The sequence below is a fragment of the Peribacillus sp. FSL M8-0224 genome (assembly GCF_038003055.1).
Taxonomy (GTDB): domain Bacteria; phylum Bacillota; class Bacilli; order Bacillales; family DSM-1321; genus Peribacillus; species Peribacillus frigoritolerans.
The window spans coordinates 1-57,671 of record NZ_JBBOOJ010000002.1 but is presented as its reverse complement, the minus strand read 5'-3'; the positions used below and the strand labels follow the sequence as shown (position 1 = coordinate 57,671).

Sequence of the window (57,671 nt, the reverse complement as noted above, 5' to 3'; positions counted from 1 at the left end):
TCCGTCAATGTATTAATCGAAGGAGAAACCGGAAGCGGGAAAGAAGTGCTTTCACGCTTCATCCACATAGCCAGCCCCCGAAACCATGAACCTTTTATCGGCATCAATTGCGGAGCGATCTCTGAATCCCTGCTTGAAAGCGAATTATTCGGTCATGAAAAGGGCGCTTTCACCGGAGCGACCCAGCTGCGAAAGGGTTTTTTCGAAATTGCTGGGAACGGGACGCTTTTCCTTGATGAAATTGCGGATGCAAGTCCGGCCATTCAAGTCAAATTGCTTCGGGTTTTGGAAACGCGGGAATTCATGCGGGTTGGCAGCAGCGTGACATTACGGACGAACGCCCGGTTAGTGGCGGCCTCCAATGAAAACCTGCAGCAGGCAGTGGACAAGAATAAATTTCGGGAAGACCTATTTTACCGACTAAACGTCGTGACTCTGGATATCCCGCCATTAAGGAGCCGAAAAGAGGATATTCCGTTGCTTGTCCGTCACTTGGTTGAGAGAAATGGTCATGGAGATATCTCATTTTCCAATGAAGCCATTGAAAAATTACAGCAATACAACTGGCCAGGCAACATACGCGAACTATCTAATGTGGTCTTGCGCACGCTAACTCTTGCAGACAATAAGTCAGTAATAACCGCCAATGATATCTCACTATCCAACAGCCAGATCACACCTGACAAAAATGTGTCACCAGAGATACAGTCAACAGAAAACCTTCTTGAAGAGTGGCGAAAAAGGCTGGTGGCTGATTTTAATGAGAAGGATGAACTGATGCTTGAAGAAATCCTTACGGAAATCAAACAGCTTCAATCAACAATTGGAAAGGAGCTCGTCATGCAGGCACTGCAAAAAACCTACGGCAACCGGAATGAAGCTGCCAAACGCTTGCAAATATCCATAAGGAAATTGCGTTATATATTAAATGAAAAGAGCCAGACATAATAAAAAGGAGGATGCCCCGTTCCAGGGCTTCCTCCTCTGTTCCTATTCTAGCGTCAATACGATGCGGCCGTTGATTTCTCCGTTTTCCATCATTGAAAACACGTCATTGATTTCATCAAGCTTTCTTGTTTCAATATTCGTTCTGACTTTACCCTCAGCCGCAAATTGAACAGCTTCCTGTAAATCTTTTCTCGTCCCGACGATGGACCCTTTTACAGTCACCCCATTTAACACTGTATCAAAAATCGGGATTGGAAGTTCATCATTCGGCAATCCGACTACAACAAGTGTGCCGCCCCTCTTGACTGAACTGTAAGCCTGTTCGAATGCTTTTTTCGTAACAGCCACAGAAATGGATGCCTGCACGCCGCCAACCTTATCCTTAATGGCCTGTACAGGATCGGTCTTAAGCCCATTAACCGTGTAATCCGCCCCCAGTTCCGTTGCCAGATCAAGCTTATCATCTTGAATATCGACAGCAATGACATTAAAGCCCATCGCTTTTGCGTATTGCAGGGCAACATGTCCCAATCCGCCAATTCCATAAACCGCTACCCAATCACCAGGTTTTGCTTCTGATACCTTAAGCGCCTTATAAGTCGTTACACCTGCACAGAAAATCGGTGATACCTCCGCAAAGTCAAGCCCTTCAGGAACCTTCACCACATATTTGGCTGGTGCTTTACAATATTCCGCATACCCGCCGTCAACGGAATATCCTGCATTCAATTGATCCAAGCAAAGCGTTTCCCTGCCGGTCAGACAATATTCACAATCGCCGCAGGCCGAATAAAGCCAAGGGATCCCAACACGGTCACCCACTTTCAAGGAAGTTACGCCTTCTGCCACCTTTTCTATAATGCCCACACCCTCATGTCCCGGGATAAGCGGAAGCTTGGGTTTTACCGGCCAATCACCATGTGCAGCATGTAAATCGGTATGACACACGCCACAGGCTTTAATTTTCACTAATATCTCACCATATTCCAATTCCGGGATCGGTACTTCCTTAATCTCAAGTTTTTGGTTAAATTCATTGACGACCGCCGCTTTCATTGTCTTGACCTGTTGTTTTGCATTTACAGTGCTTGCCCCTTGTTTTACATTCATGATTACTATTCCTCCCTTAATCTAGTGGATATTATTTCTTGCTACTGCTTACACCTACTACTTAAACTTGCACTACTGCACTACTTAAAATAGTTGCAAGTGCCATGCCAATGCAAAAAGGCCAAGACGACAGCATTCAAAAAAAAAAAGTGCCGAAAGATCGGCCCATTTGGACGAATTAACGGCCCAAGTTGGACGAAATCCGGTTTGTATATTGCAGGAAAAATGGTTCACCCTATAAATAGGAGGTGCCTAAAACATGGACAAATTTGAAGAAGCCTATGAGTCATATAAACAGCAGGGAACACCGCAAGCAAACCAAAGTGATTCAGCAGCAGGAAAAGAAGAAATCATCGCCGTAAGGAAAAATGAAGAGGACAATATTATCGCCATCAAGACGGACTCCGGCCGCGAACTCGACTACCCCACAGCCCTTGCGGAAGCCAAAGCTGGCAACCTGGCCAACGTTGACGTCTTTCATAAATATGGACGTGACATATTACGGAGTGAGCCCGATGGGATTAAAGAAAATAACCTGGATCAACTGCCGGAGTTTTGAGTTTTTCGGGGAGACTGCCTGATATGGGCAGTTTTTTTCTATCTGGATGCGCAAAAAAAAGAACCAGCATGATTAGCTGGATCTTATTTTTCATAAGGATAGGATTCAGAGATTTCGAGCAGTCGGCCGCAGGACTCGACAACCTCGATGATTTCCATCCATGACATGTCCAGACCCAGTTCATTAGCATGGGAAATCTTATCCCGTAATTTTCGGATGGCATTCGCATCCTTCTTCCCTTTACTTTTCGAAGGGATTTGGAAGAAGTGCCTCAATTCTTTATCTTTATGTATAATATCGAATTTATCACTGATTTGCAGGCACTCTATTATATTGATATCCTCATTTTTATCGATTCTCCTTTTATATAATTCAGTTGCCTTTTCTAAACGGTCTTCGCTGATCATTGGATACCAGCTGCCATCGCCGAATCTATCCAGGATGATATCGCTCATCCTCATTTCCAATAAGGTAATATATCCGAATATCAGCATCCTGATCGGAGGCTTTTGGAGGTCGGCATGGGTAATCAACATTTTAATTGAATTATTCTCTAATACGAACACCCTTGTCTTATTCTTAAAAATATGGAGAAGCTGAATCAAAGGGGTTGAATTCGAAACCATTTCCCTTGGTGAGAAGTTTCTCATATATTCAGAAATACTTCCTTCACCTAGTTCTTGCCTTTCGATATATCCGATGATTTCCCCTTGATCTTGGACTGCCAATATATCAAAATTCTTTTTTTTCATTGCTTTCTGGATATCCAGCGCCAGATCGTTTTTATGGCAAAACTCAAGCTCCTGGGCAATGCTCTTAACCGTTATATTTTTTTCATAAAGAGTTTTAAGACTCAGATAGCTGCTATTGCTTTTTCTTTCGCTTCCATTTAACATCTTTCACCCTCCGATCAGGAACACTTTCTGCCCGTTTTCCGCTTTAATAAAAGAAATGCATGAGGCCCCCGCAAATAAAGTTCACTGTAGTGGATTCCATCCCATTTCAAATGCCATCAACTGCATTTCCTGCCGCCGTATCCACATTCCGCTTTTCTTCCCACCCCTTACAAACATCTACCCAATCCTTTGCACCTGAATATTCAAACAATTCAGCGAGTGTAAGTTCTATTGCAGAGTTTGAACTGCCGCAAGCCGGAAACAATGACTCGAAGCGTTTCATCGATACATCAAGAAAAACAGCTAAATCGTTTGCCAGGCCAAACGGGCAAACGCCTCCGATTGCATGGCCGGTCTGTGCAAGCACTTCATCAGGTGAAAGCATTCGTGCCTTGAAACCGAACGTCTGACGAAATTTCTTATTATCCACTTTCGCGTCCCCTGCGGCAACGACCAAAATCGCGTGTTCACCTTCCCCTTTAAAGGAAAGGGTCTTGGCAATCCGCGCTGGGATAACACCGATGGTTTCCGCTGCCTCAATCACCGTTGCACTAGATGTTTCGAACTCCTTTACGTCGCCTTCCCGATTCCATTGTTTAAAATGGCTTTTGACACTTTCGATCGACATATTAATATTCACTCCTTTTTATGTACATATTGAAATAATATCATCCTTCATTGCAATAATTCAAAATCCAATTGTGCTGCTTCATCTGATTGGAAACCTATAAATTAAAACCATTCTTTACAAATTGACGAAACAAGCTTACATGGGATACTATTAATCATCGGGTAAACGCCTGCACGTGGTTCGTAACCATCCCACGATAAAAAACTAGGGAGAGAGTAAAATGAATGTTCGTACACTCGTGATAAACGGGTTATTGGCTGCCTTGTATGTGGCGGTCTCATTGGTTTTTAAACCAATAGCTTTTGAGATGTTCCAATTCCGTGTACCGGAAATGTTGAATCATCTGATTGTATTCAATAAAAAATATATCTACGGTATCGTTGGAGGAGTCTTCATATCGAATCTGCTCTTTTCGCCGATGGTGCCATATGATTTGATTTTTGGGGTGGGGCAATCCCTGCTCGCCTTATTGCTTGTCATTTATGTTTCTCGTTTCATAAAAGGCATTAAAGGACGTATGATCGCTACGATTATCTTTTTCACGTTCACAATGTTTTTAATTGCAATTGAACTGAACCTTGCCTTTGGCTTGCCATTCTGGCTAAGCTGGATGACTACAGCTGTCGGTGAGTTCGTTGTCCTCCTGATTGGAGCGCCAATTATTTATGGAATGAACAAAAGAATTCAGTTTGAAAAGTGGCTTTAAAAGGAATCTTCGCGCCGTTAAGCCACTATAATGGAAAAGAGCTGTCTGCATGATGCGGCAGCTCTTTTTTTTCACCATTGAACTCGAAAATGATAAACTATTAGTAAGAATGGTGGTGGCCCTTTGAAAAAAGTCCTGACCATAATCGGTCTACTTGTAATCGCAATTTTTATATACTCTAATGCAGAACTGTTCACTTTGGTTTGGAAAAGTGATTTGGATTCTGTGATTGGCATATTGAAGGAAAATCTTTTGCTTACATTTATTGTGACATTCGTATTGATGTTTGTACAAAATTCTTTTACAATCATCCCCTTAATTTTGCTCCTGACCATCAATGTCACGATATTCGGATTCATATATGGCTATCTATGGAGTTGGTTTACAAGTGTTGTTGCCTCAGGATTCATTTTTTATGCAGCCAGAAACTGGTTTCAGGAGCTTCTTTTAAAGAAGATTGGTGAAAAGTGGCAAGAATCTGTAGTGGAGCATGGCTTCATGTACGTGTTTACAGGCAGGATTTTCCCGCTTATCCCAACAAGCTTAATTAACTTGGCAGCTGGAGTCAGCACCATCACTTTCAAAGACTTTTTATTGGCGACGGCACTTGGCAACCTTATATACTTTTTCTTCCTATCACTGATTCCCTATGGACTGCTATCTGTTGAAATGAACCAATATACGCTAGCTGCGCTTGCACTCCTCTTCTTACTATTCTTCATGATCTATAAGCGTGCAAAAAAGAAGAAGAAACTAACCCTCTTCAGAAAAAACAGGTGACCACATTGGCCCCTGTTTTTTTATTTAGAGATTCTGCATATATTTTTTTCCGATAGTTTGTTAAAATGTGTATGTAATTTTACCTTTGAAATGTCTTAAAATCAGGGAGAATCTCCATGTCCAAACGCTCCATCTTAGCAATATATATCCTATCCGGGATTCTTACATTAGTCGTATTCGACTATTTTTTAACTACAAATATCCATAATAAAGAAGTCTTCATTCAACTCCAAAGGGCGGAAGGCATTGTTTTCCTTTTATCAATAGGCTTAATTCTATATCTTTATTTAGCTAAAAAAGAAGAATTCAAACGATTAAAAGAAGCGGAACAACGTCGGCGCACACTCATCAATTCAATGGTGGATTTCGTTAATTTCAAGGATGGGGATGGCCGATGGCTTGAATCCAATACCTTCGGGCTGCAATTATTTCAATTGGAGCATGTAGATTATAAGGGAAAAAGAGATAGCGAGCTCGCGGAATACTCCGAATTTTATAAAGAATCTTTGATCTACTGTGAAGTTTCCGATGAAGAAACGTGGGTAAAGGGGGAAATTACTAGGTGCGAGGAAATCATCCCTCTTCCCGATGGCAATCACAAGACCTTTGATACGATTAAAGTTCCCCTGTTCAATGAAGATGGTTCTCGTAAAGGCTTAGTCGTCATTGGCAGGGATATATCTGAAAGAGTTGTCGCGGAGAATCAATTATTCGATAGCGAACAACGCTATAAATCATTGTTTGAACACAACCCTTATCCGATGCTGATGCTTGATTTAAATGGAATGATCACGACCGTGAATCCAAGGTTTGAAACGGTAACAGGCTTTCAACAGGAAGAAATACATGGCGCCTCATTCATTAATTTGAATTTTTCAGCAGAAGACGCGGAATTGATCCGTACATCATGCCAATATGTCATGGAAAACCAAAAGGGGATCAAAAAAGGGAAAGATATAGAATTCCTGACGAAGTACGGGAAGTCCATCTTACTTTCTTGTACGTTTGTCCCGATGATGGTTGGCGAGGATTTAGTCGGAATCATTACTTATGCTAAAGAAGTCACTCAAATTCGAGAAACCGAAGCACGCTTAAGAAGAACCGAAAAATTATCGATAGTCGGCGAACTTGCCGCAAGCGTAGCCCACGAGGTACGAAATCCGCTGACTTCTTTAAAAGGTTTCGTCCAGCTGCTTAAAAAGAGCGACCATCCCTATGAACATTACTACACGATCATGTTAAGTGAATTGGACCGGATCAATCTTATTGTAAGCGAGTTACTCGTTCTGGCAAAACCACAGGAACTTCCATTCAGCAAACATCAAATCATCGACCTGATGAATGATGTCAAAACCTTGTTGAAACCAGAGGCGGACTCGTACCCCACCCAAATATCAATATCTGTCAAAAATGAAATACCGCTTCTATTATGTGAGGGAAACCAATTAAAACAAGTTTTCATAAACATGCTCAAGAATTCCATGGAGGCATCCGCCGACCACATTTGGGTTGATTTCGAACGAATGAACAATAACCTTTCCATCACCATCAAAGATAATGGAAGCGGAATAGAAAAAAACCGCATAAAACATCTTGGAGAGCCTTTCTATTCTTCAAAAGAAAAAGGAACCGGATTAGGATTGACAGTCAGTTGCCGAATCATTGAGGCGCATCGGGGAAAGGTCCGGTTTAACAGTGAACTGAACCAAGGAACCGAGGTCCAAATCATTTTGCCCATATAAATATGAATTTCGAGGACAAGCCTGAACCTTGTCCTTTTTTTGCTGGATTCAAAACCATCCTATTTTAATAGGGAGGTGAAGAAATCCTTTATATTCCCAAAGAATGACACCGTCTCAACAGGTTGTTTCCCATTAATCTGGCCTCCTGAATCATTGGATGTTTCGCTCTCCGTCATACCAGCTGTACTCGTTTGCGCTGCCTCAACTTCCGCCTCTTTTGATTTGACATCATCCACGGTTTCTTCCTCATCCATTTCAACATCGATATCCTTTTCGAAAACAAGGACGTAAGTACGACGCTCCCCATCCTTTGAAACAGTAACGGAAATGGCCGTTTTCGCTTTATCCTTGATCTTCACTTTTGCACTGCTCGCACCGTCATATTCAATTGTTGCTCCGCTGGCATTTGTCGTTGCATTCATTTCGACTGAAGAAATATCATTATCGACCTCGATATGATAGGTATGCTCATTAGATTCAAAAGATTTGTTCCATACGCCGGATGATACCGTCAGGCTGTTCAACACTGGTCCATTATTGCCTTCCTCGCCTAAAGAATCTGCGGACGTTACTTTCTAAACAGAATCCGTTTTCACTTTTTGTGTTGAAATACTTTCAATTTGCTGTGCATTCGTTACTTGACTGACACCACTGCTTGGCTTTTGATAATTGGAGGATTCCGCTGATGTTAAAGATGTTTTATTCCCCTTATCCGAGGAAGGTTGGGCTTTGCTCGTTCCTGTTGAGGGTTCCTTTTGAACTTCATCCTCTTTTGGAGCAGCTTTCGATTCCGTTTCCTTTGCTGCGGCTGCAGCCCGTGTAATCGTAAGTGTATATGCTTTTTCATCACCATTTTCCGCTGTAACGGTTATCTTCACCGTTGTCTTACCGACTGGAAGGGTAACCTTTACACCTGCACTGGTTGCATCCTTTCCATTTACCTTTACAATTGCCTTACTGTCACTCAATGTCGGAGTTACCGTAACCGACTGGACTTCATTTTCAACTGAAGCATGATAAGCTGTCACTTTAGAATCGAATGTTAATGAGCCTTTTGATAATCCAATCGATGTTAAAAGGTTATCATCACTTTCATGTTTTTCGACCTTGAGAGTATAGGTTACGGTTTCATTTTCCCCATCGCTGACGGTGATTACAAACGTATTCATGTCAGTTTGAAGAGTTAAATCCTTCAATTTACCATCTGTCATTTTGACACCATTCACATATATGGCTGCATTCTCGTTAGGGCTTGCTGCAAGCAAAGTGATCTTTTCCACATCATTCCCCACTGTTGAACTATAGTCGTGTACATCTTCTGTAAACTTTTGATCCAGTGCTATACCCTCTATCTCTAGCTTTGAAAGACTATTTACCGTTTGTGCCTCTTCCAAAATGACAGAAGTGCCTTCCGCAGCTTCTGCCGCTGGCATATAAGTGGATGTTCCCATCCCCACAAGGGAACCAACCAAGATCACCTTCACACTTGTTTCTTTTAATCCCTTTTTCATCAAAACCTATCCCTCCAAATTCCTTAAACATGAGGCTCAGATTACTAAGGGAACCTTAATTATTTCTTAATGGAGTTTATATCAAAAGGAGGATGCCTATTTGGTATAAACTTTATGCAAAGTGGAATTCCCACCCCTTATTTATGGCTATACTGGAGTGGAAGGCAAAACTAAAACTTATTGTTCTCATTTTCTAGCGAAACTCTTAAACTGCCTTTAGATAACTAAATTATTTTCACTGTTTTTTCACATTTTCCTTTTATAATGGGCTTACATAATCGGATGAAAGGATGATGGCACACCAAGATGAAAAAATATTTATGGCTGGTAGTCAGCCTATTCAGTTTGCTTTTATACCCGGCAGTGGCTTCCGGTCATGCTACAGTAATCAGCTCTAATCCTAGCCCGAATGAAGCGATGGATACTCTTCCTGAAAAGATCACCATTCAATTCAGCGAGAATATACAACCAGCTTTTCATTCGCTTGAGGTATTCAGCCAAGATGGAGACAAAATTCAAACTCAAGACAGTACAATCTCTGAACAGAGTGAAAAAATACTGGAAGCTAAGTGGAAGGGCACGATCGATGAAGGGATTTACTATATTAAATGGAGAGTGGTTTCGAGTGATGGCCATCCCATTGAAGGAACAATTCCCTTTCAATTCGGAGATCCGGCCGGCCTATCAGATCAAAATAATTCCGAAGTGAATGAAAGTTTTCCGAATTCCATCAACGTTATGCTGCAAAGTCTACAATACATATGCTTCGCTGCCCTTACCGGAATCCTTTTTTTCAGATTATCGCTAATGAAGGATTCTCGACTTTTTGAAGCCAGCAGAAGAACCCGTCTATACCTTTGGCTTTCATATGCTGGTTTAGCATTTTCCATCTTCTGCAGTCTGCCTTTAAGAGTTACGATCGATGCTGGCGTAGGTTGGACCGATGCATTTAATGTTAGTTATATAAAGGAAGTATTGAATGCTACAAACTTTGGGACGATCTGGATCATGGAAATTCTAATATTGCTCCTTCTATTTTTAGTAATTTATTTCATGCTCGAGAACTCATTGAATAAATCACTACCTTTCATTTCATTCATCATAATTGCCAGCTTGATGATTTGTAAGGCTTTCACCGGACATACAGCAGCCGTTCCTAATCAGGCTCTGGCCGTTTTGATGGATTTCCTTCATTTATTGTCCATGGCTTTATGGCTCGGCGGCCTTATGGCCTTATTGGTGATTTTGCCTGGGCTTGCAGATCGGCAGGCAGCCCAAGAAGATAAGAAAACCTTTTACTGGTCGATCATTCAAAGGTTTTCCAAATGGGCATTTCTGTTTGTAATCATCCTGATTATTAGCGGAATCTATAGCAGTTTACAGCATGTACCAACTATCCATTCAATGTTTAACACAACATATGGCCAATTGTTACTAGCGAAAATCGGTCTCATGTTAATCATGATCGTTTTAGGCGGCTTTCATTTTCTCAGAGGGAAAAAGCAAACGAAAAAACTTGGTTATAGTGTGGGAATGGAGTTTGGTTTAGGAATCGTCATCCTTCTCATTGCAGCTTTATTGACAAATGTCCAAACTGCCATGTCTTCTCCCGGCCCCATTGAAAAAACGTTACGGACTGAAGAAAATAACGAGGTTACATTAATGGTGACGCCCAATGAAGTCGGGGATAACCTGATTCAAGTAAATCTATCCAATGAAGGCAAGCCAATAGCTGAAATAGAGCAGCTTACGATCACGATGCAGCCATTGGATACGCCACGTGGTGAAATAAAGCTGCAAATGGAGGAGAAAAAAACAGGGACATTTACATCAAAGTCTATATTAACCATGCCAGGAAAGTGGAATATCCATGTTCATGGATTGACTGAAAGCCTGGATTCAATCAATGCTGATTTTATAATTTTCATAGGGAATTCATAATAGGAGGGATTTATACAAATGAAAAACATTTCAAAGCTACTTATTTTTACATTTGCTGCATTATTCATTTTTTCCGGTTCAGCATATGCTCACGTTACGGTCAAGCCTAGTTCATCTGCACCTGAGGCGTGGGAAACTTATACAATTAAAGTACCCGTAGAAAAAGAAACTGCCACTACAAAGGTGACTTTAAAAGTACCCGAAGGGGTTACTTTTGAAAGCTATCAGCCTGTACCTGGATGGAAAGTAACGACAGAAGGTGACAAAGATGGGCATGTAAAAACAGTAACTTGGGCCGCAACTGACAAAGGAATAGCCGCTGGACAATTCCAGCAATTCTCTTTCGTAGCACAAAATCCCAAAGAAGAAACGAAAGTTGCCTGGGATGCATTTCAATATTACGAAGATGGTGAAATTGTTGAATGGAGCGGTGAAGAAGGCTCAGACCTACCTCATTCTGTAACGGAAATCACGGTTGCACCCAAGGCTGATGCTGAACCTGCGGACCATGGTCACGAAGATGAAGCTGACACTAATGATTCCACGACACCTGACAATTCAAAGGATGCAGCAACAACAGAAGGTGATGGCAACCAAACGCTGATCATTACCCTGGCTGTCATATCATTAATTCTTTCCATTGTAGCGCTTTTTGCAGCTCTAAGGAAAAATAAAAAATAATCATTATGGAAGGTGCCCCAAAAATTTCTTGAGGCACCTTTTTTCTCTAATATTCCATGACCACCGATTTACTCGGTAACTTTAGATTTTCTGATTCTATCGTAATCTTAATCGATTTTTCAGCTCTTTGTTCCGTAATCGTTAAGTTAAGCAGTCCATTTCCCTGCGCTTTTTTGCTTATTCCCAGATCTTCCGTACTTTTCACCAGCTGTGCATATAATTCCGCTTCAGTTAAATTGCGCTCAAATTCTTTTTCAGCAATCACTTTCAAGAGAGCTGCCGCACCGCTTACATGAGGCGTAGCCATTGACGTTCCGCTCAACCTGGCATATTTATTTCCTGGATACGTAGAGAGAATATCAACCCCTGGCGCCACCAAGTCAATTTCATCATTCGTATTTGAAAAATCCGCTAAATTTCTGCTTAAATCCACAGCCCCCACTTCCACTACCTCGGGATATGCTCCTGGATAATCCAATTCATCCGTTTCATGACGCCCATCACCGCTATTTCCAGCTGCACAAACAACAAGGATATCGTTCTGAAGGGCCTTTTGAATGAGTTTGTGTTCAGTCTCATCGGGAGGTCCGCCAAGCGAAAGTGAAATAACCGAAACCTTTTCTTCATTTGGTCCCCGCCAATTGATGGCATACTCTAGAGCACCATTAATCCAATCAATGTCGCCTTGTCCTTGACCATTTAGGGCCTTTAACGCTAATATGCTTGCTTTAGGAGCCACTCCCACTACACCAGCATTATTAATGGCAGCAACAACCGTACCGCTAACATGTGTCCCATGTCCGTTATCATCTTGATAATCCCCGGTATTGGTAAAATCCTTCCCGCCAATGATTCTTTCCTTGAGGTCTGGATGTCCCTTGTCAATGCCTGTATCAATGACGGCAACTACCATGCCCTCACCATAACTGCTTTTTTCCCAAATTGCCGGTGCTTTCACAAGCTCGACACCCTCAGGAATCTTCTCTTTCACCGTTTCCATTACTTCAAGAACTTTGTAAGGTATTAATCTTTTTTCTCTTGTCATTTGATTACCCCTTCCTTCGTTCAATAAGTTAAACTGCCATCAGTGCAGGGATTTTCATCCCGTCTGGTTGCCGTCTACCGTTGAAAGAGATGAGATCAAAAAACTCTTCTCTCTTATATATACCAGATTTATGAAAATAAAAAAGAAGTTTTTGGAAAATTCCATCTAAATGACTACTTTTTATTTCTTTTTGTGTAATTATCTGGTACTCTCTCATTATAGAACAAATGTTCGTTTAATACTACACTTTTTTCTCAATTTTTTTCCCAAGCACGCACTTTTCCAATAAAAAAGAAGCGACTCCGAATCGAGTCAGCTTCCAAGATGTTAAGCTGCACCGCAGCATTTTTTGTATTTTTTCCCGCTTCCGCATGGACAAGGCTCATTTCTGCCAATGACCGGTTCTGCATGAACATGCGGCATTTTAGCTGCCTTTGCACTTTCCGTGATAATTTGCGTGCCTTTTTCCTTCATTTGCTGATACCGCTGTTTAAATAACTCCATTACATCTTTACTGTACTTCAGCGTATCTTCCGCGATATCCATCGCCTTTTGCTTCGAAATATTATAATCCTCCAGGACGAATTGATTATCCCCGAAAGAAACCCTCACTCCAAAATGCTGTCCCGCCTGTTTATTGCCTTTAAGCTCCTCAACGAATTCAAGGTATACTTCCTGGCAATCACAAGTCTGATGCATGCAATAATAATCATATATCCAATACGATTTATCTTCGTATTTACTCTTTAAAGCAATGCCATCCTCAACGCCAAACACATCCAAATATTTTATCGCTTTTCCATCGAGTATCTCAAATGGATCAATCGTTCTCATCTATAGACACATCCTAATTCATCAAAATTTATTCTTCCTTTGTATTGTACAACCTAATTCATCAATCGTCACTTGAAACGAAGCCTGACAAAGTCAAATCCCTTTCAGTAAAAGCATAATTAAGGAAGCCTTATTGAAGGCAATAAAAAAAGCTGCATCAGTGTCAATAAACTGATGCAGCCCCTAATCCTCATCCGATCCATGTGGTCAATTCGTCAATCGGTGTTTTCTTAGCAGGTTTCGGCTCCATGTCAGGATAACCCAAGTATATGAAAGCCAATACCTCTCCCTTAGAGGATAAATTGAAAAATTCACGGACCTTGTCATGATAAGTTATTTTCCCCGTTCTCCATACAGCTCCCAAACCTAGAGAATGTGCTGCAAGAAGCATATTTTGGATGGCACTGTTCACAGCCGCATATTCTTCTGCCACGAGGACATTATTCTTATCACTAGGCTCTATGCCCACTGCGATGATGACTGGAGCCCTTAATGGATTCTTTTTTTGCCTTTCGAGCTTGCTGATTAAACTTTCGGGGGTATCATCAGCATTTTCGATTCTTGTTATTTCTTCGAATACCTGCCCAAGTTTAATTCTTCCTTCCCCTGTCAAAACAAAAAAACGCCAAGGCTCCGTCCGGTGATGATTGGGTGCATATGTTCCGGCTTCAATGATTTGCTCGATCATTTCTTTAGGAACCGGATCTTGCTTAACGATTCCAATGCTTCTTCTCGTTTTTATAGCCTCGATAGTCTCCATATTATCTCCCCTTATCCCTTTATCTCTAATAGCTTCTGTTTCAGTTCATTTTCCATTGACGCCAATTCCTGTTCAGCTTGACGGCGTTTATGCCTGCCTTCTTCTTGAATCCGCATGGTCTCCTCAAGCGTGGATATCAAGTTAGCTTGAGTTTTCTTTAATGTTTCAATATCGACAAGTCCGCGCTCATTTTCTTTTGCGGTTTCAATGGTATTCGTTTTCAGCATCTCGGAGTTCTTCAATAACAAGTCATTTGTAGTCTTGGAAACCTGTTTTTGTGCTTCTACAGCATGCCTTTGCCTGATTAGGGTCAGTGCAATCGCAACCTGGTTTTTCCAAAGTGGAATGGCTGTCATGATCGAAGATTGGATTTTTTCGACTAGTGCCTGATTCGTGTTTTGGATCAGCCTGATTTGCGGTGCGCTTTGGATCGTGATTTCACGGCTCAACTTCAAATCATGAAGCCTTTTATCCAACCGTTCAGCAAATTGCAGCATATCATTTACTTCTTGAAACTTCATTTGATCATTACTTGATTCAGCGGACTTCCTTAGCTCCGGAATCGTTTTCTCATGGATTTCTTCGAGTTTGATTTCCCCAGCTGCAATATAGACATTCAATGCCTGGAAATATTCCTTATTCGTTTCATATAGCTTTTCGAGAATTACGATATCCGATAACAGGATATTCTTGCTCCGATCGAGTTTTACACTGATTCGGTCGATTTGGGCACCGGTTTTTTGATACTTGGATAGCACCTCCTGTACAGATCCCGAGAGCTTCCCGAACATACGCGCAAAAAATGAGGGCTTATCCGGTTTTAACTCATCCGGGCTGAGTTCGTTTAACTTTTTCATTAAATCATTGATAATGCTGCCCACTTCACCCACATCTTTTTTCTGGACATGCTCAAGCATGGAATTAGAAAAGGTCAGGAGCTTTGATTGGGCGGGTGTACCATAGGATATCATTGCCTGATGATTCGTTGGGTCGATTTGTTCGGCAAGCTGATAAGCCTTTGCCCTGTTCTCTTCAGGAATGACATCAATCAGTTTAACCGGTTTCGCTTCCTGGGAAGATACTTTCTCAAGCTCCTGCACCCCATCAAATGGATTGGCTAAAAGGTCATCGATCAAACTGGCGTTATTCGTTTTATTCAACAGGTTTGGATCATTGTTATTCATTTTAACCTCCTGCTTTCATCAATTACTTGTGACTCTTTTCTAGTTTTAATGGATTGCTTAGCAACATCCAATTCGAAGTTAAGGTTATCGATATCGTCGGCAATCACTTTATATAAATCCTTTTCTATCGTATTAGTGAGTTCCTTTAAAGTTTTACGAGTCTCCGTTAAGGAAAGTTCGAGTTCCCTATTCTTTTTTGGCTGCTGTGCTAGAAAAACATATTTCTCCGCAAGCTCCATGGCAGAATCCAGATGCGAGTAATAAAACTGTTCTGCCTGATAAAACCGCCTCGGTTCTTTTTTTGTCAGACTGTATATTTTCCTGATCATTTTAATCATCTCTTTCCTCTGTTTAAAAGAAGAGATATGCCTGACCGAGATTAGTGCTTTTTGCACCCTCCATATCTTCGGTTTTGCTTCGATTAAATTTTTCTTTATATATTGATATTCTTTTCTCGTCAATTCATGTTTTTTGAGGTATCTTGATGAAAAATATACGGAACTCAGCCAGTATGCAAGTACCCCTCCTGTTAAAGATATGACAACGGAAAGGGCAAACGGTTGATTCAATACGAAATAACTAATCATCCAAACCGGCAAAACCATTGGAAATGCAATCAATATCGGAACAAAATCAGCAAGAAATCGATTCATTATCATTACACTCCTGACTTACACTCTTTTCTTTATATACGGATTATCCTTGGAATTGGTTTCAAGATGAAAAAAAGAATTTCTCCTATCCTAAACGATATAGGAACCGGATGGTTTCTGCAAATTTATTGAAATTTTTTCTGTGAATTGCCTCTTCTTCCCATTCATATGGGCTAACGCCTAGTCACTTCACCGGAACTGACATAAGTTATAGGGTATCCACCCTGATTTTAAAAAGGAGAGTTGACCATGAATTCATACGGATTTTATCCTTATCCACAACAAAATGGAAATCATCAGTACTTTGAACCAAATTTCAACCCCTACTTCCAACAGCCTGAACGATTTGATTATATGCCACAGCAAGATTGGGACTTTCAGCAGGTACAAGAAAATCCATATAGCCAGGTGCCAGACCAATTCGATATTGAAAGGCAGCCTCAACAACTTGAAAGAAGAATCCGGGAACTTGAGCGTCAAAACGAGCGTCAAACGAGGGAACTCAATCGGCAGAACCAAGAAATCACGCGGATAAATCGTGAAGTGAACCGCATTAACCAGGAAATCACCAGGCTAAGTCAAGCGGACCAGCGACATACGAATAGGTTAAACAGACTGAATCAAAGACTTCGGGCCGTGGAAAGAAACCTTAACATCCCCTTCACCGCAACAGATGATGGTTTTTAATGAAGGAAATAGCGGGAGTTCATTGCGAGCTCCCGCTTTTTCATTTGAGATTTAATCAAACGATTGATTAATCTTCAAAGGTTCACCAAACCCTTGTCCAGTGTTACAAAGCTTTACGATTTCACTATTGTTTTCGCCGCCTTAAATGTGAATCCTGCTACTTGCTTTAAAAAAGTAGTTACAATACTGATCTGCAGAATAAAAAATAGGAGTCAGCCATATTCCCGCGGAATTCATCAAGTTATTTATAAGAAAATGGCTGTTTTCACATACTTTGTTGCTATTTACCAAGTAGTGAGGTGTGGTTGATTTCCCCTCCAGATGCTCGCTTTCCGCGGGGCGGGCGGTGAGCCTCCTCGGCGTAAACGCCTGTGGGTTCTCACCTGTCCCGCCGCTCCCGCAGGAGTCTCGCACTTCCGCTCCAATCAACCTTAGATAGTTTCGTTTTAAAAACAACAATCTTTACGAAAAGAGCCAAGAAAATAAAAGAGCGGGAGTCATATTTACACTCCTGCTCTTTCTAATTTACAACATGATCCGTTTCAACTTTTCGTTTCTAGATTCCTGTTCCTCCTGGGGAGACAAGTCATACTTCTTCAATAGATGAAAAAGTTCATTCAATGTTTCCTGCGAATTCCCTTTTTCAAGATATCGATCTAATGTTTGACTCAATTGTGTTGGTAAAAATGCCTTTTGGCTTTCAAATTTTAGCCTGACATCTTGTTGCGAATGATTAAGATTGCATTCACCCATTTAAAAATTCACCTCTTACTTGATTTTACCATTGTATTATAGAGATTACCTTGTCAATTCTTCATCCTGCTTATAGTAATCCTCTACCTTGATGAACTCCGGCGAGGTATGTGTGGCCATGATGCCATGATAACTGATATCCAACCCAAGTTCTTCTTCTTCTTCAGTCGATCTTATAGGCAGCCAAACATTTATAACTTTAAAAACAAGCCAGGTCACTGAAAAGCCCCAGATGCATAACACCACTAATCCTAATATTTGAACTCCGAGCAAATGCCATCCCCCGCCGGCAAACAGTCCGTTTTCAGTGGAGAAAAGCCCTACCGCTATCGTACCCCACATTCCTGATGCCGCATGAACAGGAAAGGCACCGACCGGATCATCGATTTTCCGGGCTTCCAACCAATTTGTCGCAGCTAACATCAACATTCCAGAAACTGCTCCAATCAGCAAAGCCGCCAGATCACTAACGAATGCACATCCAGCTGTAATCCCGACAAGACCAGCAAGTGAGCCATTGATGACGGAAGGTGCATCCGAGCGTCCATATCTAAACAGTGTATAAAGCAGGGTCACCGCTCCCCCTGATGCAGCTGAGAGCATCGTGACAATGGCAATATGTCCAATGCGGACATCTGTAGCTTGCAAGGTGCTTCCTGCATTAAATCCAAACCAGCCAAACCATAAAAGGAATGCCCCAACAGATGCCAATGGGAGATTACTCGGCAGCGAAATGGAGCTGGTCCCCCTTGAAGTGAATTTACCTGCTCTCGGCCCGATTACAATGGCAGCCGCAAGTGCTGAAAAACCGCCTAGTGCATGAATGACACCAGACCCTGCGAAGTCCTGCATGCCCAACCTGCTTAACCAGCCGCCACCCCATACCCAGTGACCGGCAATCGGATAGATGAATGCTGTCATCATTACGACAAAAATAAGATACGCCCGAAAATTGATCCTTTCCGCAACTGCTCCCGAAACGATGGAAATGACGGCGATGACGAATGCCCCTTGAAATAACCAATATGCGTCCATGGAAATCGTAAGGTCGATGTGCGACAAATCACCTTTCAGCAGAAAGCCACTTGCCCCGATGATTCCAAATACATCCATTCCATACATTAAGCCAAAACCAACGACGAAATAGCAAAGCGTTCCGATCGTTATATCGGCAAAAACCTTCATGATGATGTTCACATTATTTTTCGTACGGACGAACCCTGCCTCCAATAAGGCAAACCCGCCCTCCATCAATAGTATCATGGCTGCTGTCAGAACCACCCAAATCGTATCCAAGCCAGCGTTTAACGTTTCTAGAGTCATCTCGGCGTTCCCTCCGCTTTCTGCCAGGCCATTATTTCTTTAATGATGTCTGATGGTAAATTCATTTCCCTTTTTTCCGGTTCAGCCTCAAGTACACCAATCACCTCATTTAAAAAAGCGATCCGCTGTTTTATTTTCTCGATTTGTTTATATCTATCTTTCACATTCACCAAATGTTCAACCGCCTGGTGATGACTTGGGGCACGCCCTGTAAAAAAACGTTTAAATGGTGATAGGGATTGATACCAAGCTTCCTCAGCTCTTCGTTTTTGCTCATATTTATGAATTTTACCTTTGATCGATTCAATTTCCGACTCCTGTTTGCTTTTGTGGAATAGCAGTCCTTTTATTACTTCTTCAGATGAAATTTCAATAACAACCCTACTATATAAATCGTCCATAATATAAATGTCATATCACCTCACGTAATCACGTTATGTTTTCTACAATTATATTTAAAATTCTGAATTCGGTCAATGATTAAACAATAAAAACGATTCGTACAACGAAAAAGGAGGATTAAAACAATGAATTCTGCCTGTTTCCATTCCATTAATCAAACGTTTGATTAATAAGCTAGTCACTTGATTTCACTCATAGATATATTTGGAAGGTATAGATAATCATTTTTTCCCCACTCTAATAAGGCAGTTAAAAAATTAGGGGGTTCATATATGACAGTTATAAATGATGTCAAAACAACTATAGCAGGGTTAAAAAGCGCTCAAGCGAGCTTTGAAACCTTCGCCCTTTCTACAGATAATGAGCAAGCCAAACAATTGTATCAACAAGCTGCCCAACAAACACAATCGATTGTTGACAGCATCACTCCTCGCATTGAAGAGATTCAAAACGAGGAGCCTCAATATAAACAATGATCATTCATATAAAAAAGGTTGGTTAAAGCAACCAGCCTTTTTTATATCTTTCCAAACCAAGAATGAAATTTTCATTCCTTTTTCTATATCAAAAAATAATGTAGAACAGAATCTTTAAGCCAATCTCAAACTACCAAAGGGTTACATACCTGCCTTGAACTGATTCAGTACGGGTCGCGGAAGAAAAAGCTGTAATTCAAATCATGATCGACTGCCACTTAGAAATCATCATAGAAGCTCGTTTTGAGGATTACGATTGTCCTGGACCTCAGAAAGACTTTTAATGCCGAATGAAGTGATACGAGGATGCTAAATGATAAAAAGTAAAAGCTGACTGCTTTATCACCGGATTTTGTTTGACCGAATTGGCCGCTTTGTTACTTTCAGGTTGCGGTAATACCGCAGCCATTGAACACCGGGCCAAAGGTTTCCTTTTAGGTAATGGCTGTACTATATTCAAATTGGCTGAAGGATTTTTATGTTATTCCTTTGTTTTATCTTACTGACAATACTCATACAATGGGGTGGTTTAATAATGCTTACGGGGCATCGCACATGGGTGTTTGATCAAAAGCCTGTCATCGTCTCCACAGGAACCGTTGGCGGTCCATTTGAAGCAGACGGTTTGCTTGCGGATGATTTCGATCTTCTCCATTCCGATTTATGGATCAATCAAGATACCTATGAAAAAGCACATAAAGTCTTATTGGAAGAAGCGAGTACAAAAGCAATCGAGAAGGCGGGTCTACAAAAGGAACAGATACAATTTTTCCTTGGAGGCGACCTGATCAATCAAATAACCCCTACCAGTTTTGCCTGTCGAACACTAGGAACACCTTATCTCGGCTTATTTGGCGCCTGCTCCACCTCCATGGAGGGACTGGCTCTTGGTGCATACCTTGTCAATACCAAAGGAGCAGAGTACTTATTGACAGGAGCATCAAGTCATAACGCCGCAGTAGAAAAGCAATTTCGCTATCCAACTGAATACGGAGGGCAAAAACCTCCAACAGCCCAATGGACCGTTACGGGGGCTGGCGTGGCTTTATTAAGCAGTGCCGGGAAAGGCCCAAGGGTCACTTCAGCTACGATAGGCCGTGTCATCGACATGGGATTGACCGATCCTTTCAATATGGGCGGTGCCATGGCTCCGGCCGCTGTAGATACGATTGAAGCACATCTTAGAGAAAGAAACCTCGACCCATCCTATTATGATTTGATAGTGACCGGGGATTTAGGAAAGATCGGACATGAAGTTTCTCTGGCATTATTTAAAAAACATGGCACGCCGATTAAAGAAGAGCAATATAAAGATTGCGGTTTAATGATATACAGGGATGGTCAGCCGGTCCTGGCCGGGGCAAGTGGCCCTGGATGTTCCGCAACCGTCGTTTATGGTCATTTATTGAATCGCATGAAAAAAGGAGAAATAAAACGATTGCTCGTCGTGGCCACAGGTGCCTTGCTATCTCCTCTATCCTTTCAACAAAGCGAGACGATCCCATGCATCGCCCATGCCGTATCGATTGAATATGACGGAGAAACACAAAACTAAGGTTTGATGTTTGAACACACACACCTGCTCATACTGGGTAGAACATTTCTTGGCTGCGGAGGTTGTTTCCGTACCCTAGCGGAAAGCATCGATTGATCGGGTTGTTGCCGCTGGCATGTTTGAAGCAACCAGTGCCTGGTTAACAGCCGCTCATGGTTCCGAGTCATTATTCCAGACGACTTAAAAAGATAAGGAGGATGCTGCATGACGATAGCTTCCAATGTCAAACAATGTGTCTCTAGCTTAAAAGGAGTTGAAGCAGGCTTATCCAGCTTAGCACTCCGGACTCAAGATGATGAATCTAAACGGATTTTGCATGAAACGATGCTGGTGGTGAATGAAGTTAGGATGGATGTACAAACGCGCGTGGGCGAGTTAGAACGGGAAGAACCACAATATAAAGGTTTTTAATAACCATGATCAAGCAGGAGGTGTTTGGTAATGCCGGATTGGATAGAAATTCTTTTACGCTCATTTTTCTTTTTAATTGTTCTTTTTTTGATCACTAAAGTGTTAGGAAAAAAACAATTGTCCCAGCTTTCCTTTTTTGAATATGTAACGGGCATAACCATTGGTAATGTTGGGGCAGAATTAGCTACAAAAGTGGAGGGCAATATTATACATGGCGTACTGTCCATTCTCGTTTTTGCCATAGCACCCTTCATTGCAGGATTAATATCCTTGAAAAGTAAAACTTTTCGTGATCTTATTGAAGGAAAAGCATCGGTATTCATCAAAGATGGGAAAGTCATGGAAGATAATTTAAAAAAAGAGAAATATACCACCGATGAATTGCTGGGATTGCTCCGAAAAAAGGATGTCTTCGATATTTCTGAAGTTGAGTTTGCCTTATTGGAAGCCAATGGGGATTTTTCCGTAATGTTAAAGAAGCAAAATCAACCTGTAACACCTAAGGACCTTAACATGCCAGTGGCTGCAGTAAAGGAGCCACAAACCATCATCATGGACGGCCTTATACTTGATGAACCACTTTCCACGATAGGTCTGAACCGACATTGGCTTCATACTGAACTGGATAAGTTGGGGGTAATCCTCGATAATGTTTTTCTTGGTCAAGCCAATTCTAACGGAGAATTAACTGTGGATCTTTTTGATGATAAACTTAAAGTTCCTTCTCCTCAGGAAAAACCTCTTATGCTCGCGACCTTGAAAAAGTGCCAAGCGGACTTGGAGTTGTTTGCACTTGGAACTGAATCAAAAGAAGCTAAAGAGATGTTTAGCAAAAATAGCGAAAAGCTGCAAAAGGCAATAGATAACGTAGCCCATATCTTAAGGAACTGATTATATATTCATTCCCTCACTTTCATAAGCGATGTGACCAGTCCAATAATGACGATCGTCACACATGAAAAAAGAAAAATTTCGATACCTAAGGTGAATGCTGCAGCTGAAATGATTAGTGTATCTATGACGATAATCGCCAAAGCGATATCCATGGAGGTGGATTTAGAGATGATTTTGGCTAGCATATCCGTTCCCCCGCTGCTTGTCTCATATCGAAGCATGAGTCCTATGCCCATTCCTATGATGACACCGCCAATCAAAGAGCTTGTCAGTATTGAAATGGAAAAAACCTTTTTCAATGGATTAAGCCAGTCCATAAAAAGGGATGTTAAAAGCAATCCGTGAACGCTGCTATAGAAAAAAGGGCGTTCATAATACCAGGCATATAAAAATATAGGAATGCTAAGGACCAACATGGATAGTCCCGTTTGAAAACCAAAGAAATAATGAAGGATGAGTGCAATCCCAATTACGCCGCCATCTATTAAATGATGAGGAACCAAAAATCCATTAATTCCAATGCCCACCAAAAAGCTACCAACAATAACAGCCACCGCTTTTTGAAAATTAATAAAATCACCTTGCCTCCCAATCCATATATTTCTTAATATATGTCCAAGTAAGAGCGTCAAGAATAAACTTGCAAAAAAAAAATCCCCCTCCCTTTTCCTCAATTTAACTACGTGAAAAAGGTCCCGGTCATTTAGACCAGGACCCACAGTTTGTTGACAAAGGGGTCGGGAACTTATCTTTCTTCAAATATTCTCCCGAAACAACCTAACCCAAAGCAACCCTGCAACTCCTTTAGGCTGGTCTCCTTTCTAACTGTTGTAACTAAGTTGATTGGAGAGACTCCTGCGGGAAAAGCGCGCCTAGTGAAACCCCTCAGGCGCATGCCGAGGGACGACCACCCGCAGAGAGCGAGTGGGTGGATCGGAAGTCAATCCATATTGTACAAACATAAAAAATGCGGGCCCAGTCAATTAGACCGGGCCCACATTCAATCATTTCAACTCTAATAACACTACATTTTCAACATGTGTCGTCATTGGGAACATATCGACAGGCTGGATATCAACTGCTTTATATCCGCCTTCTTCCAAGATATGAAGATCACGTGCTAGAGTACCTGGGTTGCATGATACGTATACGACTTTGTTAGGCTTCATCTCGATGATCGTATTCAGAAGGGATTCTTCACAACCTTTGCGTGGCGGATCCACCACGATGACATCAGCAGTGTTGCCCTTTTGATACCATTCAGCAATAACGTTACCTGCATCGCCGACCATGAATTCTGCATTTGAGATTTCATTCAATTCAGCGTTGCGCCGTGCGTCTTCGATCGCTTCTTCGACCACTTCGACACCGATTACTTTTTTCGCTTTTTTAGCTAAAAATAAAGAGATGGTCCCAATGCCGCAATAGGCATCTATCACCGTTTCTTCACCAGTCAGCCCTGCATAGTCAAGAGCTTTATCATAAAGGACTTTCGTTTGATCTGGATTGATTTGGTAGAAGGATTTTGCCGATATCGCAAATTTCACATCACCGATCATATCATGGATCACTTCGTCGCCCCATAGCACAGTCATTTTATCGCCTAAGATAACATTGGTTTTCTTGGAATTCACGTTTTGAACGATGGATTTAACTTGTGGAAGCCGTTCAACGATTTCCTTCACGATGGTTTCGATGAAAGGGATACTTTTCGTTCTAGTAACAAGAACAATCATTAATTCCCCTGTTTGCTTGCCATAACGGGCCATGATGTGCCGCAATACACCTTTATGTGCCTCTTCACTGTAAGCGGGGATACCAAGTTTACCGAAAATCTCTTTAACGACTTGAACGGCTTCATTAATCACTTCATTTTGGATAATGCTTTCTTTCGTTTCAACGATTTCATGTGTCCGCGGTTTGAAGAACCCTGCTATTAGCTTGCCATCCTTTTCACCAACAGGCACTTGCGCTTTATTGCGATAATGGGTTGGATTCTCCATCCCGATGATCGGATGAACCTTCACATCCTCAAGTTTCCCAATGCGTGTCATCACTTCACGTACTTGCTTTTCCTTGAATTCCAACTGTCCTTCATAGCTCATATGCTGCAGCTGACAACCACCGTACTTATGGTAGTCTTCAGTCGTGACCTCAACCCGGTATGGACTGTTTTCGATAATCTCCATCAAGCGTCCGAAGCCATAACCCTTATTAGCCTTCATCACTTTGATTTTTGCTTTTTCACCTGGAAGGGCGCCCTGAACAAAGATCGGGTAGCCATCGACTTTAGCGACGCCAGCTCCTTCATGTGTTAAATCTTCAAATAAAACCTCTACTATATCATTTTTAGCAACTGGTGCTGTTTTTTTCATATCATCTTCTCTTTTCTTTTTTATGCTAGCCTGTATTTTACCACAATAGAGGCCTTGCCACAAAACCACTCACCAATTTACCCTGGTTTTCATAAAAATATAGTGGAAGGAATTACGGATTTTTCATAGTTCCATGAATAAAAGTTCAATAAAAAAAGAAAAATAAGGAAAAACAAAAGAGGTGAGGAAATGGGTTTATTTAACTCTATATCGGCCTGGAATGCTACAAGGATAGAAAAACATCGAGCGAGTATGGAGGAAAAAGGCCTCTGTCCGGATTGTTACGGACGTGGATACAGCTCCTTCGTACCTACGGAATATCATTTTTCCGATATACACGACTGTCCCGGCTGTAATGGCACCGGAGCTTACGCTGATTGGGCAGCCATGAATGGGCAGCAAATGTAATCGCATACAATGCCAAACTTCAAAGAACTAAAAAGGACCCCCTGTTAAACAGGAGGTTCTTCTATTTCCTTTACCATATAGCGAAATTCATGGCCGCTAATCGAAATGGTTTTCATTTCTATATATCCTAATCTGCCATAGAGACGATTCGCCGCTTCATTTTCATTTTCAACGACTAAAGAAATTCTTGGATACCCCTTATGTTTAGCGTATTCCTCCACATATTGAATCAGTGCACTGCCAATTCCTCTTCCTTGAAAATTCGGGTCAACGGACACGGTATCCAAATAAAAGTCTCTCATTTCCGCTTCCTTATCGAGCGTAACGCTTGGGTCTTTCATTTTCATCCTTAATTGTTTCACTATCGGTTCATCCAAGCTTTCGGCATCCTTGCCATGGTAAGCAATGATCAATCCAGATACTTGTCCATCATGTTCACTGACAAGCGTATTTTCATAGCTGACCCGATTCCCACTTTTCCTGAACAAATCGGCAAGAACGGAAAGTATTCTTTCTTCTTCCGTTTCACCTGTCAAAACCTCTGCAATTTCCTTAATCGCTAACCGGGTCAATATGGCTGCCTTGTCCGCATCCTCCGGTGTCGCTTTCCTGATATACATGTTGCAATTCTCCTTGCTTCATTAAACTGAAAAGGCCACCAGATTCAGTGGCCTATTCACCCTATTTATTTGCCGGATCATCCGGCAGTAGTCCTTGCGGGATGAATACATCAAAATGGCGGTACTGATTGACGAATTCAGCTGGGGCCATCCCGCCAAATTCCCCATCCAAATTAAGCATCATATCCTTTTTGGCCTGTACTTTAATTCGATTGGCTTTTTCATAAATGACGTTTTTATCATGGATATGCTCACCGCGCATTGCCAATGTTGCGACACGGACAATATCAGCCAGGTTTGCCTTTTTTAAAATAAGCAACGTGAACATACCATCATTCAGAGAGGCGTCAGGGGCCAGTTTCTCGAAGCCGCCGACCGAATTCGTGTTAGCCACCAAGAAAAGCATGATCTCCCCTTCAAAAAGCTTTCCATCATATTCAATAGAAACTTCCGTCGGCTTAATTGAAGGAAGCATTTCAATTCCTTTAATATAGTACGCTAGCTGACCGAGCATCGTTTTCAGCTTGATCGGCACGTCGTAGGTCAATTCGGTCAATCTGCCCCCGCCAGCAATATTGATAAAATACTTATCGTTCATTTTCCCGATATCGATCGGCATCGTATGCCCGCCGGCAATAATTTCGGCTGCCCCTTCGATCGACTTCGGTAAATGCAGCGCCCGCGCGAAATCATTGGTCGTTCCCGTCGGGATGATTCCTAGTTTCGGACGTTTCTCTGCAGTGGCCAGTCCATTAACAACCTCATAAATCGTACCGTCGCCCCCTGCTGCAATAACTACCTCATAGCCGCGTTCAATCGCTATCTTTGCCGCTTTCGTCGCATCCCCAGCACCGGTCGTCGCATGTGCAGAAGCTTCATAACCAGCTTCTTCAAGCTTCGCTAGCACACCTGGCAGGCTCTTCTTAATGGCTTCCCGGCCCGAAGTCGGGTTGTAAATCAACCTTGCTCTTTTCATTTCCCATCATCCTTATACATATTGATTCCATAATTTACATCTTAATCCTTCGTTACATGAAAAGCAATATTCGAAAAAAAGAGGACCGTATTTCGGTCCATATCTTTTGCATTTTACTAGAAATCTTATCAGGGAAAATTATAATGCTTTTTACAATTTTATTCTAGTAAATGATTTCAATCAGGGATATTGAACATTCACGTTAAATGTGTCGGTAACCGTTAATGTATGTTTCCCTTCACCAGTATTGAATATCCCATTCTTTTTTACAATACCTTCTTCATTTGTTTCTTGTTTCACTTCAGTCATCTTCCAGCCATTCTCAGGACCTTCAAGTTCCTCGGCCTCTCTGGCATCTATCTTGATATCACTATTATCCTGAAGGAATACACTTAGATTTCCGCTATCTTTCACACTCCAGTCATTCAAGAGCTTTCTAGGCTTCAAGACAAGATCGGTATTTTGACCGTCTATCTCCACTGCCAACTCAGCAGGGATTATAAGGGTGGCCTTAAGATTCATTGTACCACTGTCCAAAAGTCCATTTTGAATCGGCAAATCCTTGAAACTTATATAAAGCGTATCACCATTTCTCTCTACGAGTAAATAATCTTCCGCCTTCTTCAACAATGAATCAGCATCTTCCATTACCCGCTCACCATATGTTCCAAAAACGGAAACTTCTCCGTCATTACCACTTTCAATGGTCAATGGGTATGGGCCAGGGTCCAGGACAACTCTCTGTATGCCTTTTCCTGCCTTTTGATTGAAACCAGGCAAATTGACCGTTTTCTCTTCACTATTCACGGCAGCCCTAACTTGATCCATCAATCCGCTTGATGTAAGCAGAATTAAAACTATTCCCGTCGTTCCAAGCAATCCCACGAAAAGAATGCTAAGAATATCATACTTCACAAAAGAACTTTCTTTTCTGGAAAAATAAATATAGAAGAGAATCTCTGCACCCAAGATAATGAACAGCAACGGCCACCATGATAGCAGAATCGTCGTCAAATTCATATCCGCAATTTGAGAAACCAGTAAAACCAAACCCAAACCAACCAGTGAGATTCCCATTGAAATCGTTCCGACTCTCCATGTTCTCATTTTGTCTCCTCCTTGACGCTCCCTTTTTTACTTCCCGACAGCAATTTGATTCCTCCGCCTATTAGAAGGATGCATACAAGGCCTTTTTGAAAATAATCCCTAAACCAATATTCCAAGTTGCTTCCAATCCATTCATCTAAATGGGGAGCGATGGCCGGGACGATCATATTACTAGCCAAGAAATAGATTCCAATTCCCACCAAACCCAATCCTAACCATTTTTGATGATTGACCATTCCCGAAATGATGGGCGTATCTTCTACTGGACCCTCCTCCATTTTTGATGCTTTTTGCAATCCATCAAAAAAACTATAAAACCAGATAATCGGAATAAGGAAGAAGAAGAAACCCAACCGGAGTAAATCCAGTATGTAAATGGCGAATAAAAAGCCGGCCATCAATTGTATCCCACGTTTTTGCAGCCCCAAATATAAGTGACCTGCACCAGGGAAAATAGCGAATAAAGTCGCGACCGCTTTACTCTTCTTCCCGGATTCCCGTCTCTCCTCGAAATCTTCCAAAACGGTCCGATCGATAAGCTCCTCACCTCTTTGCTTTTTATTCAGCTGTTGAACAGAATCAAAAAAGCTGTAAATCCAGATAACAGGCAATAGTGCCAGGAATATTAACAGACCTTCCATTTGTGTCATCACACTGATGAATATCACCATGATGCCAAAGCCTAAAAAGCTGATGAGAAAAATGAGCCCACGGTTCATGAGGCCTAGCTGAAAATGCCCTAACCCAGGAACGAATGAAAGGATGATTACATAAAACCTTTCCGCTTCCGGCTGATTTGCCATTCCCTCCACATCCTCTTCACTTTTAGGATTCCTCAGTGAGGTGACCACCAAATCAAATATACTGATGAAATAAAACACCATTCCAATAACGGAAAATGCCAGAAACGCATCCGATTGACTGATTAACGAAAGAAAAAGACCTCCAAGCCCCAATCCAGCTGTGGCAAGAAAATAAAATAGCCCTTTATATTGCCTTCCTAGGTAAAAATGTCCGAAACCTGGCAGAAAGGATAATAAAAAAGCTAATACCGGACTTTTATTCATTTCTAAACCCCTCCTTATTTTTCTTTTCGATTGTATCCATCCAAGTAAATGTTTTATCAATAAGGTCCTCGGTCAAGGACTGCGTTTTCTTATCACTGCTTGATTCCACAGAATCCACGTATTCTGTCAATGATTGAAATACTCCGCCTGCCATTAATAAAATCGTAAATCCGGCCGCAATCAGGTAATGTCTTGTGATTGTCCGAAGTGACTTCTCTTTTCGATGTGGCCAAGAATCTTCAACAGAGCCGCCTTTCAATCGGCTAATCGAGTCCATGACCGGACCTGCAATATCAAATCCTTCAAGGTCCAGACTTGTTTCATCTTTTTCCATCGCTTCCATATAGACGGACAAACACTTGTCACAGGAGTATAGATGATTTTCATATTCAATTTTTAAAGCCTCTGGTATTTCATCTGCCAAATATGCAACCCATTGTGCCTCTGAAACATGATTCATGAAAAATCCTCCTCTTTCCAATGTTTTCTCATCCAATTTCTTGCCCGGTATAGCTTTACTTCCACAGATTTCACTTGAATCTTCTGTTCCTCTGCAATTTGCTTGAATGTCTTTTCCTTTATGTAATAGCCATATACAACGTCCCGATATCCCTCTGGAAGGTCATTCAGCTTCCGTAATACTTGCTTTCGCCTTTCATTCCGAAAAAATACTGCCTCGACATCATCCGTTAAGCCCAAATTAACTTCCGATGAATGTTCGTCCTGTAATTCTTCCTTTTGGCGTTCCCTCTTTCTCTTTAGATCGATTGCATGATTGACGGCAATTCGGGTAATCCAAGTTTTGAAGCCTTGGTTCTTATATTGAGGAAGAGAAGTGTATATTTTGATAAAGACTTCCTGGGTAACATCTTCTGCATCCTTTTGATTCCGCAAGACGGAATAGACGGTTCTATAAATCGTCTGTTTATAAGTTTCGATCAACATTCGGAATGCATGATCATTCCCAGCCCTTACCTTCTCTACTAACTCATCGGACACTTCTCTTCCCCCTTTCCTGATAAACATTCATGTAATAGACGACACAAAAAGGAGTTACCCCTACAGATAACTCAAAATTATTTTTCCGCTTATTATTTTTCTCAGTAAACTTTTTCCTTAATCAAGAGAAAACCGTACCACTTTAAAAGTGATACGGTCAATATTAACGTTTATTGATTTCTTCCACCAAAATTTTATTAACAAGTTGTGGATTGGCTTGTCCTTTTGTCGCTTTCATAATCTGCCCGACAAGGAAGCCGATTGCCTTTTGTTTACCCGCTTTAAAATCTTCAATGGATTGCGGGTTATTATTCAATGCTTCTTCAACGGCTGTACGCAATGCGCCTTCGTCGGAAATTTGGACTAGTCCCTTCTCCTTGACGATCGTTTCAGCATCCCCGCCGTTTTCAATCAATTCTTTGAAAACCTTTTTAGCGATTTTAGACGAAATCGTGCCATCTTCAATCAGCTTGATCATTCCAGCCAATGATTCAGCAGTCAATTTGACATCATGCAGCTCTTTGCCTTCTGCATTCAAGAAAGCGGAAACCTCACCCATGATCCAGTTAGATGCTAGTTTTGCATCGGCACCTGAAGCAACTGTCGCTTCAAAGAAATCCGCACTTTCTTTCGTTACCGTTAAAACGGCTGCATCATATTCAGGTAAGCCAAATTCTTCGACATAGCGTTTTTTCCGGGCATCCGGAAGTTCCGGGATTTCGGCAGCGATACGAGCTTTCCATTCTTCATCAATATGGATCGTCAATAAGTCCGGTTCCGGGAAATAACGGTAATCATCGGAGCCTTCCTTAATTCGCATTAGTACGGTTCTGCCTGTAGCTTCGTCGAACCGGCGAGTTTCCTGTTCGATTTTGCCGCCTTCATTCAAGATTTCCGCTTGTCGGATTTCTTCATGCTCCAACCCTTTGCGAACGAAGTTGAATGAATTCAAGTTTTTCAATTCGGTTTTCGTACCGAATTCCTTTTGGCCAACAGGTTTCAAGGAAATGTTAGCATCACAACGAAGTGAGCCTTCTTCCATTTTACAATCGGAAACGCCCGTGTATTGAATGATGGATTTCAGCTTTTCCAAATAAGCATACGCTTCTTCCGGGGAAGTGATATCCGGTTCGGATACGATTTCAACAAGAGGCGTACCTTGGCGGTTATAATCGCAAAGCGAATAGTTCCCTTTATGTGTCAGCTTTCCAGCATCCTCTTCCATATGAATGCGGGTAATGCCAATTTTCTTTTTCTTGCCGCCCACTTCGATTTCAATCCAACCATGTTCACCGATCGGTTGATCGAACTGTGAAATTTGGTATGCTTTAGGATTGTCCGGGTAAAAATAGTTTTTCCGGTCGAATTTCGTAACTTCCGCCACTTCGCAATTCAGGGCAATTGCAGCCTTCATTGCAAAATCAACAGCCTTTTTATTGACGACAGGCAATACACCTGGGTAGCCTAGGTCAATTACAGTCGTGTTACTATTTGGAGCGGCACCAAAATGATTTGGGCTCGCTGAGAAAATTTTAGAATCCGTTTTTAATTCTACGTGTACTTCTAGACCAATCACCGTTTCAAAGTCCATTATTTTCACCCCTTACAGCTTAGGAAATTGTTTATGAAAATCTGTTGCTTGCTCAAATGCGTGAGCCGCGCGGTAAATCGTGCTTTCATCAAAATGCTTCCCAATCATTTGCAGTCCAAGCGGAAGACCATTCGCTGCGAATCCACATGGCACGGATATACCCGGTACGCCAGCAAGATTGACTGGAATCGTCAAGATATCATTCGCATACATCGTTAATGGATCGTCGACTTTTTCACCAATTTTAAATGCAGGCGTAGGTGTAGTCGGCCCAACGATGACATCATATTTTTCAAAGACATCTTCAAAGTCTTTTTTGATTAATGTACGTACTTTTTGAGCCTTTTTATAATAAGCATCATAATAACCGGAACTTAAGGAGAACGTTCCAAGCATGATACGGCGTTTCACTTCGTCACCGAATCCTTCTGCACGGGTTTGCTTATACATTTCTATAAGAGTTTCTGCATTATCTGTCCGATGTCCGTAACGAACACCGTCAAAACGTGAAAGGTTAGCCGAGGCTTCCGATGAAGATAGAAGATAATAGGCAGCTAAAGCATATTTGGAATGCGGCAAGGAAACCTCTTCCCATTGAGCTCCAAGACCCTCTAGTACTTTTAACGCTTCAAGTACGGAATTACGTGCTTCTTCACCAACGCCTTCGCCAAGATATTCTTTAGGCACGGCTATTTTCAATCCTCTAACATCGCCTGTTAATGAATTCACAAAATTCGGCACGTCAACATTAGCAGAGGTCGAATCCATTGGATCTACTCCTGAGATCGCTTCAAGCAAATAAGCGTTATCTTCAACAGTTCTTGTAACCGGTCCGATTTGGTCCAATGAAGACGCAAATGCTACAAGGCCGAATCGGGAAACCCTTCCATATGTAGGTTTTAAGCCGACGACTCCACAATATGCCGCTGGTTGGCGGATCGATCCACCCGTATCGGAACCTAAAGAGAATAGGACTTCACCGGAAGCGACAGATGCAGCCGAACCACCCGAAGAACCGCCTGGCACATATTCCGTATTCCAAGGGTTGCGTGTTGCTTGAAATGCTGAGTTCTCATTGGAAGACCCCATCGCAAACTCATCCATATTCAATTTCCCGATCGTAACCGTTTCTGCCTTCTGTAGCTTTTGAACAACGGTTGCATCATAGATTGGATCAAAGTTCTCCAAAATTTTGCTCGCGCAAGTCGTACGCAAATTTTTAGTGACAATATTATCCTTCACTCCGATTGGCATACCAAATAAAGCGCCTTCGTTCTCGCCTTTTACCAATTGATCATCCAATCGTTTTGCTTGATTGCGGGCGTTTTCTTCATCAAGTGTCAAAAATGCCTTCACCTTGTCCTCTACCTGTCCGATTCGCTTGTACGATTCGTCAACAAGATCAGTGACACTTATCTCTTTCTTATGTAAGCGTTCATGAAGCTCAGAAACCTTTTGTTCGAACAACGACATCATTGTCCCTCCTTATTCAATTATTGATGGTACACGGATATATCCTTCTTTGCTATCCGGTGCATTTTTAACTACTTCTTCTACTGGCAATCCCGGTTTTGCGACATCTTCGCGCATAACATTCTTCATATCCAAAACGTGAGAAGTCGGGTTTACTTGATCCGTATCAAGCTCATTCAACTGCTCCGCGAATGAAATCATTTGGTCAAGCTGATGCTGAAACTGTTTTGCTTCTTCCTCCGTAATGGCCAAACGGGCCAAATGGGCAACGTGTTTAACTTGTTCCATAGAAATACGTGACATTCTCTTCACCTCCGAAAAAATATCCAAATCGACTGAATTTCGTCGCTTTTCTCCATATAATCATCGTTTAAATCATATCAAACTATTGCACAGTAAAGCAACAAGAGATACAATGTCGAAATTCAATTATTTCTTAAGGAAAAAGAGATATTTTCCGGGAAATATGAGAAAGTTGCCGGAATTTCCGGGGAAATGACAATTAGACTATTAAAATTCGACAAATGTTACCTTTTTTAAAGAACTTGTTCCCTAAGATGGAAGGGTTTACTTTCTATTATATATCTTTGTTCATTGTTAAAGATTAATTTGACATTCACAAGAAATACATTCCAGTCGAAAAAAAGGATGAAGCCGCTAAGCTTCATCCTTTTTTCATTCGTATATATGAACGGTTGGTTCGTCCTGATTCGCTTCACGGACTATGAGCGCTTCAGGTCCATTTACAGATGTAATGGATACCTGTACGGCAATATAGTTCGGGAAACGTTCCATTATGAGCCCAGCAACATATTGGGTAAAGCCTATCGCTTCCGAGTTCCCATAAAATTGAATGGGGATATCGATGTTCAGGCTTTGCAATTGATCATCCATATAGAACGCCCTGCCGATGACTCCATTAAAGTTAGGGAAGTATTCTTCGACATCTTCTTTAAAGTTCGTGAAAGTATTGACGTCATCACGGTATTTCTTTTCAGCAGCAGCAGAAGGAAATAGGAAATACTCTTCGTCCAAGTTCGTCCATTTCCCAATATTGTTCGAGTTTTTATCGATATTTGTATAGGAAATGAAATTCCCAGGGACTACTGAAGATTTTTCATTTTGCTCGAATAAGGCAATCGTAATCGGAACATTTTTCAGCTTATCCATATTACGCAGCCTTTTTAGGACTACTGCAGCAATTTTTTCCCCTTCTTGCTTTAGCTTTTTACTATCGATTTTATTTTCATAGGTGGCACCGAATGCCTCTTTTTGATAGTAATGCACTGAATTCAACGCAAGACCTATTACTACTCCGCCAAGGCTCACCGAATTATCTTTTGTTTTGACCAAGTAATTATGTTCTAAAATATGAGCAAGATAAATTGGATTTTCTTCATTCCGTTTATCAATGTCTCCTTTACCTGGATCAACCGGATTCAAGCCAAGGTTCTCAGAGGCCTTCATCTTCTTTTCTTTCAACTGACTATCGGTATATTTTCTGTTCAGCCAGGAAGATATCTTGGAACTATCTAGCATTTGCCCCTCTTGAAACAGGTAATCTTCCGGGTCGAATTGGGTTTGGGCCAACCGCATCAATCCATTTTCGAATTCTTCAATGTCATATCGGGTATTTAGATTGGATACGACCAAACCGCGTGCCTTTGATGGTTCAAAAGGTAGGATTGTTTGATAATATTCTTCCGAAATTTTATACTTCGGAATAATTGCCGTTTCTTTTTTGTCTTTGGAGTCTTGAACTACCTCTTGCTTATCCTCGAAACTAGGCGCACATCCAGCAAGAAGCAGTATAAGAATCATCCCCAAAATGGAGTGTTTCCTCATAGCTACACCTCTTATTTATTTAGTTCCTCAATCAGTCTCTCTTCATCCCATACCATGACGCCTAGGCTTTCGGCTTTTTCCAGTTTGGAACCGGCATCTTCACCAGCTACGACCAAATCGGTTTTCTTGCTTACACTTCCAGCAACATTAGCTCCTAGCGCCTCTAATTTCTCTTTAGCTTCGTTACGTGTTAACTGATGCAGTTTTCCCGTTAAAACGACTGTTTTACCGGCAAAAATGGAGTCGATATCTTCTATAGCAACAGCTCTTTGCCCTTTGAAAGTAAGATTCACACCGGCTGCATCCAACTCATTCAATAAAGCATGGACTTCTTCCAATTCAAAATAAGCTACGATGGAATCAGCCATCTTATCGCCTATTTCATTGATGGCCGTTAGTTCTTCACGGCTCGCCTTGCTTAAGGCTTCCATCGTTCCGAATTCCCTCGCAAGCGTCTTGGCAGCTTTTGAACCAACATGGCGAATGCCCAGCCCGAATAGTAATTTTTCCAACGAGTTGGCTTTCGAAGCTTCGATCGCTTGAAGAAGTTTAGTGACGGATTTATCCCCCATCCTTTCCAAAGCAATCAGTTGATCGTATGTAAGCTTATAAATATCAGCCACATCTTGTATGAGTTCTTCTTTAAATAACAAGCTAATCACTTTTTCACCAAGACTGTCTATATTCATAGCTGTACGGGAAACAAAGTGAATCAAGCCTTCCCGTATTTGTGCAGGACACTTCGGGTTGATGCAGCGTAAAGCAACCTCCCCGTCCAGCCGGACAAGTTCACTGCTGCACTCAGGGCACTCAGTCGGCATCTGAAACTCGACTTCTTCCCCTGTACGGCGCTCTGCCAGTACATTGACTACCTCTGGAATGATATCACCCGCTTTTTTCACAACCACTTGATCTCCGATTCTGATGTCCTTTTCACGGATTAAGTCTTCATTGTGAAGTGAAGCTCGCTGCACAGTCGTACCTGCTACCCGTACGGGATCCAAAACGGCAGTCGGGGTCAATACACCCGTACGGCCCACATTCAGCTCGATATCCCTTAGGGTTGTAATGACTTCTTCAGCTGGGAATTTATAAGCAATGGCCCATCGCGGACTTTTTGCAGTAAAACCTAATTCATCCTGCTGTTCAAGGGAATCCACCTTTACGACAATTCCATCAATATCATAGGCTAAGTTTGGACGTTGTTCCGTCCATTCTACTATATAGGCCAGTACTTCCTCTATATTCGAGCATGTTTTTCTTTCCCGGTTCGTCTTAAACCCGAGTCGATCCAATAAATCCAGACCCTCGCTATGGGAACGGACCCCCGTTTCCCCCAAATCGGCAATCGCATAAAGGAAAATATCCAAGTTCCGTTTCGCAGCAAGTTTCGGATCAAGCTGCCTTAACGAGCCGGCAGCGGCATTTCGCGGGTTTGCAAATGGTTCCTCACCGCGTTCTTCCTTAGCCTTGTTTAATGATTCGAATGATTTTTTTGGCATAAATGCCTCACCGCGCACTTCTATGGCGACCTGCTCCCGTAACTTCAATGGGATCGACTTGATCGTTTTCAAATTAGCGGTAATATCTTCACCGATCGTTCCGTCTCCACGGGTTGCCCCTCTTACGAAATATCCATTCTCATATTGAAGTGTGACGGCAAGTCCGTCAATTTTCAATTCACATACATAGGAAAAATTGTCACCTACAGATTGTCTGACCTTTCTGTCGAAATCCCGCAAGTCACTTTCGTTGAAGGCATTGCCTAAACTAAGCATCGGAGTGGTATGCTCCACCTTTTCAAACATATCCAAAATGGCGCCACCGACCCGTTGTGTCGGTGAGTCCGCCGTTTGCAGTTCCGGAAATTTCTCCTCATACCCAATAAGTTCACGTAGCAGCCGATCATATTCAGCATCAGGTACTGATGGCTGGTCCATCACATAATATTCATAGCTGTATTGGTTCAATAACGTTTGCAGTTCCAGAACTTTCTTCTCTGCAGCTTGTAAGTCCATACGTTCAATCCTTTCTAAAGAAGACTCCACCGCACTTCTGATAGAAGAGCGGTGTCTAAAGTCAGATATCCCTATTCTTTACCAGCAGGAGCATATTAATAGCTTATGCTTTTTCAACTGGTGCAAATTTCGCCAATAGGCGTTTGATGCCGATTGGACTTGGAAAGGCAATATCCAATTCCTTTCCTTCGCCTTCCCCTTTTACGCTCACCACGGTTCCTATACCCCATTTTTTATGGGAGGCACGGTCACCGACAGCCCAGCCGATTTCTTCACCGCCCGTTGCGGATGGTGCAGAAACAGCTTTTCCAAAGGCAGGCACTTTTCTTGTTGAAGCCGTTGAAGGAGACCCGGTTCTCGAAGAGCTGAAAGGCGTTTGCCTAGCTCTAGGAGCAGGTTTCGGTTTTAGGTCTTCGAGAAGTTCCTCTGGTATTTCACTGATGAAACGTGAAACGGGATTCATGCTCGTCCGTCCATACAATGTCCGCATTTGGGCATTGCTTATGAATAGTTCATTTTCGGCCCTTGTAATTCCCACATAAGCCAGACGGCGTTCTTCTTCCATCTCCTCTTCATCCATAAGCGAGCGGCTGTGAGGGAAAACCCCTTCTTCAAGGCCCAATAGAAAGACTACCGGATATTCAAGTCCCTTCGCTGAATGCAATGTCATCAACGTTACCGTATTTGTATTTTCTTCGGTATTCTCGTCAAGTTGGTCTATATCGGCAACCAACGCAAGGTCAGTCAAAAAGCCCACCAATGATTTGTCCTCGCTGTTATCTTCGAATGCTTTCGTAACAGATAAAAACTCATCTATATTTTCAAGCCGGCTTTGTGATTCAATCGTTTTTTCTGCCTGCAGCATCTCACGGTAACCGGTTTTCTCGATGACTTCCTCCACAAGTTCCGTCACGGATAAGTACTCCTGCTGATTTGTATAATTAGTGATCAGCGTATGGAATTCCCTTGCCGCTTTGGTGGCCTTCCCGCTTATCCCTGCCATTTCCACAGACTCCAGTGCTTTATATATGGAAACATCATATTGATCTGCATAATCTGCCACTTTGTCCATCGAAGTTGCACCAATTCCGCGTTTTGGCACATTGATTACACGGCGAAGGCTGATGTCATCATCAGGGTTCGCAATAAGTCGAAGATAGGCAAGTAAATCCTTAATCTCTTTACGGTCATAGAACTTAGTGCCCCCGACTATTGCATAATTAATATTGGATTTAAGCAGAACTTCCTCCATGACACGTGATTGTGCATTCGTTCTGTAAAGTATTGCTATATCTGAATACTTCCTGCTGCCGTCCTGAACTAACTCATTTATCTTTCCGGCTACGAATTGCGCTTCCCCTTGTTCATTGTCCGCACGGTAATAGAATATCTTATTGCCATCTGCATTCTCGGTCCAAAGATTTTTCGGCTTACGGTTTTGATTGTTATCGATGACCTTATTCGCTGCTGCAAGGATTTTTTTCGTCGAGCGGTAATTCTGTTCAAGGAAAATCATGTTGGCATTCGGATAATCTTTTTCAAATGAAAGGATATTCGCAATATCCGCACCGCGCCAACGATAGATCGATTGATCGGAATCCCCGACAACACAGAGATTACGGAAGCGTGAAGCCAATAATTTAACAAGCATGTATTGAGCCCTGTTCGTATCTTGGTACTCATCAACATGAATGTATTGAAATTTACGCTGATAATATTCAAGCACCTCAGGTACGAGCTGGAACAATTGAATCGTCATCATGATCAAATCATCGAAATCGAGCGCTGAATTTTTGCGCAGCCGTTTTTGATATTCCGTATAAACATCGGCCGTTACTTTAGTGAAGTAATCAGACGCCGTCTTCAGGTACTCTTCCGGCCCGACCAATTCATTTTTCGCTGAACTGATGCTGCCCAAAATGGCACGATAATCATATTTCTTTGTATCCATATTACGGTCTTTCATGATTTGTTTTATGACCGATTGCTGATCCGTCGTATCCAATATCGAGAAGTTCCTATTAAATCCGATACGGTCGATATCTCTTCGTAGAATGCGGACACACATCGAGTGGAAAGTCGAAATCCAGATATCTTCGGATGCACCGCCAAGTATGGCACGGATCCTCTCCTTCATCTCACGTGCCGCTTTGTTGGTGAACGTGATTGCAAGGATGTTCCAAGGCGCTATTTCCTTCTCGACCATCAAATAAGCTATTCGGTGAGTCAGCACACGCGTCTTTCCACTTCCTGCCCCAGCCATGATTAAAAGTGGACCATCTGTTGCTTTCACTGCTTTTTGTTGCTGTTCATTCAAACCAATTAATAATTTTTCCGCTAAATATTGCATTATCACACCACCTATACGAACATTCGTTTCTGTTTTAGTATACTATATTTCTTACATGTTTTCATTTAACTGCCGTAACTGTTGCAAGGGCCACTTTCAAATCTTCATAAATCACATTGCCGACAACGATGACATCCGCAATCTTGGACATCTCTTTGGCCTGTTCAACCGATTTTATCCCACCGCCATAGAATAGTATGGTATCTTCCAAACTCTCTTTGGCCGCTTCCACCATCTGGACATCGCCATAATCACCGCTGTATTCCAAATAAAAGATCGGCAGGTTGAACATCTTTTCCGCCATCATCGCGTATGCACCCACATCATCCATATCCAAATCAGTATTGGCTTTCGTCAATTGTGCCGCCTTGCACTCAGGGTTCAGGATACAGTACCCTTCAACGAAAATTTCATCCCAATTCAAAAGGTATCCGTATTCCTTGACTGCTTGCTGATGCAATTTCATCATCCAATCCGGGTTGGTGCTATTCAGGACACTCGGAATGAAATATAAATCAAACCCTGGCGTCACCGTTTCAACTGAAGAAATTTCCATCACACACGGGACCGTATATCGCCTGACACGTGCCATTAAATGAAGCACATTCTCAAGCGTGATACCATCCGTTCCCCCGACCATGATTGCATCAGTACCGGATTCACAGACTTTCTCAAGGGCCTCATCACTTATTTCTTTATTTGGATCGAGTTTGAAAACATGTTTCCACTCGCGAAAATCGTACATTATAATCCTCCATTCACACTTCCCATTACACCATTATAGCATTAAGATTTTTCATTAAAAAAGAGAAGTATCGATAAAATGTTATTACCAAATGGAACCTTTTAATCTAAAATCCAATATAACATGGATACGGCTGAAAGACAGCCGGCAATGAGCGTGCTGGACACAAAATAAAAAGCCGGGAAATGAATTCCCCAGCTTTTTATTATAATCGAAAGAATTATGATTCAGTTGTTTCCTCTACGTTATCCTTAATACGGTTCAGAGCCATGGAATAAGCATCATTTCCGTAGTTCAAGCAGCGTTTGACCCTGGAAATCGTAGCCGTGCTTGCACCTGTTTCCGTTTCGATTTTATGATAGGTTTTTCCTTCTTCAAGCATGCGGGCTACTTCAAGACGCTGTGCCAATGATGAAATTTCATTAACTGTGCATAGATCATCAAAAAATCGATAGCATTCGTCCAAATCACGCAAGGAAAGGATCGACTTGAACAGCTGATCCGTTTCTTTTCCTCTTAACTTATCAATTTGCATGTTACTCCCCCTCAATTTCATGGGTATCAAAATGAGACGTCTCCTACTAAACCAGGTTCATCCGGAATAATATTGATCCAAGTTTTCCCTGGAATCAACCCTACCTCTTTATCGTTTTTCACTGGTGTAATACGACCATCCTTATTCACCCATTCTACTTCATTCGCTTTTCCTTTTTGAAGTAAATAACCATTTCCGCCACTTTTCAAGTCGATTTTTCGACGCCCTTTGTCGTCGATCACTTGATGAGCAGCCTCAATGATCAATATATTATCCAGTAAAATAGGTTTATTCGATTTATGCTCGACTGTTTGCTCTCCATTCGAATAACGTTTATATTTCTCTTCCGTGGCCTCGTATTCATACTGTACATCATACTCGTCTGATCCGTAGGAAACCTCGGTTTTCAATGCCGGTTCCCCTTGAAGTCCAGCTGCCTCTTCCTTTGTAAGGAAAGCATAAGGCTCCGGTGCACCATTCAACTCATAACCCTTTTCCTTTGCACCTTTTTCGATATCCTCAAAGGAGGTGTAGGAATTATGCGGTGCTTTTCGATCTGCCGAACGTTGAAACAAAGTACCATCATAATATAATCCGTTCAAGTTATCAATATACCCTCTGTCCAGCATGGTCTTTGCCTCGGGGCTATACCCATGACAGACATAGATGCAATCAAGGCCTTTAGCCAATTCGATATAATAGTCCCTTGCACTCCGAATCGGACCGATTTGACTAGGCATTTCACTTTGGAAGATAGCTAAAAATCTGGTTATGTCACCTTCTGCGAGCATTTCGTAAACCATATCGGCTTCTGAGAGACCCGATTGCTGGCGTGCTTCCGGATGATTATTAATCATCACTGCTGCAGCCCTTCGCTCACTGCCTGCTTCGGTGGCCATACCTGTAAGTGGAAACTCATTGGAAGGTTCATTTTTCACATCTGTATTTTTGATGACAGCTTGGTCTTTCGGCTTACTGTCATCCGATGCAGGATCCTCTTTCGTCGAACAGCCTGCCAGCAGTAAAATAGCAATAACGATGAAAAGAACTCTCTTAAAATTCATCTTTCCACTCCTCTGATTTATTAGCCATTTCTTCTCTTATATTTTAACGCATTATAGTGGGAAAGAGTATAGTTTTATTCATTACATCATATACTCCTCGCTGGGTCAGCCTTATATATGGCAGATGGGTTGTCGAAAAGAATGAAAGGGTATACACAGGATCGGCGAAGCGATAACCTCTCTCCCGCAGCAAATGTTTCAATTCATTTTCTTCTTTTATCAATTCAGGAACCTCCTTGGTCGACATGACTCCCTTTAATTTCAGAGGAAGTTCATGAATCACCTTGCCTTGTTCCGTCAAAATGATTCCACCGCCAATTTCCTTCAGCCGGTTAAATGCCAAATGCATATCCTTTTTCCTTTTACCGATCAGTATGATATCACCTGTATTTGTATAAGAGCCAGCAAAGCCACACAATTTGTCCGCAAACCCTTTTAATATCGTATTGATGCGCCATTTCCCTTCCCGGTCGATTAGCATGAAAAAGCATTCATCATCCTCAAAGTTCAGTTCTTCATGCCCAACATCATTGGCAAGGGAGTACGGTTTCGTAATTACATTATTAACCAATTCTATCCCGAACGGCATGGAAAATTCAAAATCTTCCTTTAAACTGAGATCCCAATCAAGATCGAGCGGTTTAAAATCGAAATCACTCCATTCGATTTCCTGTTTATCCGGAATGATCTCACCATCCCTTTTCACCCATTTCCCTTTCGCCATTACCGAAACTGGTGCGGGTTCCTTTACATCGGTCAGGAAGTTGATGTTCGCCACCCTCCCTGTGGCAATATTGCCATGAAGGTATTCAATGTTATAATATCGTGCGATGTTGATGGTCGCCATATTGTAGGCATCGATGACCGGAACGCCATGCTCTATCGCTATTTTGATCAAGCAGTCTATGAAACCACCTTCATAAAAGGACGGCGGTGATCCATCTGTCGTATAAAAGAATTTGTCATAATGATCAATGCCCAGTTCATGGATTTCCTGTATCAGCTTTGGTAAATCCGGACGGATCGAAGAATGTCTTAACGATACATAATAGCCCTGCAGCAAGCGTGACATGACTTCATCACCTGTCATTGCCTCATGATCACAATCGGCGCCGAACAAGGTCATTTTTGCTAAAGTCTTCTCTGAAGCACCTGGAAAGTGTCCTTCTATTTTCTTCCTCATTCGCTTGGCTTCCTGAATCCAGTGCAACATCATGTCATCCCCATCGAGAAGCTTCGGCCATCCAGTTAGTTCCCCGCCCTGTAATACGGCATCATGCTCCAGCCATGACTTGACGGCCCCATGGGAAAAGACCATATCTTCATCGATCAATTCCGTTTGTCCGTCAAAACGGCTCCACCAATACATTGTTACAGGAATGTTACGTAATTCTTTCAAAAGAGAAAACGCTTTCTTTTTATCTAACTGCAATAGAAACGGCAAGTTATCATTGATCAATGTCGTTGTGCCAAAATGAGATGCATAACGTGAAAAAGAAAGGGGATTATATAATTGAGAAGGGTGTGAATGCGGCTCAATATAACCCGGGACCAAGTACTGGTTTGTACAGTCGACCATTTCACAGCGGTCTATATTATCAGGAAGCTTATCGCCAACATATATGATGCGATCTTCATATATCCATATATTCGCTTTTACCCATTTTCGTAAAGCCTGATTTAAATAAGTCGTATTTTTTAGCAGAATGTGTGGTGCCCTATTGCCATCCAGCACATCTATATGTTCTCTTAGATGTTTATTTTTCCATCTATAGCGCTGTTCAAGCATAAACATTCCCCCATAAGTTATTAGAAACAGTGTATGAAAAAAACCATTTTCAATCCAATTTTATTTCATAGTAACATACTTGCCCCATTAGAACAGTAATGTTATCCAGATTATTGTTAAATTTTTGTGAAGGGATGGATTTTATATGAAGTTTAAACAAAATATCAGTATAATAAATGCTTTAATGCGAATTACTTGTGGTTTTACATTTCTAACATGGGCTACGGCTAAAATGGTGAAAAAACCATGGAAAAACCAATCTTATATAATCGTGGCCATGCTTTCCGCCATGAAAATAGGTGAAGGAATCCTCCGTTATTGTCCTGTCGTCGATGCGATGGAAAACGGACAAAACTTGATGACAAAAGGACCAAAACAGGAAAATGAATCGAATCAATCTAATTCATATTAAGTCTTATAGAAGAAGCTGACTCCGCTTAGAGTCAGCTTCTTTATATTATGATGAAAAATTGTATTTTATTGCTCGGTAGCCAATATCCGTTCGCCAAAATAAACCGTCTTTCTCAATATGCCCTAACTCTTTATATACTTCAGCTTGCGCAGAGGCCAAATCCTTCCCTTTTGCAGCAACCAGAAGTACACGTCCGCCATTCGAGATGAAGTTCCCTTCATTATTGAGAGCCGTTCCAGCATGATAAACATGGGCTTTCGGATCAATCTTTTCCAAGCCTTTAATGATAGATCCCTTTTTATATTCCCCTGGATATCCATCAGCTGCGACGACCACTCCGAGCACGGCTTCTTCATGCCATTCAAGTTGTAAATCCTCTCCAGAAAGAACCGCTTCAAGCGTATCTACGAAGTCTGTCTTTAGACGAGGTAAAACGACTTGCGTTTCCGGATCGCCAAAACGGGCATTGAACTCAATGACTTTTGTGCCTTTTTCAGTGGCGATCAACCCGGCATATAATATTCCTGTAAAACTCCGATTCTCAGAAATCATTGCATTTACCGTGGGTTTAAGAATCGTTTCGACTGCAGTCTGGATCATTTCATCGGATATTTGCGGCACCGGTGAATATGCACCCATTCCACCTGTGTTCGGACCCTGATCTCCATCAAAAACCCGCTTATGATCTTGAGCAATGACCATCGGATACACTTTTTCCCCATTAACGAATGCCATCAATGAAAATTCCTCGCCATCAAGGAATTCCTCAATAACGACTTTGGCAGATGCTTCCCCGAACTTTGCTCCGACTAGCATATCATGGATGGCGTCTAACGCCTCTTCCATCGTCATAGCAACTACGACACCTTTTCCTGCTGCCAAACCATCCGCTTTTATGACAATGGGGGCACCCATTTTTTCGATATATGCTTTTGCTGAATCATAATCAGAAAATGTTTCATATTCCGCTGTCGGAATGCTGTAGTTCTTCATTAAATCTTTAGCAAAGGATTTACTTCCCTCGATGACTGCAGCACGGCCATTAGGGCCAAATACCTGTAATCCTGCCTCCGTAAAATCATCTGCAAGTCCATTCAGCAATGGGGTTTCGGGCCCGATCACCGTTAATGAAACAGCATTCTTCTTTGCAAAGGCAACCAAATCCCCATGATTGTTTTCATCAATTGGTACAAGAGTCGCTACATCGGTCATCCCTGGATTTCCCGGTGCTGCAAAAACGGTCCCAACTCGTTTACTTTCAAATAGTTTGCGGGCTATGGCATGCTCCCTGCCGCCCCGGCCAATTACTAGTACATTCATTATCGCACCTCATTTTTGATTAATGTTTAAAGTGACGAATTCCTGTAAACACCATCGTAATCCCATATTCATCAGCTTTCTTGATTGAATCTTCGTCTTTAACAGATCCACCAGGCTGAATGATTGCCGTGACGCCCGCTTTCGCTGCCGCTTCTACAGTATCATCCATCGGGAAGAAAGCATCTGATGCCAATGCACTTCCTGTTGCTCTTTCCCCAGCTTGTTCCAAAGCAATTTTTGCAGCTCCCACGCGGTTCATTTGTCCTGCGCCAACACCTAATGTCATTTGATCATTACAAACCACAATTGCATTCGACTTGACATGTTTCACGATTTTCCAGCCAAGTTCCATGGCTTTCCACTCTTCAGGGGTAGGCTCACGTTTCGTTGCCACTTTTACCTCTGCATCCTTTAAGCTATGTGCATCCTGATCTTGAATAAGCAATCCGCCTTCAATGGATGTCAATTTACGTTCAGGCTTTTTAACCGCGTCGAAATCGATCGTTAATAAACGCAGGTTTTTCTTGCTTGTCAATACTTCCACTGCCTCTTGTGTAAACCCAGGTGCAATGATGATTTCAAGGAAGATTTCATGAAGCTTTTCCGCAGTTGCCTTATCAACTTCACGGTTCAAAGCGATGATCCCACCGAAAATGGAAGTGGCATCTGCCTCATATGCTTTTTCATATGCTTCCAAAATGGTCGCACCGACACCGACGCCGCACGGATTCATATGTTTGACTGCAACTGCAGCCGGCTCATTGAATTCTTTAACGATTTGAAGTGCTGCATCAGCATCATTAATGTTGTTGTAGGAAAGTTCTTTTCCATGTAATTGATTCGCTTCTGCAATTGAGAAAACGGAACCAAGCGGTTTTTTATAGAATGCGGCTTTTTGATGTGGATTTTCCCCATAACGAAGCGACTGTTTCAATTCATAGGTAACAGTCAATGATTCAGGATTTTCTTCATCGGCAAGCTCTGTCATATACTCTGAAATAACGGCATCATATGCTGCTGTATGACGGAAAACTTTTGCTGCCAGGCGGCGATTCGTGGTTTTTGATACCCCGCCGTTTTGTTTCAGCTCAGCCAATACGGTAGGATAATCATTGGAATCAACGATAACAGTCACATATTCGTGGTTTTTAGCAGAAGAACGAAGCATTGTCGGTCCACCGATATCGATGTTTTCAATAGCATCTTCCACAGTGACTTCCGGTTTGGAAATAGTCGCCTGGAATGGATATAGGTTCACACAGACAAGTTGAATGGGTTCAATATTATGTTCCGCAAGCTGTGCTGCGTGATTTTTGTCATCATGTTTTGCCAACACTGCTCCATGGACATTCGGGTGAAGCGTTTTAACACGTCCATCCAATATTTCAGGGAAACCGGTGACGTCACTGATTCCAATTACCTCAATACCATTATCCTGCAGCGTTTTTTTGGTACCGCCTGTAGAAATGATTTCAAAACCTGCTTCAATTAATCCTTGAGCAAATTCTACGATACCTGTTTTATCCGATACACTAATTAATGCACGTTTCTTCATGTTATGTTGGTCCCTCCATTAAGTAAGTTTCTTGTGGCATAGCTCCTGCAAAACTGACGGATACAGGTCATGCTCCATTTCCTGAATCCTTTTTTGAAGGATGTCTTTCGTATCCCCCTCAAGAATCGGCACTGCTTTTTGGGCAATGACCGGTCCTGTGTCCATTCCATCATCCACATAATGAACCGTTACCCCCGTTTCCTTCACTCCGGCGTCAAAAGCCTGGCCAATTGCATCCTTGCCTGGAAAACTAGGCAGAAGTGAAGGGTGGATATTCACGATCCTCTGTGAATACTTTTGTAATAATGTCGGTCCGATCAAACGCATATAACCAGCCAGAATGATGAATTCTATCTCATACTGGCGAAGTTTTTCCAGGATTTCCGATTCATATTCAGTCTTGTTGGAGTAATTCTTTGCTGAAAAGGAGAAAGAGTCAATATTCTCAAGCTTGGCTCTCTCAAGCACATATGCGTCTTCACGATCGCATACGACAAGACAGATTTCCGCCTTCAACTTTCCACTTTTTATTGCTTCAGCAATTGATTGAAAATTACTACCGTTACCTGATGCAAAGACAGCAAGGCGTTTCATTATTTGAACGACACTCCATTTCCATCCACAACCGTCCCAATAACTGAGGCTTCTTCACCACAAGACCGTAGGTGGGCTAGCACATCGGATGCCACTTCTTTTTTCACGATAGCCGTCATTCCAACTCCCATATTGAAGATATTGAACATTTCCTCTTTTACAAGGTTCCCTTTTTCTTCAAGGAATGAGAATATAGTTGGAATTTCCCAGCTTCCAAGCTCGATTTCAACACCGCATCCTTCAGGAAGAATACGCGGAATATTCTCGATGAATCCTCCACCGGTGATATGGGCAAGACCATTAACCTCAAATTTTTCCAACGTCGATAAAACGGACTTCACATAGATTTTCGTCGGTTTTAATAATTCCTCACCCAACTTGCAATCCAGTTCCGGTACGAAGTCATGAAGCCCCATGCCTGAGTCTTCAAGAAGGATCTTACGAACAAGGGAATACCCATTACTGTGGATGCCGCTTGAAGCGAGTCCAATAACGACATCACCAGCCGAGATCGCTTCACCAGTAATCAGACGTGATTTTTCAACGGCACCTACAGTAAAACCTGCCACATCGTATTCTTCCGTCTCATACATGCCCGGCATTTCTGCCGTTTCTCCGCCGATTAAAGCACAGCCCGCCTGCTCACAGCCATCTGCAATTCCTTTGACGATCATTTCAATTCGTTCAGGATCTGCTTTACCGCAGGCAATATAATCTAAAAAGTATAAAGGTGCAGCACCTTGAACGACAACATCATTGACGCACATAGCTACACAATCCACTCCAATTGTATCGTGTTTATCCATCATGAACGCTAACAAAAGTTTTGTACCCACTCCATCCGTACCAGAAATGAGCACAGGTTCTTTAAGGTTCAAGGAAGATAAGTCAAACATGCCGCCGAAACCGCCCAGACCATTCATTACTTCCGGACGAAATGTGCGCTTTACATGTTTTTTCATTCGATTTACCGCTTCATAACCAGCCTCAATATCCACACCAGCCTGTTTATATGCATTAGCCATTTGAAATCCTCCTCCGAAAATCAATCATCATTGCCGACTTGATTAACATTTTGTTTTTTCTCGTTCGTATTCAAAAATTTCAGTCGGATAATTTCCGGTGAAACAAGCTAGGCATGAACCGCGCGTTTCTCCAGGAAACGGTCGTCCAATTGCTTCGACCATACCTTCGACACTTAAAAAAGTTAAGGAATCAGCTTCAATGATTTCCCTTATTTCCTCCACCGATTTTGAGCTTGCAATCAGTTCTTCCTTTTTAGACGTGTCTATGCCATAAAAACATGGATTCTTGATCGGTGGTGAGCTGATTACTACATGCACTTCTTTCGCTCCGGCATCTTTTAACATGCGGACAATCCTTCTGCTCGTTGTCCCACGGACGATTGAATCATCAACCATTATGACCCGCTTGCCTTCCACTACCCCTCTAACAGGTGATAGTTTCATCTTTACGCCTTGTTCACGCAGACTTTGTGATGGCTGAATGAAAGTCCGTCCAACATAACGATTCTTTATTAAGCCCATTTCATAAGGAATGCCTGCAGCTTCAGCATAGCCAATCGCTGCCGAGATGCTGGAATCAGGTACACCTGTAACTACGTCTGCTTCAATTTTGGTTTCGAGTGCCATTTGCTTACCAAGGTTTTTCCGTGCCGTATGAACATTGATACCATCAATGTTGCTATCCGGACGGGAAAAATACACGTACTCCATCGTGCACATTGCCTGTTGGCTGGAAAGCGAAAAGTATTCGGATGTGATTCCCTCATCATTAATGACAACGAGTTCACCCGGCTCAATATCGCGGATGAATTCTGCACCTACAATATCAAGTGCACATGTTTCAGATGCAGCGAAATATGCATCGCCTATTTTCCCCAAGGAAAGTGGACGGAAGCCATGCGGATCTCTTGCCATGATCATTTGGGTTTCGGTCATGATGACAAAGGCATAGGCTCCCTTTAGCATACTTAAACTGTTCTTCACGGAATCTCTTACATCCGAGTAGCCGGAGCGTTTAATCAGATGTGCCAGAACTTCCGTATCAGAGGTCGTTTGAAAAATGCTTCCTTGTCCTTCAAGCTGTGCTTTTAATTGATGGGCATTGACGATATTCCCATTATGGGCAAGTGCCAGCCCTCCTGTATGAGAATTGAACAGGAAAGGCTGAACATTTTGATACCCGCCGCCGCCTGCCGTTGTATAACGGACATGGCCTATTGCCGCTTTACCGCTACCGGAAAGTGCCTGCATTTTTTCCGCAGTGAATATCTCTGTGACAAGTCCTTCGCCCTTAGAGATGGACATCTGCTCACCATCCGTCACGACGATGCCCGCTCCCTCTTGACCACGATGTTGCAAGCTATGCAAACCGTAGTAAGCAAGCTGCGCTGCATCGGGATGTCCCCAGACTCCAACAACACCACACTCTTCGTTTAGGCTTCTTATTTCAGCAAGCATGGTATGGCTCCCTTCCAAGCTGTTTGTAAATCTTCAACGTCCGCTTCCAATACTTTGCTATCACTTGTTGCCACGACTAATTTATTATCAGCCGTTACTGAGCCTATGCAAATCGCATCTTCAACAAGAGCTTCAAATGCCGCTTGGTTTTGAGGACTGATGGACAGTAAGAATCGTGATTGCGTTTCACTGAATAATTCAGATACCGGTTCACCGGATATATTCACTTTAGCCCCAAGTTTACTAGCCGAGAATAAAGATTCAGCTAAAGCCACTGCCAAACCGCCTTCCGAAAGATCATGGGCAGATGCAACAAGTCCTTTTTGGATTGCAGTCAGAATTTGCTGCTGACGTTTTTGTTCAAGGTCCAAATCAAGTTCTGGAGCGCGTCCAAAGATTTTACCCTCGAGCATTTTCTGTAATTCACTGCCTCCGAATTCCACTTTCGCTTCACCGACCACGTAAATCAAATCGGATTCATTTTTAAATGTTTGTGTTGTGATGTGCTTAAGGTCATTGACTAGACCAACCATTCCAACCACAGGCGTCGGATAAATCGCTTCACCATTCGTTTCATTATAAAGGGAAACATTTCCGCCGATTACAGGAGTACTTAAGCTTCTGCAAGCTTCACTCATACCGTCTGCCGCTTTTTCCAGTTGCCAGAATATTTCTGGTTTTTCTGGATTCCCAAAATTCAAGCAATCCGTGATCGCTAAAGGTTCCGCACCCGAGCAAATGATGTTACGGGCTGCTTCAGCCACAGCGATTTTGCCGCCTGTTTCAGGATCTAAATAAATAAAGCGGGAGTTGCAATCCGTCGTCATGGCAAGGGCTTTATTCGTACCACGTACACGCACTACCGCCGCATCCGATCCAGGTGAGACGACTGTATTCGTGCGGACCATGTAATCATACTGGTCGTAGACCCATTCCTTACTCGAAATTGTCGGTTGCTTCAATAGGGATACCAATGTTTCTTTATAATCTTCAATGACTGGCACTTCTGCCGTCATGCTTTGGAAGTCACGGAAATATTGCGGTTCTGCAGATGGCTTGTGATAAATAGGAGCTTCTTCAGCCAATGCATCAACCGGAACCTCAGCAACGATTTCACCTTGATGGGAAAGTGTTAGATTTTTATCATCCGTTACTTCACCAACAGCAACCGCTTCTAGGTCATATTTCGTAAACAAGTCGACGATTTCCTGTTCGCGTCCTTTAGTGACAACGATCAGCATCCGCTCTTGTGATTCAGAAAGCATCATTTCATAAGCTGTCATTCCCGTTTCACGCTGCGGTACCAAATCCAGGTTCATTTTTATTCCTGAGCCAGCTTTACTCGCCATCTCGGCAGATGAGCTTGTAAGACCTGCAGCTCCCATATCCTGAATGCCAACAAGGGCATCATTTTGAATCAATTCAAGGCATGCTTCCAAAAGCAGTTTCTCCATGAATGGATCGCCTACTTGTACGGCAGGCCGTTTCTCTTCCGAAGACTCTGATAGCTCTTCAGATGCAAATGTTGCTCCATGAATGCCATCACGTCCAGTTTTGGCACCCACATACATCACTGTGTTGCCCACTCCATGCGCTTGGCCCTTTTTAATGTCCTTATGATCGATCAAACCGACACACATTGCATTGACAAGAGGATTTCCTTCATACGATGGATCAAATTGAATTTCTCCGCCGACAGTTGGAATTCCGATACAATTCCCGTATCCTGCAATCCCTGCTACCACTTCTTTAAATAAATATTTCACGCGATCATTGTCTAGCTCACCGAAGCGAAGTGAGTTCAACATCGCGATCGGACGGGCTCCCATGGAGAAAACATCACGGATAATTCCGCCGACACCGGTAGCAGCACCTTGATAAGGCTCTATTGCCGAAGGGTGGTTATGACTTTCAATTTTAAAAACGACAGCCTGATCGTCACCGATATCAACTATACCTGCTCCTTCACCAGGACCTTGTAGCACTTTCTCCCCTGTAATCGGGAATTTCCTTAAGATGGGTTTTGAATTTTTGTAGGAACAATGCTCTGACCACATAACCGAAAACAAACCAGTTTCCGTATAATTCGGCAGTCTGCCTAAGATTTTCTCCACCATTGCAAATTCATCATCGGATAGTCCCATTGTTGCGTACAATCGATCCGATTTAATTTTTTCCGGACTTGGTTCAAGCTGTAATAACATGTGATTCCCTCCAGTTTTTTACGATGGATTGAAAAATCTTTAAGCCGTCTTTACTGCCAAGCAGCGAATCAACAGCACGTTCGGGATGAGGCATCATTCCGAGGACATTTCCTTGTTCATTTGTAATTCCCGCTATTTGCTCCAAGCTTCCGTTTGGATTTTCACCATCATACGTGAACAAGATGCGGTTATTTTGTTTTAATTCAGCCAATGTTTCATCATCGCAGTAGTAATTCCCTTCACCATGTGCCACAGGGATCGTAATCGTTTCATTTAATTCATATCCTGTCGTGAACATCGATTGGTTATTTTCAACCTTCAGTCCTACATTGCGGCAAATGAATTTCAAGCCTTCATTACGGCGCATCGCTCCAGGTAAAAGTCCTGCTTCAAGTAAAATCTGAAAACCATTGCAGACACCCAAGACAGGCTTTCCTGCTTGTGCCGCTTTTACGACTTCAGCCATTACATTCGAAAAGCGTGCAATTGCTCCAGAGCGTAAATAGTCTCCATAAGAGAAACCTCCAGGAAGGAGAATCCCATCATACTGATCTAGATTGTCTGTAGAGTGCCAAACATACTCCACTTCTTCCCCCAGTGCATCCTTTATCGCATGGTACATATCGACATCACAATTGGAGCCAGGGAAAACTATGACAGCAAATTTCATTGGGTGATAACCTCCTCAACATCATAACGGTAAGCTTCAATTACCGTATTGGCCAATAGTTTTTCACACATTTCCTTCACAAGTTGATCTAAATCACGATCCGTATCCTTAATTGTAAGTTCAATGTATTTCCCCACTCGAACATCACTAACTTCGTTATATGTCAAGCTATGAAGTGATTGTTGCACTGCTGCTCCCTGTGGATCTAATACACTTTCGCGTAGTGTGATATATACCTTAACCTTATACATGTTGAGTGCCCTCCAACTTTGCTAGTATTTTTTCGTAAGCATCTGTTAAACTTCCTAAATCACGGCGGAATACATCTTTGTCTAATTTTTCGTTCGTGTTAATATCCCATAATCGGCAGGTATCAGGTGAAATTTCATCTGCCAGCAGAATGTCTCCATTCGGGGTTTTGCCGAACTCTAATTTAAAATCAATCAATTTAATGTCCAACTCTTTAAAGAAAGACGTTAAGACGATACTGATTTCTTGTGCCTTTTCTTTTAAAATCGCTACATCTTCCTTGCTTGCAAGTTCCAATTCTTCAATATGGTCTTCCGTTAACAGAGGATCGCCGAGCTCGTCGTCTTTATAGTAAAACTCAATCAGCGTTTTCTTGAGCGGCTGGCCTTCTTCAATGCCAGTCCTTTTAGAAAAACTGCCGGCAGCCGTATTTCTGACAACGACTTCTAGCGGAATGATGGATACCCTTTTGACTAGCTGCTCCCGTTCGGAAAGCATTTCAATAAAATGGGACGGGATATTCTCTTGGGCAAGCTTTGAAAATAGTAAGCTAGTAATTTGATTATTCAACTTACCTTTTCCTGCAATCTCTGACTTCTTCTCACCATTGAATGCTGTTGCCGAATCCTTGTATTCCACCCATACTATTTCACTGTTGTCCGTTGCAAAAATCTGTTTCGCTTTTCCTTCATACAACAATTCTCGTTTTTCCATCTGTCCAGACCCCCACATTGTGAATATTATGAATCTTCCTGCCATTGATCAGGCTTGGCAAACATATCACCATTAAAGGTGCCATGTTTGCCGCCTTCACTTTTATAAACCTAAACGATCAAAGATTACATCAACATTTTTCAGGTGATGTGTAGGATCGAAACAATCATCAAGTTCTTCTTTCGTAAGCAAGCTTGTGATTTTATCATCCTTTTCGATCAGGCTTCTGAATGGAACCTGAAGCTCCCATGCTTCCATCGCTTTCGGCTGAACCGTATCATAAGCTTCTTCACGGACAAGTCCTTTATCGATAAGGGATAGCAGCACACGTTGTGAGAAAATCAATCCCAGCGTACGGTCCATATTGCGTTTCATATTTTCTGGATAAACGGTCAAGTTCTTCACTATGTTGCTGAAACGGTTCAGCATATAGTTTAATGCGATCGTTGCATCCGGCAAGATGATGCGCTCAGCAGAAGAATGCGAAATGTCACGTTCATGCCATAATGGCACATTCTCATATGCTGTCATCATGTAACCGCGGATTACACGAGCCATACCCGTCATATTTTCAGAACCGATTGGATTCCGTTTATGAGGCATTGCCGAAGATCCTTTTTGTCCTTTTGCAAAGAATTCTTCCACTTCGCGTGTTTCACTTTTTTGCAAGCCGCGAATTTCCACTGCAAACTTTTCAATAGATGTCGCAATTAAAGCCAATGTACTCATATAATGTGCATGGCGATCTCGTTGTAATGTTTGTGTTGAGATTGGCGCTGCTTCAAGGCCAAGCTTTTCACAAACGAATTTTTCAACGAACGGGTCGATGTTTGCGTAAGTTCCGACAGCCCCAGAGATTTTCCCAACCTCTATGTTCTTTCTTGCTTCTTCAAAACGTTCGACATTGCGTTTCATTTCTTGATACCAAAGTGCCAGTTTCAACCCAAAAGTGGTCGGTTCCGCATGAACTCCATGTGTACGTCCCATTTGAACCGTGTATTTATGTTCTTTCGCTTTATTTTTCAGGATCTCCACGAAGTTATTTAAATCCTTGGCAAGGATCTCATTCGCCTGCTTTATCACATATGAAAGAGCTGTATCCACCACATCAGTGGAAGTCAGTCCGTAATGGACCCATTTCCGTTCTTCACCCAACGTTTCGGAAACCGCACGTGTAAAAGCAACAACATCATGGCGTGTATCTTTTTCGATTTCATTGATACGGTCGACATCGAATGTAGCATTTTCACGAAGAAGCTTCACATCTTCTTTTGGAATGACACCTAGCTCCGACCATGCTTCACAAGCTAAGATTTCAACTTCCAACCACGCATTAAAGCGGTTCTTTTCTGTCCAAATGTTTCCCATCTCTGGGCGGGTATAACGTTCAATCATTTTACTTCCTCCGTTTCAACCTGTTGATTCCATATTTTGCTTCGATCACTTTCCAAAAGAGCTTCCTCAATCGTTGGACGTAAAATATTCACATGACCCATTTTCCGCTTAAGCTTGGCTTCTTTCTTACCGTAAAGGTGAACCTTCCAATCTGAAAGCGTCGGAATTTCATCCATCAAGGGTCCGATATGCTCACCAAGGATGTTTATCATTACCACAGGCTTCAATAACGCCGTATTTCCGAGAGGCCAATTGCAGACAGCCCTTATATGCTGTTCAAACTGTGAAGTCTCACATGCCTCCATTGTATAATGGCCTGAGTTATGAGGTCTTGGCGCTAATTCATTAATGATGATATCATCCTGAGCGGTTAAAAACATCTCGACTGCCAATGTCCCCACCAAATCAAGTTTCTCTGCAAGCTGCAAAGCTTCATCAATAGCTTTCCGTTCAGCTTGGATACTGATACGGGCCGGAACAATGCTTTTATGAAGAATGTTTTCAATATGAATGTTTTCCGCAATCGGAAAATGACTTGTCTCGCCATCAGCCTTACGCGTCACGATGATGGATATTTCTTTTACGAAAGGAATCCAGGCTTCCAGCACACATATACCTGTTTTGAGCAGGGGTTCAGCCTTTTTGATATCGGCTTCTTCCTTAATGACCAACTGCCCTTTTCCATCATAACCGCCCCGCGTCGTTTTTAACACACTAGGGTACCCTAATTTCTCTATATGAAGGTAAATTTCTGAAATATCCTGTATTTCCTGATATGGAGCAACGGAAGCTCCTGCATCGGATATGGCTTTTTTTTCAGTCAATCTATCCTGTGTCAGCTTTAATAATTCTGAGCCCTGTGGAAGAAATGCATGTTGCTTTAACCAATCCAAGGCTTCTGAACTGATATTTTCAAACTCGTATGTTATGACATCACTGACGTCAGCTAACCTTTTCAATGATTCGATATCATCATAAGCACCGATGATTTCAATATCCGCCACTTGGGCACATGGGCCTTCTGCAGTCGGCTCAAGGACCGCTATCTTAAAGCCCGATGCCTTAGCTGACAAGGCCATCATCCTGCCCAATTGCCCACCGCCGATAATTCCAATGGTCTGTCCCGGTAATATGATTGTATTATTTAAGTTGTTCACTGCTCTGTAACACCTTTTCTCTGGTTTCGTCTCGTAAAGCCTCTAGCCTATCAGCAATGTCAGAATCAAAAGCCGCTAACATTTGAGCCGCTAACAAACCGGCATTGACTGCGCCGGCTTTTCCGATCGCAACCGTTGCAACCGGTACGCCACCAGGCATTTGAACAATCGATAATAACGAATCCATCCCATTTAATGCCTTCGACTGTATTGGCACGCCAATCACAGGGACAATCGTTTTAGCGGCGGTCATACCTGGAAGATGTGCAGCCCCGCCTGCTCCGGCAATAATCACTTTAATATCTCTATCTTTTGCACTCTCTGCATATTCAAATAGTAAATCCGGCGTCCGGTGGGCGGAAACGACTCTTTTTTCATAGGGGATCTCAAGCTGTTCCAATGATTCACAAGCGTACTTCATCGTTTCCCAATCCGAGACACTTCCCATAATAACCCCAACTTGCGGTTTCATATCATCTTTCCCTCCAACACTCATATTATGGCGTCCCGAGTATGCAGACAGACGCTTATCATTTATCTATAACATGTAAATTAAAAAACCGGACAGGTTGCTTCCTCATCGAGAAAGCAACCTGTCCGGAACAGAAAGCCCTTTTGGAAAATACAAAAAGACTTGGCTAGGTTTCCGAAATAGTCAGATGCTTTTCTCATAGTCCGATGATTTACGGTCATCAGGTAGAAACTTTTGGGCCATATCCCCATGATTATATGAGACGTATTAATGTAACTTCATCTTACCTTCCGGCCATTTTAATGTCAAGTTAAAATCGAATATTTTTACATGATATTAATTAATCGTTCGTGTTTTACTCGATTAACTTTGCTTCGAATACAATTTTTCGATCAACCGGCTCATAATGGACTTTGCCATTCTCGATTCTCTCGGCAAAGATAGGCTCTTCCGTTCGCCTTACAGGAAAGTAACCTGCCGCTTTAATTCGATCTAAACATGCATCGATCGTCTCGCCCTCGATAACTTCAAACTTTTCCTTACTCTTTTTACTCACAATACCGATCCCTTCATGGTTCTATTTTGTCTGCCTTCTTCCTTACCCATCCAACTTGCATATTATCAATAATAAATTCTTCCTAGTATAATGAAAAGAATAAGCAAAGACAAGAATGCATGTAAATAAAATCAATTACTTTATAATGGAAATTCCAAATACCTCAGAATTTGATCCCCCTTACCTTCCTAAAAGCATCTACTCTCATATACTCTACATCCCCTTCAATATCCTGCCCTTCTCCTCCCTCTGAATTACAATAGCTTCATTCATGAAATTACCTCTGCTCCATGATCGTTACATATTCGTATCTTGCTCCCATGAATTATTTCAATTCAAGTTTAGTCCGAATAAATAAGTCAGCTGATGGAATTAATTAGCCTGCAGGTCGATTTAGCTGTTAATTTACGTCATTCCTCCTGAAAGCTGAAAAATATCGCAATACA

The 57,671-nt window shown here is 42.2% G+C and carries 57 protein-coding genes, 1 pseudogene and 2 riboswitches (1 of these 60 running past the window's edge); of the genes and pseudogenes, 14 read left to right on the top strand and 44 right to left on the bottom strand.

Annotated elements, in window-relative coordinates:
* Positions 1-948, top strand: the 3' portion of a protein-coding gene (locus MKX49_RS28280) for a sigma-54-dependent transcriptional regulator (RefSeq protein WP_340878660.1). The gene continues 480 nt to the left of window position 1, outside the view; only the last 948 of its 1,428 coding nucleotides appear in the window; its start codon lies off the left edge, out of view; it ends in the stop codon at positions 946-948.
* Between the two features lie 42 nt (positions 949-990).
* On the opposite strand, the gene adhP is transcribed toward MKX49_RS28280, so the two are convergent.
* Positions 991-2,004 carry an alcohol dehydrogenase AdhP gene (gene adhP, locus MKX49_RS28275; protein ID WP_048686219.1) on the bottom strand — a complete coding sequence of 338 codons (1,014 nt, stop codon included), beginning with the start codon at positions 2,002-2,004 and terminating at the stop codon, positions 991-993.
* Between the two features lie 313 nt (positions 2,005-2,317).
* Between adhP and MKX49_RS28270 the strand changes: the two genes are divergently transcribed.
* Entirely contained in the window at positions 2,318-2,617 is a 300-nt protein-coding gene (locus tag MKX49_RS28270; protein ID WP_053533610.1) for a DUF3892 domain-containing protein, read from the top strand.
* Positions 2,618-2,700: 83 nt separating this feature from the next.
* On the opposite strand, the gene MKX49_RS28265 is transcribed toward MKX49_RS28270, so the two are convergent.
* Positions 2,701-3,513: a hypothetical protein gene (locus MKX49_RS28265; protein WP_340878659.1), complete on the bottom strand. Its 813-nt coding sequence runs from the start codon at positions 3,511-3,513 to the stop codon at positions 2,701-2,703.
* Between the two features lie 106 nt (positions 3,514-3,619).
* Complete coding sequence (locus MKX49_RS28260; protein ID WP_340878658.1) at positions 3,620-4,141, bottom strand: YbaK/EbsC family protein; 522 nt, start codon at positions 4,139-4,141, stop codon at positions 3,620-3,622.
* Between the two features lie 172 nt (positions 4,142-4,313).
* Positions 4,314-4,358: riboswitch (PreQ1 riboswitch) on the top strand.
* 6 nt (positions 4,359-4,364) lie between these two features.
* Between MKX49_RS28260 and MKX49_RS28255 the strand changes: the two genes are divergently transcribed.
* The 3 genes from MKX49_RS28255 (at position 4,365) to MKX49_RS28245 (ending at position 7,372) form a co-directional block, all read left to right on the top strand.
* Positions 4,365-4,850: a QueT transporter family protein gene (locus MKX49_RS28255; protein WP_048686195.1), complete on the top strand. Its 486-nt coding sequence runs from the start codon at positions 4,365-4,367 to the stop codon at positions 4,848-4,850.
* A gap of 123 nt (positions 4,851-4,973) precedes the next feature.
* The gene (locus tag MKX49_RS28250) at positions 4,974-5,630 is read left to right on the top strand and encodes a TVP38/TMEM64 family protein (protein ID WP_251542412.1); all 657 of its coding nucleotides are present in this window, start codon (positions 4,974-4,976) and stop codon (positions 5,628-5,630) included.
* A gap of 116 nt (positions 5,631-5,746) precedes the next feature.
* Positions 5,747-7,372 (top strand): PAS domain-containing sensor histidine kinase, encoded by a 1,626-nt coding sequence (locus MKX49_RS28245; RefSeq protein WP_323599095.1) that lies wholly within the window; start codon positions 5,747-5,749, stop codon positions 7,370-7,372.
* A gap of 59 nt (positions 7,373-7,431) precedes the next feature.
* Here MKX49_RS28245 and MKX49_RS28240 read toward each other — a convergent pair whose 3' ends face one another.
* Positions 7,432-7,899, bottom strand: a complete 468-nt coding sequence (locus MKX49_RS28240; protein WP_340878657.1) for a cadherin-like beta sandwich domain-containing protein — start codon at positions 7,897-7,899, stop codon at positions 7,432-7,434.
* Between the two features lie 48 nt (positions 7,900-7,947).
* Complete coding sequence (locus tag MKX49_RS28235) at positions 7,948-8,883, bottom strand: cadherin-like beta sandwich domain-containing protein (protein WP_340878666.1); 936 nt, start codon at positions 8,881-8,883, stop codon at positions 7,948-7,950.
* Between the two features lie 306 nt (positions 8,884-9,189).
* Between MKX49_RS28235 and MKX49_RS28230 the strand changes: the two genes are divergently transcribed.
* Positions 9,190-10,824 (top strand): copper resistance CopC/CopD family protein, encoded by a 1,635-nt coding sequence (locus MKX49_RS28230; RefSeq protein ID WP_340878655.1) that lies wholly within the window; start codon positions 9,190-9,192, stop codon positions 10,822-10,824.
* Between the two features lie 18 nt (positions 10,825-10,842).
* Positions 10,843-11,505, top strand: a complete 663-nt coding sequence (locus tag MKX49_RS28225) for a YcnI family copper-binding membrane protein (protein WP_053533603.1) — start codon at positions 10,843-10,845, stop codon at positions 11,503-11,505.
* A 46-nt stretch (positions 11,506-11,551) separates the two neighbouring features.
* Here MKX49_RS28225 and MKX49_RS28220 read toward each other — a convergent pair whose 3' ends face one another.
* The 5 genes and pseudogenes from MKX49_RS28220 to MKX49_RS28200 all read right to left on the bottom strand — a co-directional run bounded on the left by MKX49_RS28220 (position 11,552) and on the right by MKX49_RS28200 (position 15,981).
* Positions 11,552-12,550, bottom strand: coding sequence for a S8 family peptidase (locus MKX49_RS28220; protein ID WP_340878654.1), 999 nt, complete (start codon positions 12,548-12,550; stop codon positions 11,552-11,554).
* 327 nt (positions 12,551-12,877) lie between these two features.
* Positions 12,878-12,955: pseudogene (locus tag MKX49_RS28520) on the bottom strand (SEC-C metal-binding domain-containing protein); the annotation flags it as partial.
* 619 nt (positions 12,956-13,574) lie between these two features.
* Positions 13,575-14,144, bottom strand: coding sequence for a nitroreductase family protein (locus tag MKX49_RS28210; RefSeq protein WP_340878653.1), 570 nt, complete (start codon positions 14,142-14,144; stop codon positions 13,575-13,577).
* An 11-nt stretch (positions 14,145-14,155) separates the two neighbouring features.
* Entirely contained in the window at positions 14,156-15,328 is a 1,173-nt protein-coding gene (locus MKX49_RS28205) for a toxic anion resistance protein (protein ID WP_048686182.1), read from the bottom strand.
* Positions 15,325-15,981 carry a 5-bromo-4-chloroindolyl phosphate hydrolysis family protein gene (locus MKX49_RS28200; RefSeq protein ID WP_340878652.1) on the bottom strand — a complete coding sequence of 219 codons (657 nt, stop codon included), beginning with the start codon at positions 15,979-15,981 and terminating at the stop codon, positions 15,325-15,327. Before MKX49_RS28200 ends, MKX49_RS28205 begins: the two co-directional genes overlap by 4 nt.
* A gap of 354 nt (positions 15,982-16,335) precedes the next feature.
* On the opposite strand from MKX49_RS28200, the gene MKX49_RS28195 reads away from it, so the two are divergent.
* Positions 16,336-16,668, top strand: a complete 333-nt coding sequence (locus tag MKX49_RS28195; protein WP_340878665.1) for a hypothetical protein — start codon at positions 16,336-16,338, stop codon at positions 16,666-16,668.
* Between the two features lie 525 nt (positions 16,669-17,193).
* On the opposite strand, the gene MKX49_RS28190 is transcribed toward MKX49_RS28195, so the two are convergent.
* Genes MKX49_RS28190 through MKX49_RS28180 form a run of 3 tightly spaced genes read right to left on the bottom strand, consistent with a single transcriptional unit; the run spans position 17,194 to position 19,145 of the window.
* Positions 17,194-17,421, bottom strand: coding sequence for a hypothetical protein (locus MKX49_RS28190; RefSeq protein ID WP_340878650.1), 228 nt, complete (start codon positions 17,419-17,421; stop codon positions 17,194-17,196).
* A 45-nt stretch (positions 17,422-17,466) separates the two neighbouring features.
* Positions 17,467-18,744, bottom strand: coding sequence for an ammonium transporter (locus tag MKX49_RS28185; protein ID WP_340878648.1), 1,278 nt, complete (start codon positions 18,742-18,744; stop codon positions 17,467-17,469).
* Positions 18,741-19,145, bottom strand: a complete 405-nt coding sequence (locus tag MKX49_RS28180; protein WP_340878646.1) for a hypothetical protein — start codon at positions 19,143-19,145, stop codon at positions 18,741-18,743. The genes MKX49_RS28185 and MKX49_RS28180 overlap by 4 nt, the downstream gene beginning before the upstream one ends.
* 273 nt (positions 19,146-19,418) lie before the next feature.
* On the opposite strand from MKX49_RS28180, the gene MKX49_RS28175 reads away from it, so the two are divergent.
* The 4 genes from MKX49_RS28175 to MKX49_RS28160 all read left to right on the top strand — a co-directional run bounded on the left by MKX49_RS28175 (position 19,419) and on the right by MKX49_RS28160 (position 22,479).
* Entirely contained in the window at positions 19,419-19,622 is a 204-nt protein-coding gene (locus tag MKX49_RS28175) for a DUF1657 domain-containing protein (protein WP_034306054.1), read from the top strand.
* A 535-nt stretch (positions 19,623-20,157) separates the two neighbouring features.
* Complete coding sequence (gene spoVAD / locus MKX49_RS28170) at positions 20,158-21,177, top strand: stage V sporulation protein AD (RefSeq protein ID WP_340878644.1); 1,020 nt, start codon at positions 20,158-20,160, stop codon at positions 21,175-21,177.
* Between the two features lie 204 nt (positions 21,178-21,381).
* Positions 21,382-21,588, top strand: coding sequence for a DUF1657 domain-containing protein (locus MKX49_RS28165; RefSeq protein WP_340878643.1), 207 nt, complete (start codon positions 21,382-21,384; stop codon positions 21,586-21,588).
* A gap of 30 nt (positions 21,589-21,618) precedes the next feature.
* A complete protein-coding gene (locus MKX49_RS28160; protein ID WP_340878642.1) occupies positions 21,619-22,479 on the top strand; it encodes a DUF421 domain-containing protein in 861 nt (286 codons plus the stop codon).
* Between the two features lie 8 nt (positions 22,480-22,487).
* Here MKX49_RS28160 and MKX49_RS28155 read toward each other — a convergent pair whose 3' ends face one another.
* On the bottom strand, positions 22,488-23,036 hold the full coding sequence (locus MKX49_RS28155) for a YitT family protein (protein WP_309247786.1): 549 nt from the start codon (positions 23,034-23,036) through the stop codon (positions 22,488-22,490).
* A 450-nt stretch (positions 23,037-23,486) separates the two neighbouring features.
* Positions 23,487-24,857: a 23S rRNA (uracil(1939)-C(5))-methyltransferase RlmD gene (rlmD, locus tag MKX49_RS28150; protein WP_340878641.1), complete on the bottom strand. Its 1,371-nt coding sequence runs from the start codon at positions 24,855-24,857 to the stop codon at positions 23,487-23,489.
* A 189-nt stretch (positions 24,858-25,046) separates the two neighbouring features.
* Here rlmD and MKX49_RS28145 point away from each other — a divergent pair, with 189 nt between their 5' ends.
* A complete protein-coding gene (locus tag MKX49_RS28145; RefSeq protein ID WP_034306063.1) occupies positions 25,047-25,265 on the top strand; it encodes a hypothetical protein in 219 nt (72 codons plus the stop codon).
* A 44-nt stretch (positions 25,266-25,309) separates the two neighbouring features.
* Here the strand turns inward: MKX49_RS28145 and MKX49_RS28140 are convergent, their stop codons facing one another.
* The 16 genes from MKX49_RS28140 to MKX49_RS28065 form a co-directional block, all read right to left on the bottom strand.
* Complete coding sequence (locus MKX49_RS28140) at positions 25,310-25,885, bottom strand: GNAT family N-acetyltransferase (protein ID WP_048680570.1); 576 nt, start codon at positions 25,883-25,885, stop codon at positions 25,310-25,312.
* Between the two features lie 61 nt (positions 25,886-25,946).
* Positions 25,947-26,861, bottom strand: a complete 915-nt coding sequence (locus MKX49_RS28135; RefSeq protein WP_034306067.1) for a diacylglycerol kinase — start codon at positions 26,859-26,861, stop codon at positions 25,947-25,949.
* 180 nt (positions 26,862-27,041) lie between these two features.
* Positions 27,042-27,968, bottom strand: coding sequence for a LiaF transmembrane domain-containing protein (locus tag MKX49_RS28130; RefSeq protein ID WP_340878639.1), 927 nt, complete (start codon positions 27,966-27,968; stop codon positions 27,042-27,044).
* Positions 27,965-29,035: a hypothetical protein gene (locus tag MKX49_RS28125; protein WP_340878638.1), complete on the bottom strand. Its 1,071-nt coding sequence runs from the start codon at positions 29,033-29,035 to the stop codon at positions 27,965-27,967. The genes MKX49_RS28130 and MKX49_RS28125 overlap by 4 nt, the downstream gene beginning before the upstream one ends.
* Positions 29,028-29,495, bottom strand: a complete 468-nt coding sequence (locus tag MKX49_RS28120; RefSeq protein ID WP_340878637.1) for a hypothetical protein — start codon at positions 29,493-29,495, stop codon at positions 29,028-29,030. Before MKX49_RS28120 ends, MKX49_RS28125 begins: the two co-directional genes overlap by 8 nt.
* Positions 29,492-30,034, bottom strand: coding sequence for an RNA polymerase sigma factor (locus MKX49_RS28115; protein ID WP_340878636.1), 543 nt, complete (start codon positions 30,032-30,034; stop codon positions 29,492-29,494). The genes MKX49_RS28120 and MKX49_RS28115 overlap by 4 nt, the downstream gene beginning before the upstream one ends.
* 163 nt (positions 30,035-30,197) lie before the next feature.
* The gene (gene gatB, locus MKX49_RS28110; protein WP_048680586.1) at positions 30,198-31,625 is read right to left on the bottom strand and encodes an Asp-tRNA(Asn)/Glu-tRNA(Gln) amidotransferase subunit GatB; all 1,428 of its coding nucleotides are present in this window, start codon (positions 31,623-31,625) and stop codon (positions 30,198-30,200) included.
* 12 nt (positions 31,626-31,637) lie between these two features.
* A complete protein-coding gene (gene gatA / locus MKX49_RS28105; protein WP_034306080.1) occupies positions 31,638-33,098 on the bottom strand; it encodes an Asp-tRNA(Asn)/Glu-tRNA(Gln) amidotransferase subunit GatA in 1,461 nt (486 codons plus the stop codon).
* Between the two features lie 12 nt (positions 33,099-33,110).
* Positions 33,111-33,401 (bottom strand): Asp-tRNA(Asn)/Glu-tRNA(Gln) amidotransferase subunit GatC, encoded by a 291-nt coding sequence (gatC, locus tag MKX49_RS28100; RefSeq protein ID WP_034306082.1) that lies wholly within the window; start codon positions 33,399-33,401, stop codon positions 33,111-33,113.
* A 372-nt stretch (positions 33,402-33,773) separates the two neighbouring features.
* The gene (locus MKX49_RS28095) at positions 33,774-34,943 is read right to left on the bottom strand and encodes a CamS family sex pheromone protein (RefSeq protein ID WP_251542390.1); all 1,170 of its coding nucleotides are present in this window, start codon (positions 34,941-34,943) and stop codon (positions 33,774-33,776) included.
* Between the two features lie 11 nt (positions 34,944-34,954).
* The gene (gene ligA / locus MKX49_RS28090) at positions 34,955-36,961 is read right to left on the bottom strand and encodes an NAD-dependent DNA ligase LigA (RefSeq protein WP_340878635.1); all 2,007 of its coding nucleotides are present in this window, start codon (positions 36,959-36,961) and stop codon (positions 34,955-34,957) included.
* Positions 36,962-37,064: 103 nt separating this feature from the next.
* Positions 37,065-39,311, bottom strand: a complete 2,247-nt coding sequence (gene pcrA, locus MKX49_RS28085) for a DNA helicase PcrA (RefSeq protein WP_048680596.1) — start codon at positions 39,309-39,311, stop codon at positions 37,065-37,067.
* A gap of 61 nt (positions 39,312-39,372) precedes the next feature.
* Positions 39,373-40,056 carry a heptaprenylglyceryl phosphate synthase gene (locus MKX49_RS28080; RefSeq protein WP_034306092.1) on the bottom strand — a complete coding sequence of 228 codons (684 nt, stop codon included), beginning with the start codon at positions 40,054-40,056 and terminating at the stop codon, positions 39,373-39,375.
* A 220-nt stretch (positions 40,057-40,276) separates the two neighbouring features.
* Positions 40,277-40,591, bottom strand: coding sequence for a YerC/YecD family TrpR-related protein (locus MKX49_RS28075; RefSeq protein ID WP_034306094.1), 315 nt, complete (start codon positions 40,589-40,591; stop codon positions 40,277-40,279).
* Between the two features lie 26 nt (positions 40,592-40,617).
* Positions 40,618-41,655, bottom strand: coding sequence for a DUF3048 domain-containing protein (locus MKX49_RS28070; RefSeq protein WP_340878634.1), 1,038 nt, complete (start codon positions 41,653-41,655; stop codon positions 40,618-40,620).
* A gap of 43 nt (positions 41,656-41,698) precedes the next feature.
* A complete protein-coding gene (locus tag MKX49_RS28065) occupies positions 41,699-43,444 on the bottom strand; it encodes an adenine deaminase C-terminal domain-containing protein (protein WP_048680603.1) in 1,746 nt (581 codons plus the stop codon).
* 145 nt (positions 43,445-43,589) lie between these two features.
* On the opposite strand from MKX49_RS28065, the gene MKX49_RS28060 reads away from it, so the two are divergent.
* Positions 43,590-43,856, top strand: coding sequence for a YgaP-like transmembrane domain (locus MKX49_RS28060; RefSeq protein WP_340878633.1), 267 nt, complete (start codon positions 43,590-43,592; stop codon positions 43,854-43,856).
* Between the two features lie 45 nt (positions 43,857-43,901).
* Here the strand turns inward: MKX49_RS28060 and purD are convergent, their stop codons facing one another.
* The 13 genes from purD to MKX49_RS27995 form a co-directional block, all read right to left on the bottom strand.
* On the bottom strand, positions 43,902-45,176 hold the full coding sequence (gene purD / locus MKX49_RS28055) for a phosphoribosylamine--glycine ligase (protein WP_063595366.1): 1,275 nt from the start codon (positions 45,174-45,176) through the stop codon (positions 43,902-43,904).
* A gap of 19 nt (positions 45,177-45,195) precedes the next feature.
* Positions 45,196-46,731: a bifunctional phosphoribosylaminoimidazolecarboxamide formyltransferase/IMP cyclohydrolase gene (purH, locus tag MKX49_RS28050; protein ID WP_063595367.1), complete on the bottom strand. Its 1,536-nt coding sequence runs from the start codon at positions 46,729-46,731 to the stop codon at positions 45,196-45,198.
* A gap of 18 nt (positions 46,732-46,749) precedes the next feature.
* Complete coding sequence (purN, locus tag MKX49_RS28045; protein WP_133351554.1) at positions 46,750-47,325, bottom strand: phosphoribosylglycinamide formyltransferase; 576 nt, start codon at positions 47,323-47,325, stop codon at positions 46,750-46,752.
* On the bottom strand, positions 47,325-48,350 hold the full coding sequence (gene purM / locus MKX49_RS28040) for a phosphoribosylformylglycinamidine cyclo-ligase (protein WP_048680618.1): 1,026 nt from the start codon (positions 48,348-48,350) through the stop codon (positions 47,325-47,327). Before purM ends, purN begins: the two co-directional genes overlap by 1 nt.
* Positions 48,351-48,392: 42 nt before the next feature.
* The gene (gene purF / locus MKX49_RS28035) at positions 48,393-49,808 is read right to left on the bottom strand and encodes an amidophosphoribosyltransferase (protein WP_048680621.1); all 1,416 of its coding nucleotides are present in this window, start codon (positions 49,806-49,808) and stop codon (positions 48,393-48,395) included.
* A complete protein-coding gene (purL, locus tag MKX49_RS28030; RefSeq protein WP_340878631.1) occupies positions 49,793-52,012 on the bottom strand; it encodes a phosphoribosylformylglycinamidine synthase subunit PurL in 2,220 nt (739 codons plus the stop codon). The genes purF and purL overlap by 16 nt, the downstream gene beginning before the upstream one ends.
* The gene (gene purQ, locus MKX49_RS28025) at positions 51,996-52,682 is read right to left on the bottom strand and encodes a phosphoribosylformylglycinamidine synthase subunit PurQ (protein ID WP_048680628.1); all 687 of its coding nucleotides are present in this window, start codon (positions 52,680-52,682) and stop codon (positions 51,996-51,998) included. The genes purL and purQ overlap by 17 nt, the downstream gene beginning before the upstream one ends.
* Positions 52,679-52,933 (bottom strand): phosphoribosylformylglycinamidine synthase subunit PurS, encoded by a 255-nt coding sequence (gene purS, locus MKX49_RS28020; protein ID WP_034306118.1) that lies wholly within the window; start codon positions 52,931-52,933, stop codon positions 52,679-52,681. Before purS ends, purQ begins: the two co-directional genes overlap by 4 nt.
* On the bottom strand, positions 52,926-53,645 hold the full coding sequence (gene purC, locus MKX49_RS28015) for a phosphoribosylaminoimidazolesuccinocarboxamide synthase (RefSeq protein ID WP_048680630.1): 720 nt from the start codon (positions 53,643-53,645) through the stop codon (positions 52,926-52,928). The genes purS and purC overlap by 8 nt, the downstream gene beginning before the upstream one ends.
* 102 nt (positions 53,646-53,747) lie before the next feature.
* Positions 53,748-55,040 carry an adenylosuccinate lyase gene (purB, locus tag MKX49_RS28010; protein ID WP_034306123.1) on the bottom strand — a complete coding sequence of 431 codons (1,293 nt, stop codon included), beginning with the start codon at positions 55,038-55,040 and terminating at the stop codon, positions 53,748-53,750.
* Positions 55,037-56,197 carry a 5-(carboxyamino)imidazole ribonucleotide synthase gene (gene purK, locus MKX49_RS28005; RefSeq protein ID WP_340878630.1) on the bottom strand — a complete coding sequence of 387 codons (1,161 nt, stop codon included), beginning with the start codon at positions 56,195-56,197 and terminating at the stop codon, positions 55,037-55,039. The genes purB and purK overlap by 4 nt, the downstream gene beginning before the upstream one ends.
* Positions 56,181-56,669 carry a 5-(carboxyamino)imidazole ribonucleotide mutase gene (gene purE, locus MKX49_RS28000; protein WP_034306127.1) on the bottom strand — a complete coding sequence of 163 codons (489 nt, stop codon included), beginning with the start codon at positions 56,667-56,669 and terminating at the stop codon, positions 56,181-56,183. The genes purK and purE overlap by 17 nt, the downstream gene beginning before the upstream one ends.
* 179 nt (positions 56,670-56,848) lie before the next feature.
* Positions 56,849-56,950: riboswitch (purine riboswitch) on the bottom strand.
* 74 nt (positions 56,951-57,024) lie between these two features.
* The gene (locus MKX49_RS27995) at positions 57,025-57,225 is read right to left on the bottom strand and encodes an NETI motif-containing protein (protein ID WP_048680636.1); all 201 of its coding nucleotides are present in this window, start codon (positions 57,223-57,225) and stop codon (positions 57,025-57,027) included.
* Positions 57,226-57,671: the final 446 nt, after the last annotated feature.

Bases quoted from the DNA above. Each gene is read 5' to 3' on its own strand.
- purB (WP_034306123.1), bottom strand. From the start codon at position 55,040: ATGATTGAACGTTATACCCGCCCAGAGATGGGAAACATTTGGACAGAA.
- MKX49_RS28120 (WP_340878637.1), bottom strand. From the start codon at position 29,495: ATGAATCATGTTTCAGAGGCACAATGGGTTGCATATTTGGCAGATGAA.
- MKX49_RS28180 (WP_340878646.1), bottom strand. From the start codon at position 19,145: ATGGACGATTTATATAGTAGGGTTGTTATTGAAATTTCATCTGAAGAA.
- MKX49_RS28200 (WP_340878652.1), bottom strand. From the start codon at position 15,981: ATGAATCGATTTCTTGCTGATTTTGTTCCGATATTGATTGCATTTCCA.
- MKX49_RS28270 (WP_053533610.1), top strand. From the start codon at position 2,318: ATGGACAAATTTGAAGAAGCCTATGAGTCATATAAACAGCAGGGAACA.
- MKX49_RS28245 (WP_323599095.1), top strand. From the start codon at position 5,747: ATGTCCAAACGCTCCATCTTAGCAATATATATCCTATCCGGGATTCTT.
- MKX49_RS28230 (WP_340878655.1), top strand. From the start codon at position 9,190: ATGAAAAAATATTTATGGCTGGTAGTCAGCCTATTCAGTTTGCTTTTA.
- purN (WP_133351554.1), bottom strand. From the start codon at position 47,325: ATGAAACGCCTTGCTGTCTTTGCATCAGGTAACGGTAGTAATTTTCAA.
- MKX49_RS28210 (WP_340878653.1), bottom strand. From the start codon at position 14,144: ATGGAGACTATCGAGGCTATAAAAACGAGAAGAAGCATTGGAATCGTT.
- gatB (WP_048680586.1), bottom strand. From the start codon at position 31,625: ATGGACTTTGAAACGGTGATTGGTCTAGAAGTACACGTAGAATTAAAA.
- purL (WP_340878631.1), bottom strand. From the start codon at position 52,012: ATGTTATTACAGCTTGAACCAAGTCCGGAAAAAATTAAATCGGATCGA.
- MKX49_RS28135 (WP_034306067.1), bottom strand. From the start codon at position 26,861: ATGAAAAGAGCAAGGTTGATTTACAACCCGACTTCGGGCCGGGAAGCC.
- MKX49_RS28235 (WP_340878666.1), bottom strand. From the start codon at position 8,883: ATGAAAAAGGGATTAAAAGAAACAAGTGTGAAGGTGATCTTGGTTGGT.
- MKX49_RS28095 (WP_251542390.1), bottom strand. From the start codon at position 34,943: ATGAGGAAACACTCCATTTTGGGGATGATTCTTATACTGCTTCTTGCT.
- purH (WP_063595367.1), bottom strand. From the start codon at position 46,731: ATGAAGAAACGTGCATTAATTAGTGTATCGGATAAAACAGGTATCGTA.
- MKX49_RS28125 (WP_340878638.1), bottom strand. From the start codon at position 29,035: ATGAATAAAAGTCCGGTATTAGCTTTTTTATTATCCTTTCTGCCAGGT.
- MKX49_RS28225 (WP_053533603.1), top strand. From the start codon at position 10,843: ATGAAAAACATTTCAAAGCTACTTATTTTTACATTTGCTGCATTATTC.
- rlmD (WP_340878641.1), bottom strand. From the start codon at position 24,857: ATGAAAAAAACAGCACCAGTTGCTAAAAATGATATAGTAGAGGTTTTA.
- MKX49_RS28140 (WP_048680570.1), bottom strand. From the start codon at position 25,885: ATGTATATCAGGAAAGCGACACCGGAGGATGCGGACAAGGCAGCCATA.
- MKX49_RS28265 (WP_340878659.1), bottom strand. From the start codon at position 3,513: ATGTTAAATGGAAGCGAAAGAAAAAGCAATAGCAGCTATCTGAGTCTT.
- gatC (WP_034306082.1), bottom strand. From the start codon at position 33,401: ATGTCACGTATTTCTATGGAACAAGTTAAACACGTTGCCCATTTGGCC.
- MKX49_RS28220 (WP_340878654.1), bottom strand. From the start codon at position 12,550: ATGACAAGAGAAAAAAGATTAATACCTTACAAAGTTCTTGAAGTAATG.
- MKX49_RS28070 (WP_340878634.1), bottom strand. From the start codon at position 41,655: ATGAATTTTAAGAGAGTTCTTTTCATCGTTATTGCTATTTTACTGCTG.
- purC (WP_048680630.1), bottom strand. From the start codon at position 53,645: ATGGAAAAACGAGAATTGTTGTATGAAGGAAAAGCGAAACAGATTTTT.
- purD (WP_063595366.1), bottom strand. From the start codon at position 45,176: ATGAATGTACTAGTAATTGGCCGGGGCGGCAGGGAGCATGCCATAGCC.
- MKX49_RS28255 (WP_048686195.1), top strand. From the start codon at position 4,365: ATGAATGTTCGTACACTCGTGATAAACGGGTTATTGGCTGCCTTGTAT.
- pcrA (WP_048680596.1), bottom strand. From the start codon at position 39,311: ATGCAATATTTAGCGGAAAAATTATTAATTGGTTTGAATGAACAGCAA.
- purE (WP_034306127.1), bottom strand. From the start codon at position 56,669: ATGAAACCGCAAGTTGGGGTTATTATGGGAAGTGTCTCGGATTGGGAA.
- MKX49_RS28075 (WP_034306094.1), bottom strand. From the start codon at position 40,591: ATGCAAATTGATAAGTTAAGAGGAAAAGAAACGGATCAGCTGTTCAAG.
- MKX49_RS28205 (WP_048686182.1), bottom strand. From the start codon at position 15,328: ATGAATAACAATGATCCAAACCTGTTGAATAAAACGAATAACGCCAGT.
- gatA (WP_034306080.1), bottom strand. From the start codon at position 33,098: ATGTCGTTGTTCGAACAAAAGGTTTCTGAGCTTCATGAACGCTTACAT.
- MKX49_RS28080 (WP_034306092.1), bottom strand. From the start codon at position 40,056: ATGTACGATTTTCGCGAGTGGAAACATGTTTTCAAACTCGATCCAAAT.
- MKX49_RS28185 (WP_340878648.1), bottom strand. From the start codon at position 18,744: ATGACTCTAGAAACGTTAAACGCTGGCTTGGATACGATTTGGGTGGTT.
- ligA (WP_340878635.1), bottom strand. From the start codon at position 36,961: ATGGACTTACAAGCTGCAGAGAAGAAAGTTCTGGAACTGCAAACGTTA.
- MKX49_RS28060 (WP_340878633.1), top strand. From the start codon at position 43,590: ATGAAGTTTAAACAAAATATCAGTATAATAAATGCTTTAATGCGAATT.
- MKX49_RS28190 (WP_340878650.1), bottom strand. From the start codon at position 17,421: ATGGGTGAATGCAATCTTAATCATTCGCAACAAGATGTCAGGCTAAAA.
- spoVAD (WP_340878644.1), top strand. From the start codon at position 20,158: ATGCTTACGGGGCATCGCACATGGGTGTTTGATCAAAAGCCTGTCATC.
- MKX49_RS28145 (WP_034306063.1), top strand. From the start codon at position 25,047: ATGGGTTTATTTAACTCTATATCGGCCTGGAATGCTACAAGGATAGAA.
- purF (WP_048680621.1), bottom strand. From the start codon at position 49,808: ATGCTTGCTGAAATAAGAAGCCTAAACGAAGAGTGTGGTGTTGTTGGA.
- purS (WP_034306118.1), bottom strand. From the start codon at position 52,933: ATGTATAAGGTTAAGGTATATATCACACTACGCGAAAGTGTATTAGAT.
- MKX49_RS28065 (WP_048680603.1), bottom strand. From the start codon at position 43,444: ATGCTTGAACAGCGCTATAGATGGAAAAATAAACATCTAAGAGAACAT.
- MKX49_RS28160 (WP_340878642.1), top strand. From the start codon at position 21,619: ATGCCGGATTGGATAGAAATTCTTTTACGCTCATTTTTCTTTTTAATT.
- adhP (WP_048686219.1), bottom strand. From the start codon at position 2,004: ATGAAAGCGGCGGTCGTCAATGAATTTAACCAAAAACTTGAGATTAAG.
- MKX49_RS28175 (WP_034306054.1), top strand. From the start codon at position 19,419: ATGACAGTTATAAATGATGTCAAAACAACTATAGCAGGGTTAAAAAGC.
- MKX49_RS28165 (WP_340878643.1), top strand. From the start codon at position 21,382: ATGACGATAGCTTCCAATGTCAAACAATGTGTCTCTAGCTTAAAAGGA.
- MKX49_RS28195 (WP_340878665.1), top strand. From the start codon at position 16,336: ATGCCACAGCAAGATTGGGACTTTCAGCAGGTACAAGAAAATCCATAT.
- MKX49_RS28130 (WP_340878639.1), bottom strand. From the start codon at position 27,968: ATGAGAACATGGAGAGTCGGAACGATTTCAATGGGAATCTCACTGGTT.
- MKX49_RS28260 (WP_340878658.1), bottom strand. From the start codon at position 4,141: ATGTCGATCGAAAGTGTCAAAAGCCATTTTAAACAATGGAATCGGGAA.
- purM (WP_048680618.1), bottom strand. From the start codon at position 48,350: ATGGCTAATGCATATAAACAGGCTGGTGTGGATATTGAGGCTGGTTAT.
- purQ (WP_048680628.1), bottom strand. From the start codon at position 52,682: ATGAAATTTGCTGTCATAGTTTTCCCTGGCTCCAATTGTGATGTCGAT.